The sequence below is a fragment of the uncultured Dechloromonas sp. genome (assembly GCF_945957265.1).
Lineage (GTDB): Bacteria > Pseudomonadota > Gammaproteobacteria > Burkholderiales > Rhodocyclaceae > Azonexus.
The window spans coordinates 55244-110394 of record NZ_CAMFKO010000007.1 but is presented as its reverse complement, the minus strand read 5'-3'; the positions used below and the strand labels follow the sequence as shown (position 1 = coordinate 110394).

Genomic DNA, 55151 nt, shown 5'->3' with positions numbered 1-55151 from the left:
GCGCGGACGAGGATAGGCTGCATGACGCCCTGGGCCTTGATCGAGGCCGCCAGTTCGTCCAGCGATTCCTGGTCCATCCGGGTGCGCGGCTGGTATTTGCCGGGCTTGAGGCGTTCGATGGGCAGGCTGCGCTGTTCGTCGGCGCGTTTTTCGTCGGTGCCGGCGAGCAAGGCGTCGAGGCCGCGGCCGAGTCCTTTCATCTTGATCATGCTGGAGTCCTTTCGAGGATTTCCCTGGCCAGGGCGGTATAGGCCTGGGCGCCCCTGGAGTTCTTGTCGAAGGCGATGACCGGCTTGCCGTAGGACGGCGCTTCGGCCAGGCGGACGTTGCGCGGCACGATGGTCCGGTAGACCTTGTTGCCGAAGTGCGTTTCGAGTTCGTTCGAGACTTGCTGGGTCAGCGTGCTCTGGCCGTTGTACATGGTACGCAGCAGGCCTTCGATTTCCAGGCGCGAGTTCAGGCCGTGGCGCACCTTGCGCAGGGTTTCGACGAGGTCGGATAGGCCTTCCAGCGCGTAGTACTCGCACTGCATGGGGATGAGCACCGAGTCGGCGGCGACCAGGGCGTTGACGGTCAGCATGTTGAGGGCCGGCGGGCAGTCGATGAGTACGAAGTCGTATTCGTCGTGGTTCTGCTGCAGGGCCGACTTGAGGCGGAATTCGCGCTTGTCGAGCTCGATCAGCTCGACCTCGGCGCCGGCCAGTTCGCGGTTGGCGGGCAGGATGTCGAAAGCGAAATCGGTCTTGATGCACACTTCGATCAGCGAGGCGGCGCCGATCAGCAGCTGGTAGACGGTGGGCAGCGCTTCCTTTTTGGTGATCCCGGAGCCGGTGGTGGCATTGCCCTGCGGGTCCATGTCGATGAGCAGGACGCGCTTGCCCTCGGCGCCCAGCGAGGCGGCGAGATTGACGGCGGTCGTCGTCTTGCCGACGCCGCCCTTCTGGTTGGTGATGGCGAGTACTTTCATGAGCCCGCTTTCAGGATGATGAGGTGTCTTTCGGCGTCGAGGCCGGGAACGTGCAGCGGAATGACCTGTTCGACGACGATGTCGGCCGGCAGGGCGGCGATTTCGTCGTCCGGGCGGACGCCCTTCATGGCCAGCCAGCGACCGCCGGGGGCCAGCAGCTGGCGGGTCAGGTCGGTGAACAGCTTGAGTTCGGCGAAGGCGCGCGAGCTGATCTGGGCGTACTGGCCGGGCAGCTGTTCGACGCGGGCGTGGTGTGCGGCGACGTTTTTCAGGCCGAGCTGGATGGCGGCCTGCTGCAGGAAAGTGGCCTTCTTCTGCACGGTATCGACCATGCTCACCGCCAGTTCCGGCCGGGCGATGGCCAGCGGGATGCCGGGCAGGCCGCCGCCGGAGCCGACGTCGAGCAGGGCGCCGGGGCCGACGTGCGGCAGGATGGCCAGCGAGTCGAGCAGGTGGTGGGAGATGGCCTGCTCGGGGTCGCGCAGCGCCGTCAGGTTATAGGTCCTGTTCCACTTGAGCAGCAGGTCGCGGAAGGCGAGCAGCTGGTCCTGCTGTCCGGCCGACAGGTCGATTCCGAGTTCGGCGAGGCCCGCCGCCAGCGTGATCATGCTCATGCGTCCGCTCCGGTCGCGGAATACGGGTCGCGGCCGATTGGCAGCGGCGACACTGCGAGCGCTTTTCCTTGAGCGGCCGGGGCGGCACTCGCGGGCGGTCGCACTCCAAGCCGTGCTTCGCTCGTCGCGGAACCTTGCTTCCTGCTCATGCCGCCGCCTGCGACAGGTTGTGTCGCTTGAGGTGGATGAGCAGCAGCGAAATGGCGGCCGGGGTGATGCCCTGGATGCGCGAGGCCTGGCCGATGGTCTGCGGCTTGTGCTGGGCCAGCTTCTGCTTGACCTCGTTGGACAGCCCGGCCACGGTGCCGTAGTCGAGCTCGGCCGGCAGCGCGGTGTTCTCGTAGCTGGCGGACTTGGCGACTTCCTCGGCCTGGCGGTCGATGTAGCCCTGGTACTTGGCCGAGATCTCGAGCTGCTCGACGACCAGCGGGTCGCCCTGGGCGTCGCCGGCGCCGGGCAGGGTCATCAGGCTGGCGTAGTTCACTTCCGGCCGGCGGAGCAGTTCGAACAGGTTGTATTCGTGCTCGATGGCCTTGCCGAGGACGCGGATGCAGTCTTCGGCCGGGGTGATCTTGGGATTGACCCAGGTCGATTTCAGGCGCTCCTGCTCGCTGGCGATGGCATCGCGCTTGCGGCAGAAGGCTTCCCAGCGGCTGTCGTCGACCAGGCCGAGGGCGCGGCCCTGCTCGGTCAGGCGCAGGTCGGCGTTGTCCTCGCGCAGGCTGAGGCGGTATTCGGCGCGGCTGGTGAACATCCGGTAGGGGTCGGAGACGCCGCGCGTGATCAGGTCGTCGACCAGCACGCCGAGGTAGGCCTCGTTGCGCTTCGGGCACCAGCCGTCGCGGCCCTTCACGTAATTGACGGCGTTGATGCCGGCGAGCAGGCCCTGCGCGGCAGCCTCTTCGTAGCCGGTGGTGCCGTTGATCTGGCCGGCGAAGAACAGGCCGTTGATGGCCTTGGTCTCCAGCGTGTCCTTGAGGCCGCGCGGGTCGTAGAAATCGTATTCGATGGCGTAGCCGGGGCGCAGGATGTGCACGTTTTCCATGCCGCGGATCGAGCGCACCAACGCCAGCTGGATGTCGAAGGGCAGGCTGGTCGACACGCCGTTGGGGTAGATCTCGTGCGTCGTCAGGCCTTCCGGCTCGAGGAAGACGTTGTGCTGGTTCTTGTCGGCGAAGCGGTGGATCTTGTCCTCGATCGACGGGCAGTAGCGCGGGCCGACGCCTTCGATGACGCCGGTGTACATCGGCGAGCGGTCCAGCCCGCTGCGGATGATGTCGTGCGTCTTCTCGTTGGTTTCGGTGATCCAGCACGGCAGCTGCTTCGGGTGCTGGGCGGCGCTGCCGAGGAAGGAAAAGACCGGCATCGGGTCGTCGGAATGCTGCTCCTCCATCACCGAGAAGTCGATGGTCTTGCCGTCGAGGCGCGGCGGCGTGCCGGTCTTCAGGCGGCCTTGCGGCAGGTTCAGTTCCTTGAGGCGGGCGGCCAGCGACACCGAGGGCGGATCGCCCATGCGGCCGCCGGTGTAGTTTTCCAGCCCGACGTGGATCTTGCCGTTGAGGAAGGTGCCGGCGGTCAGCACCACGGCATCGGCCATGAAGCGGATGCCGAGCTGGGTGACGGCGCCGCACACCTTGTCGCCCTCGACGATCAGGTCGTCGCAGGCCTGGGCGAAAATGGTCAGGTTCGGCTGGTTTTCCAGGCGCATGCGGATCGCCTGCTTGTACAGCACGCGGTCGGCCTGGGCGCGGGTGGCGCGCACGGCCGGGCCTTTCGAGGCATTGAGGATGCGGAACTGGATGCCGGATTCGTCGGTGGCGGCTGCCATGGCGCCGCCCAGCGCATCGACTTCGCGGACCAGGTGGCCCTTGCCGATGCCGCCGATCGACGGGTTGCAGCTCATCGCCCCGAGGGTATCCAGGTTGTGCGTCAGCAACAGCGTGTTCGCACCCGCACGGGCTGCGGCCAGCGCAGCCTCGGTGCCGGCGTGGCCGCCACCGACGACGATGACATCGAAACGGGTGGGATAGAGCATGGGAAGGGCTTTGTTGCGGTGCAGTATCGGACCGCGGATTTTACGTCAGGTCGCTGAAAAATCACAGGTTTATCGCGCCTGGAGCGAGGGAACGGGATTACTTTTGGGTAGCCCGTATCCAGTCGGCGATCTGCGTCACGACTTCCTTCTCCAGCCCGTTGAAGCCGTGGTGGGCATAGGCTTCGCAAGGGTCGCCCCGATCGGCGCCGCCCCGAAAGCTCAACAGCGCGGTGCGCGGGAGGTGGCGGAGCTTTTCCTGCAGTTCCGGCAGGTCGGCATAGGCGCAATGGCTGCATCCGTCCTGTTCGTGGTGCACCAGCAGCACCGGCAGGGTCAGCTGCTCCAGGGGCATGGCAGGCACCGCGCGCCCCTTGTTGTCCTTGAGGATGGTGGCGGTCAGCACCAGGCCGTCCGGCCCTTCCCGCCCCGGCAGGCGGGTGGCGAGGAAGGCGGCGGACTGCGTGCCGCGGCTGGTGCCGACCAGCCATACCGGCGCCTTGCCCTGGGCGCGGACCCAGGCGATCACCGTGCCGATATCGGCCGCGTGCTCTGCCGTCTGGCGGAAGCCGGCCAGGTAGGGGGTGTTCTGGCGGTCGGACGGGGCGTCGACAATGACGACGTTCAGGCCCTGTTCGACGAACAGCTGGCGGCTGCGGATCAGGAAATTTCCTTCTCCCCAGCGCAAGGAACCGTTGGGGAAAATGCCCAGTCCGCCGTGTCCCCCGGCGAGCAGGATGACCGTCGCGGCAGGGTTCGCGGCGGGAATGGCGAGCACGCGCTGGGTCACATCCGGCCGTGTCGGGATGTCGACGACAGTCTGCGCCGATGCGCCGCCGGAAAGTGTCAGGCAGAGCCATGCCAGTAAGCTGCCCAGTGCGGTTTTCATCGTCGTCATGCCTCGTGTCGGTGCCGAGTGGTGAGTATTCCAGACTATTGCGCCGGAATAAATCCCGATCCGGACCGAGCCGCGCCCGGATTGCGCCGGCAATGCCGAATGGCTTGCCCCGTCTGGCGATCTCAAGTAATTTGATGCCATGAGCACCAGCCAAGCCAAGGGGGCGAGCCCCCTCGACAACGACGAGATGCTGCTGGTCCTGCAGCAGTCGTTGTCCAAGAAGCGCGTCCTGATCGTCGACCGCCATCCGCCGGCGCGGGATGCCTTGCGCCTGATGCTGGGGGCGCTGGGCGTGACGGCCGTGCATGGCGCCGGCAATTCGGCCGAGGTGATCCGCCAGGTCAAGGGCAACCGCTTCGACATCATCCTCTCCGATTTCGTCCTCGACGATGGCCGCGACGGCCAGCAACTGCTCGAGGAGTTGCGCCATGCCCACCTGATCCCCTTGTCGACGGTCTACATGATCATCACCAGCGAGCGCAGCTACACCAACGTGGTGGCGCTGGCCGAACTGGCGCCGGACGACTACCTGATCAAGCCGTTTACCGCCGAACAACTGCAGGGCCGGCTGGTCAAGGTGATCTACAAGAAGCACGTGCTGGGACGCATTTACGCGCAGATCGAGAACGGCGCGCTGGGTGAGGCCATTCTCGCCTGCGACCGGGTGATCCAGCAGCAACCGCTGTACATGTACGACGCGCTGCGCTTCAAGGGCGAGTTGTTGCACCAGCTGGGGCGGACGCGCGAGGCCGAGGAGGTCTTCCGCCGCGTGCTCGAGGGGCGGGTCGTGCCGTGGGCCAAGATGGGGCTGGCGACGGCCTTGCGCGACCGGGGCGCGCTCGACGAGGCCGAGCAGCTGGCCGAGCAGGTGACGCAGGAGACGCCGGAGTTCCTGTCGGCCTACGATTTCCTGGCGTCGGTGCACGAGGCGCAGGGCCGCCTTGCCGATGCCCAGCAGTCGCTGCAGCGGGCCGCCGACGCCTCGCCCCACAATACCCTGCGGCAGCGCATGGTGGGCGACGTGGCGGCCCGCAACAAGGATCTGCTGAGTGCCGAAAAGGCCTACGGCAAGGTCATCGAGCGCAGCAAGGGGTCGAGCCTGCGCACCGTGGACGATTTCGCCAACCTGTCGCGCGTGATGGTCGAGCGCGGGCATATCGACGCCTCGCGCAAGATCGCGGCGGAAATGAAGCGGGAATGGCGCGGCGACAAGCAGGCCGAACTGGCGGCGCTGCTCACCGAAAGCCTGTGCCTGCATGCCGAGGGAGCCGAGGATAAGGCCAGGGGACTGGTCGATCAGGCGCTCGGCCTGCAGCGCCAGATTCGTGCCGAGGCGGCCGAAAAGGGCAAGCACGTATCGCAGCGCCTGGCCGTCGATCTGGCCCACGCCTGCTTCGCCACGGGCAAGGACAGCGAGGCCAGCCAGATCATGCGCCAGGTGGCCGCCGAAAACCATGAAGACCTCCACCTGATCAACCACATCACCAGCGTGTTCGAGAAAACCGGGCAGGCCGAGGCGGGCAAGGCCATCCTCGACCAGGTCGGCAAGGAGATCGTCGAACTGAACAACCGCGGGGTCATGGCCGCCCGCAGCGGCGATCTCGAAGGGGCCGTCCAGCTGCTGATCCAGGCCGCCGAGCAGGTGCCCAACCTGCAGTTCCTGGTCAACGCCGCCAAGGCCATCTATACGCTGCTCGACAAGAAGGGCTGGGATGCCGTGCTGGCCGAGCGGGCGCTCGATTACCTGCAGCGCGCCCAACGCAAGGATCGCAAGAACCCGAAAGTGGCATCGGCGCGGCAGCTGTACATGGCCGTCGCCAAGAAATACGGCGTCGCCATCGACAACAGCTGAATCCTGCGCCCGCTCTGGGGCGCAACATTTTGAAACCATTTTTCCACGGCCGGCAATCATCCGTTTGCCGGTTTGCCGCGTTGATTGCTTGTCGCCTGCTCGTGTGCAGGCTTTTCCCCATGCCGGGAGTCCGAGATGCCGAAATCCCTCCACCGCCTACTTCTTGCCGTTCTGCTGCTGGCCGCCGGGTCGGCGCTGGCGCAGAGCGATCCGCCGAGCCGCGTCGGGCGCCTGTCCTACCTGGATGGCGAGGTCGGCTTCAAGGTCGACCGTAACGACCAGGGCGGGCCGGCAACGCTCAACTGGCCGGTGAGCAGCGGGGCCGTTCTCGACAGCGGCCGGCAGGGCCGCGCCGAAGTGTGGATCGGTTCGACCGCATACCGGATCAGCCGCGACAGCGAGGTCGAATTCCCGGTTGTCGACGACCGCCGCGTCGATGTGCGCGTCAGTGGCGGCAGCCTGGCCGTCACCGTGCTCGACCGCGACCAGGCCGACGACGTCGAGGTCATGACGCCGGACGGCAACATCCGCTTCCTGACGCCGGGACGCTATCGCGTCAATGTCCATGCCGAGCGCAGCGAACTGGTGGTCCAGGCCGGCCGGGCGACTTTCGACAACGGGCGCCGGACCGTCCCCGTGGCGGCCGGCCAGATGGCCGTCCTGTCCAGCGACGGCGGCGAGCGCCTCGAGGCGGCCCGGGCCTACGATGGATTCGACCAGTGGGTGGCCCAGCGCGAAAACGCGACGCTGGCGGACACGGCCCGTCGCCATGTCTCGCCGCACATGACCGGCTACCAGGATCTCGATGCCTACGGCGATTGGCGCACCACCGGCGACTACGGCACCGTGTGGTATCCGCGCGGCCTGTCCAGCGACTGGGCACCCTATCGCCAGGGGCGCTGGGCGTGGGTCGCGCCCTGGGGATGGACCTGGATCGACGAGGCGCCGTGGGGCTTCGCGCCCTTCCACTACGGGCGCTGGGCCTTCATCGCCGGGCGCTGGGGCTGGGTGCCGGGGCGTCTCGTCGCCCGTCCGGTCTATGCGCCGGCGCTGGTCGGCTGGGTCGGCAACCCCGGCTGGAGCGCCAGCTTCAGCTTCGGCTCGGCCCCTGCCGTCGGCTGGTTCCCGCTCGCCCCGCGCGAAGTGTACGTGCCGGCCTATCGCTACAGCCCGACCTATGTCCGGCAGGTCAATATCACCCACGTCACCAACGTGACCCAGATCGAGCGCGTCGTGCGCGGCGCGCCGCCGGCCTACAGCCACCATGCGCTGCCGCAGGCCGTCACGGTGGTGCCAACCCGGCAGATGCAGGAAGGCCGCCCGATTTCGGCCAGCGAGGTGCGTCGTCACGAACGTCGCGACCTGGATCGGGCGCCGCTTGCCCGGCAGGCGCCGAGCACCCAGTGGGTGGCGCCGGCCCCGGCGGCGGCGCGCCCCCATGACGGCCCGCGGGCGGCGGGCCGGGAATTCGAGGCCCAGCGCATGCCCGGGGCGGAGCGGGGAACATTCCGCGAGGCCGGGCGCGGCGACCGGCCGCGCGGTTCGGAGGGCGGGCCGCCTGCGGACGGTCGTACTCGCCAGGCAGTTGAAAGCGCAAGCCCGTCGCCGCGCCAGGAGACGCCGTTCCCGGGGGCGGGCCGGGGCGCGCCGGAGGGCGGGCGCAACCCGTTCGGCGAAGCGCGCCGGGAAAGCGGGCGTTCGTCGGGAGAGGGCGCGCCCGGCATGGGAACGGCACGCCAGCAGGATTCCGCTGCGCCCGTCCAGCAGGGGCGGCCCGCGGCAACGGAGTCGGCGGGCGATGCGCGTCGCGAATTTTTCCGCCGCCAGCAGGAGGCTCGCCAGGACAACCCGGGCGGCTTGCCCGACGCCCGGCGCGACGAGCGTTCGCCGTCGGCCTCGCCTCCCCAACGGCGCGAACAGCGCGGCGAGTGGCCGCGCCAGGCTCAGCCGCCGGGCAGCCCGCCGGCCGCCGCTCAGCCACAACCGGCGCGTCCGCCGGAAGGCGCGTCAGCGCCGGTGCGCCGGGAGATGCCGGCATCCGACATGCGCCGCGAGGAACGGCAGCCGCCGGCCTTCCCGCAGCAGGATCGCGAGCAGCGCCGGGAAATGCGCGAGATGCAGCGTCAGGAACGGCCGTCTCAGCCAGCGGCGGGCAGCGCCGCCCCGCGGGAGGCGATCTCCGCTCCGCCGTCTTTCCGTCGGGAGATGCCCCCGCCCGACATGCCTCGTGACATGCCGCGCATGGAGCGCCCGATGCCGGCCCAGCCGGCTCCGCAGGCCATGCCGCCCCGCGAACAGCCCCGGCCGGCCCCGGAAGTGCGCATGCCGCCTCCGCAACCGGCGGCCCCGCCGCCGCCCAGGGCCGAGCCGCCTCGTCAGCAGCCGGCCGCGCAGGGGGGTAACGAAGCGCACCGGCGTCGCGACGAGGAGCGCGGCCAGCGCTAGTTTCCGCTGTTCGGTATCCGGCGCCGCGCCGCAATCCGGGGCGCTGCGCCCGCTTGCCACGACCCTAGAACCAGGCCTCCACCTTCTCGCTGCTCGGCACGCCGCCGGCATGAACGACTTTTCCATCGACGACGACACCCGGGGTGGACATCACGCCGTAGCGCATGATCGCCGGCAGGTCTTCGACCTTCTCCAGCACGATCTCGGCGCCGCGCTTCCGGGCGACGGCTTCGATCAGGGCCACGGTGGCCCGGCAGTTGGCACACCCGGTGCCCAGTACCTTGATGTTTTTCATCGGAAGCTCCCTTGGCTTACAAAACCAGATTGAACACGTAGCCCACCAGCAGGATGCCGGTTGCCACAACGCCGGCGAAAGTGGCGATCAGCCGGGGTTTGAGGGCCTTGCGCAGGATGATCATCTCCGGCGCCGAAAGGGCGATGACGCTCATCATGAAGGCGAGCACGGTGCCGAGGGCCGCGCCCTTGCCTATCAGGGCCTCGACGATCGGAATGATGCCGGCGGCGTTGGAATACATCGGCACGCCGAGCAGCACCGCAGCGGGGACGGCCCACCAGACGTCCCGGCCCATGAACGAGGCCATGAAGTCTTCCGGCACATAGCCATGGATCGCCGCGCCGACACCGATGCCGGCCAGGACGTACGGCCACACCTTGCCGACGATGGCCCTGACGTGCGCCCGGCCAGCCTCGAAGCGTGCCGCCCAGCCCGGCTCGTCGCCGGCATGGGTGGCGGCCTGGCCGTTCTGGATGTCCCGTACCCAGTCTTCCAGGTGGCGCTCCATGCGCAGGCGACCGATGACCAGGCCGGACACGATGGCCACCGACAGGCCCAGCCCCAGATAGAGGGCCGCGACCTGCCAGCCGAACATGCCGAAGAGCAGCGCCAGCGCCACCTCGTTGACCATGGGCGCCGAGATGAGGAACGAGAAGGTGACGCCCAGGGGCACGCCGGCCGACAGGAAACCGATGAACAGCGGCACGGCGGAACAGGAGCAGAAAGGCGTCACGATGCCCAGGGCGGCGGCCAGAACGTTGCCGACGCCGACGCGCTTGCCGGCCAGCAGCGCGCGGGTGCGCTCCGGCGCAAAGAAGGTCTGGACGATGCCCATGACAAAAACGATGCCGCCGAGGAGCAGCAAGACCTTGGGCGTGTCGTAGAGGAAAAAGTGCATGGCCTCGCCCAGTCGCGTTTCGCGTGTCTGGCCGAGGAGTGCGAGCAGCGCATCGGCAAAGTCGGTGAGATGGCTGTAGGCGAATGCCCAGGCGCCGCCGGCCAGTACGATCGCGGCCAACCAGCGGGCTAAATCGCCTTGCGCTTCGGTTCGGGTTGCCATGCTTCTGTCTCCAAGGGCGTCATCGGGTCGCCGACAGGGCAGTTCCTCACAGGCCCAGCGCCGCGCGGACGGCGGGCACCAGGCGGGCGCGGATGTCGTCGCGCACGGCAACGAAGCTCGCCAGCGGCTCGCCGTGCGGGTCGTGGAAGGGCACGTGGATGCGCTGCACCGGACGCGGGAAGACGGGACAGGTTTCCCGGGCGTTGTCGCAGACGCTGACCACCAGGTCGATGTCTTCATCCATCACGGCTTCGACGCTCTTGGGCGCCAGGCCGGCGGTGGGCAGCCCGGCCAGCTTCAGGGCCGCGATGGCGCCCTCGGCGACCAGGGGCTGCGGGCTGGTGCCGGCGGATACGCCACGTACCAGCCCGGCCAGGTCATGGTTCAGGATGGCCTCGCCCATCTGGGAGCGGCAGGAGTTTCCGGTGCACAGCACCAGCACGGTCTTGAGCGTCGGCATCAGGATTCCTTTCCGGCCCGGGCACGGCGCTTTTCCGTCGTGTCGCAGCAAGCGGTCTTGGGAAGGCAGGCGTGGCCCTGGCAGCAATTGCGGGTCAGGAAGGCAATCAGCTCATCCATCGTGCCGTAGTTGGCGGAGTAGCGGATGAAGCGGCTTGCGCGCTCACCCGCAATCAGGCCCGCGCGACTGAGATGCGCCAGGTGGAACGACAGCGTGGCCGGCGCCATGCCCAGCTGTTCGCCAATCGCGCTGGCGTTGATGCCGTCCGGGCCGGCCTCGACCAGCAGGCGGAAGATGGCCAGGCGGGATTCGTGGCCGAGGGCGGCGAGCAGTTCGGCGGCATTTGGTATTTCCATTATTCGAGTATTGTCGAATGATTGGATAAAGTCCAGCCGGTTTCCTGCGCCGCGAGCCACAAACGAAAACGGAACCCGCCGGGTTCCGTTTCGCTGGCACGGCGGCACGGTCCCTCAGTGCTTCTGGCCGAGTCCGAGGTAGGCTTCGATGACGCGCGGATCGGCGGCCAGTTCGGCGCTCGGGCCGGCGAGCGACACCTCGCCGGTTTCCAGCACGTAGCCGTAGTCGGATACCTGCAGCGCGGCGCGGGCGTTCTGCTCGACGAGCAGGATGGCGACGCCGGTTTCCTTGAGCGCCGAGATGGTGCGGAAGATTTCCTTGATGATCAGCGGCGCCAGGCCGAGGCTGGGCTCGTCGAGCATCAGGAGCTTGGGCTTGGCCATCAGGGCGCGGCCCATGGCCAGCATCTGGCGCTCGCCGCCGGACAGGGTGCCGGCCAGCTGGGCGCGGCGCTCCTCGAGGCGCGGGAAGAGCTCGAAGACCTCGTCCATGGTCTCCATCTCGTCGCGGTGGCCGGTGCGGTAGCGGTCAAAGGCGCCGAGCAGCAGGTTGTCCTCGACGCTCATTTCGGCGAACAGCTCGCGTTTTTCCGGGACCAGCGTCATGCCGTGGCGGACGAGGTGCTCGACCGAGCGGTCGTGCTGCTGCGGGTGGCCCATGTAGACGATGTCGCCGTCCGACGGCAGCAGGCCCATCAAGGCCGAGAGCAGGGTCGTCTTGCCGGCGCCGTTGGGGCCGATGACGGTGACGATCTCGCCGCGGCGGATGGTCAGGCTGACTTCGTGCAGCGCCTCGACCTTGCCGTAGGCGACGCGCAGGTTCTTGACGTCGAGGATGACCTCGTTGTCGTGCAGGTGGGTCATGCTCATTATTCGACCCCTCCCAGGTAGGCTTCGAGCACTTTCGGGTTCTTTTGTACTTCCTCGGGCAGGCCTTCGGCGATTTTCTCACCGAATTCCATGACCACGATGCGGTCGGCCAGGCCCATCACGAAATCCATGTCGTGTTCGACGAGCAGGATGCCCATGCCCTCGGCGCGCAGCTTGCGCAGCAGTTCGGCCAGCGCCTGTTTTTCCTTGAAGCGCAGGCCGGCGGCCGGCTCGTCGAGGAGCAGCAGGCAGGGATCGGAAGCCAGGGCGCGAGCGATCTCGACGATGCGCTGCTGGCCCAGCGCCAGGCTGCCGGCCGGCTCGAACATGTGCTCGGCGAGGCCGACGCGCTCGATCTGGCGGGCCGCTTCGGCGAGCAGGCGGTTTTCCTCGGCGCGGTCGAGACGCAGCGCCGCCGCCAGCACGCCCTTGCCGCCACGCAGATGGGCGCCGATGGCGACGTTCTCCAGCACGCTCATGTTGCCGAGCAGGCGCACGTGCTGGAAGGTCCGGCTCATGCCGCGCTTGGCGATGTCGCGGGCCTGCAGGTCTGCCGTCGATTCGCCGAGGAAGGCGATCTTGCCCTCGGTCGCCGGATTGACCGCCGAGAGGCAGTTGAACATCGTGCTCTTGCCGGCGCCGTTCGGGCCGATCAGCGCCATGACCTCGCCGGCCTTCACGCTCAGGCTCATGTTGTTGTTGGCGACCAGGCCGCCGAAGCGCTTGGTCACCTCGCTGGCTTCGAGCAGCACGGTGCCGCTGGTGGTCGGCTGGCGGCGCGGCAGCGGCTCGGCCTGCGGCACGCTGCGGCTGAGCGCGCGGGCCGGCAGCAGGCGCAGGATGACCGGCCACAGCCCTGCCCTCGCCTTTTGCAGGATCAGCACCATGGCGATGCCGAAGACGATGATCTCGAAGTTGCCGCTCTGGCCGAGCAGTTGCGGCAGCCAGTCCTGCAGCCACTGCTTGAGGATGGTGATCACCCCGGCCCCCAGCACGGCGCCCCAGACGTGGCCGATACCGCCGACGACGGCCATGAACAGGTACTCGATGCCCTGGTTCAGGGCGAACGGCGTCGGGTTCACGAAACGTTGCAGGTGGGCGTAGAGCCAGCCCGAGACGCAGGCGAGCAAGGCGGCGATCAGGAAGATGACGATCTTCTCGCGCGGCGTGTTGACGCCCATCGCCTCGGCCATCACGGTGCCCCCCTTGAGCGCCCGGATGGCGCGGCCGACGCGGGAGTCGAGCAGGTTGCTGATGCTGACGATGGCGAGCAGCACGACCAGCCAGATCAGGTAGAAGAACTCGCGGCTCGATTTCAGCTCCCAGCCGGCCAGCGAGACGGCCGGAATGCCGGTGATGCCGGTGTGGCCGCCGAGGAATTCGACGTTGCCGAACAGGAAATAGAGGCTGATGCCCCAGGCGATGGTGCCCAGCGGCAGGTAGTGGCCGCCCATGCGCAGGGTGATGAAGCCGAGCGACAGGGCGACGATGGCGGTCAGCGCCAGGCCGACGAACAGCGTCAGCCACGGCGACACGCCGTGCACCGTGGTCAGCCAGGCGGTGGTGTAGGCGCCGAGGCCGACGAAGGCCGCCTGCCCGAAGGAAGTCAGGCCGCCGACGCCGGTCAGCAGCACGAGGCCGACGGCGACGATGGCGTAGAGGCCGATGTAGTTGAGCAGGGTGACCGAGAATTCCGGCAACAGCTGCGGGGCGACGGCGAGCACGGCGACGAAGGCGAGCAGCGGCCCGTGGCGGCGCAGCGCACTGGCGGTGCCCGTCTTGCCGGGGGCGTTGCCGCCGACGGTCTCGTCGCTCTTTTCCTCTTCCTCCTCGATGTGATGCGAGGTCAGCGAGCGCCAGAGCAGGACCGGGATGATCATCGTGAACACGATCACTTCCTTGAAGGCGCTGGCATGGAAGGAGGAGAAGGATTCGAGCAGGCCGACCAGCACGGCGCCCAGCGCGGCGATGGGATACGAGGCCAGGCCGCCGATGATGGCGCCGACGAAGCCCTTGAGGCCGATCAGGAAACCGGAGTCGTAGTAAATGGTGGTGATCGGCGCGATCAGGATGCCGGAGAAGGCGCCGATGGCGGCGGCCAGCGTGAAGCACAGCTTGCCGGCGAGGATGGGCGGGATGCCCATCAGGCGGGCGCCGGTCCGGTTCATCGCGGTGGCGCGCAGGGCCTTGCCGTAGATGGTGCGTTCGAAGAAGAAGTAGAGGCCGATGATGAGCAGCGCCGAGGCGACGACGACGAGGATGGTCTGCCCCTGCAGCGGCGCGCCGGCCAGTTCGAAGCTGAGGTCGGTGAAGGCCGGGGTGCGCCAGCCTTCGGCGCCGAAGAAGAGCAGGCCGAGGCCGATCAGCGCCAGATGCACGGCGACCGAGACGATGAGCAGGACGAGCACCGAGGCGCTGGCCAGCGGCTGGTAGGCGATGCGGTAGATCATCGGGCCGAGCGGCACGACGAGCAGCATGGCGAGAATGACCTGGCCCCACAGCGGCAGTTGGTTCGGCGGCATGGCGAACAGCCCGGCGGCGGCGAGCAGGGGGACGCCGACGTTGGCGATGAGCAGCGTCGGCAGCTTGGCGTAGCGGCCGTCGCGCACCAGCCGGTAGCCGTCGAGCACGGCCACGGCGCTGCCGAGGCCGAGCAGCAGCCAGACCGTGCCGGGCACCTGGCCGGCCTGCAGCGAGGCCAGGGTCAGCGCGCCGAAGGCGACGAACTCGCCTTGCGGAATGAAGATGACGCGGGTGACGGCGAAGACGAGGACCAGCGCGAGGGCGAGCAGCGCGTAGATGGCGCCGTTGGTGACGCCGTCCTGGCCGAGGAGGAGAAGAATCTGGAGGTCCATCAGCGACCTAATGAAAAGAGAAAAAGCGCGTTGGACGCGCTGGGTGGTGGATCAGTTGGGGATCGGTGAAGCGCAGCGACCGCCAGGCGCCGCCCGCGCAGACCGTGCCATCGCACGGCAAGCGGGGGGCGACGCCGCGGTCGCGAGCCGATTTACTTGAGCAGTTTCCAGGTACCGTTTTCGATGGTGACCATGACGCGGGCGCGCTGGTCGAAGCCCTGGTGGTCGTTCGGCGTCAGGTTGAAGATGCCGTGGGCGCCGGCGATATTCTTGGTGCCTTCGATCGCGTCGCGCAGGGCGCGGCGGAATTCGACGGTACCCGGCTTGGCCTTCTTCAGCGCCACCGGAATGGCGTTCTGCAGCAGCACGCCGGCATCCCAGGCGTGGCCGCCGAAGGAGCTGACGCTGCCCTTGCCGTGCGCGGCTTCGTACTTGGTGACGTATTCCATGGCCGACTTCTTGACCGGGTGGTCGGCCGGCAACTGGGCGGCGACGACCATCGGGCCGACCGGCAGGAAGGCGCCCTCGACATCCTTGCCGCCGACGCGCAGGAAGTCGTTGTTGGCGACGCCGTGGGTCTGGTAGATCAGGCCCTTGTAGCCCTTCTCCTTGAGCACCTTCTGCGGCAGCGCGGCCGGGGTGCCGGCACCGCCGACGAGCACGGCATCCGGCTTGGCGGCGATGATCTTGAGGATCTGGCCGGTCACCGAGGTGTCGTTGCGCTGGTAGCGCTCGCTGGCGACGATCTTCAGCTTGCGGGCTTCGGCGATCTTGGCGAATTCCTTGTACCAGCCTTCGCCGTAGGCGTCAGCAAAGCCGACGAAAGCGACGGTATGCACGTTCTTGTCGGTCATGTGCTGGACCAGCGCCGTCGCCATGTGGGCATCGTTCTGGGCGGTCTTGAAGACCCACTTGCGCTTGTCGTCCATCGGCTCGACGACGATGGCCGAACCGGCCATCGAGATCAGCGGCGTTTCGTTCTCGACGGCGACGTCCATCATGGCCAGCGAGCTCGGGGTGGTGGTCGAGCCGACGACGACATCGACCTTGTTCTCGCTGATCAGCTTCTTGATGTTCTTCGTCGCGGCGGTCGGGTCGGTGGCATCGTCGAGGACGATGTAATTGACCTTCTCGCCGCCGATGGTCGCCGGCAGCAGGGCGAAGGTGTTCTTTTCGGGGATGCCGAGCGAGGCGGCCGGGCCGGTGGCGGCGACGGAAACGCCGACGTTGATGTCGGCCAGGGCTGCGGTGGACAAGGTGGCGAGAACGGCGACGGTCAGCTTTTTAATCATGATTTCACCCCGGAAAGGAAAAAAGGGAGTCTAGCACGCGCCGCCACCTCGTTTCCGGGGGGCGGCGCGTCTTGCATGCTTACTTGGCGAGTTTCCAGGCGCCATCCTTGATCACGACCATGACGCGGGCGCGCTGGTCGAGGCCGAGGTGGTCGTTGGCGCTCAGGTTGTAGACGCCGTGCGCGCCGGCCACATTCCGGGTCGCTTCCAGCGCGTCGCGCAGGGCGGCGCGGAATTCCCTGCTGCCCGGCTGCGCCTTCTTCAGCGCGACCGGGGCGGCATTGGCGAGCAGGATGCCGGCATCCCAGGCATAGCCGCCGAAGGCGTTGACGCTGCCCTTGCCGTGCACGGCCTCGTACCTGCCGACGTACTCGGTGGCCGTTTTCTTGACCGGATTGTCGGCCGGCAACTGGGCGGCGACCAGCACCGGGCCGGTGGGCAGCACGGTGTCCTCGCAGTCCCTGCCGCAGACGCGCAGGAAGTCGTTGTTGGCGACGCCATGCGTCTGGTAGATCAGGCCCTTGTAGCCCTTTTCCTTCAGCGATTTCTGCGGCAGCGCCGCCGGGGTGCCGGCGCCGCCGATCAGGATGGCGTCCGGCCTGGCGGCCAGCACCTTGAGCACCTGGCCGGTGACCGAGGTGTCGGTGCGGTTGAAGCGCTCGTTGGCGACGACCTTGATCTTGCGCACTTCGGCCAGCCTGGAGAACTCGTTCCACCAGCCCTCGCCGTAGGCGTCCGAGAAACCGATGTAGGCGACGGTCTTCACGGCGTTGTTGGTCATGTGCCCGACGATGGCCGTGGACATCTGGGCGTCGTTCTGCGGCGTCTTGAATACCCACTTGCGCTTGGCGTCCATCGGCTCGACGATGCGCGCCGACGCGGCCAGGGCGATCATCGGCGTCTCGCCTTCGGCGGCGACGTCGACCATGGCCAGCGAATTGGGGGTGGTCGTCGAGCCGATGATCAGGTCGACGTTGCTCTCGCTGATCAGCTTCCTGGCGTTCTTGACCGCGGTGGTGGTGTCCGAGGCATCGTCGAGCACGATGTAATTGACCTTCTGGCCGGCGATGCTCTTCGGCAGCAGGTCGATGGTGTTCTTTTCCGGAATGCCGAGCGAGGCCGCGGGGCCGGTGGCCGACAGCGTCACGCCGACATTGATGTCGGCCAGGGCGGTCGTGGCAAGCGCCCCGAGCAGCGCGGCGAGCATGGTTTTTTTCATTTTGTCTCCCTTTGAGTAAATCGATTACGCAAAGGTGAAAACCTATGGCCAAACGCATTTTCGCGCAAGGCGGGCGGTCAATCCGGCGTGATAAAGTGCTCTTTTTGTATCAACAGGGTCTGTCATGTTCTCTGGAATCATCGCGGCAGTCGGCCGCATTACCGAAATCACGCCCCGCGAAGTGGGCTGCCGCCTGCACGTCGATGCCGGCAAACTCGACCTGGGCGATGTCGCGCTCGGCGACTCCATCGCCCACAACGGCGTCTGCCTGACCGTGGTGGCCAGGGAAGGCAGCACCTTCGCCGTCGATGTCTCGCCGGAAACCCTGTCGTGCACCGTCGGCTTGTCCGAACCCGGCCCGGTCAACCTGGAGAAGGCCCTGCGCCTTTCCGACGTGATCGGCGGCCACCTCGTATCGGGCCACGTCGATGGCGTCGGCGAGGTGCTGCGCTTCGATGCGATCGGCGACAACCGCCTGCTCGAAATCCGCGCGCCGAAGGAGATCGCCCGCTACATCGCGCGCAAGGGGTCGATCGTCGTCGATGGCACCAGCCTGACCACCAATGCGGTCAACGGCACCGATTTCACCATCAACCTGATCCCGCACACGCTGGAAAACACTACGCTGAACCGTCTGCAAGCGGGCAGCAAGGTCAACCTGGAAGTCGACCTGATCGCCCGCTACTGCGAGCGGTTGCTGGCCGCCGAGCGCGAGTAAGCGCTTGCCATGAGGGTTCGCGCCGGCCTCTGGCTTGTGCTCGTCGGCCTGCTCGCCGGCTGCGCGGGTCATGACGGCGCCGGCCGGATTCCCGTCGATGCCCGGTTGGTCGATGTCGAACGGAGCATGGGCATCCCTTCCCTCCGCTGGCGCGAGGCCGACGGGGGCGAAACGCTGGTCTATCCCTTCGGGGCGATGGGCTTCCATACCTATTTCGTGCGCGGCGATGCCGGGGGGCGCTTCGTCTCGCGCGAAAACGTGCTGACCATGGCGCATTTCGCGCGCATCCGGGCCGGCATGACGCAGGAAGAGGTCGTCCGCGTCATCGGGCCGCCGGTCCCGGCGTGGACCGTCTATTTCAAGGCGCGCGACGAGCTGGTCTGGGAATGGCGCTACTGCGACGACTGGAGCGAACCGGCCCGCTTCGACGTGCTGTTCGACGGCACCACCCTGCGCGTGCGCTCGACGCTGTCGGCAACCGAACGCTTGCGCAACAGTTTTGATCGCGGCGGCATGCGGGCATGGTGCGGGCGCTGATATTTCGCGACCGCGGCTTGAAAAACCCCCACCCCGCCCCCATAATTCGAAGCATGGTTGTAATTCCGGCAATCTGGAGGCGTTCTGGACAGGGGTTCTTATCTAAGGGTGCGTTTTGTGCACTTTTAATCCGACCGAAGGGCGGATAACTCCCTAGATTTTGCTAAGTTTTTAAGGCGCTTGCCTTGTGCATCTTTATCTGCGTAAGATAACGGTGCACAAGGGAGCGCTTTATGTCTTTAAAGAATGTAAAAAGGGAAGAGGTTGTCGTCGTCGGCAAAGTAAGCTGGCGCCTCACGGATTGTGATGGGTTTCCTGTTCCCGTCTTTGACGAGTTTTGTCGCTCGATAGCAGGCGATGCCTTTGCAACAAGACGGCGTTATGCCATTGTTGTCTCCAGGTTTATAGACTACCTCTACGAGGTTGAAATTCTCGGCAAGGGGCCTGTGACGCGAAGTGCAGTCAACCAGGCCATCGACTACTACCTTCTGCTCCTTTCGCATGGAGAGAACATCTCTCTGGGGGCCACTGCTATCGAGCGGGATGTAACGGGCGTGGCAGACGAGCTTAGGCAACGAGAAGCCGCACTGAAGCGAGTCGCTAATCGATTGGAGATTCGTGCGCTCCAGCCCGGCAGTTGGGACAACACCTTGGCTGCCCTTAATCGCTTCTTGCGGTTATGTGCCATGCTGGAAAACGAAGCCCGCGAAATCGCGATGCTGCGCGGTGGTGTGACCAAAGAGCTGGTCGAGGCCAGCACACTCGATTACACCCCCTTGCTTGAAGCCATTGACGGCGCATCAATGCTGTCTCGAGCCGAGGTTCAACACATCAAGCAATCGTCAATGTTAGGCGGTGTAATTCGTTTTAGAGGAAGTGAATTGTCGCGCCCAAGAGGATTGTCGGGCGGGCGCAAGCGGAAAAAGCAGGCGGACCTCGAGCTGCTTGAGTTTCCGATGGCGCAGTTTCCTAAGCTTCTGGAGGCGACCTTCTCTTGGCGAGATAAGGCCTTGTGGACGTTGTTGGCCGCTAGCGGCATACGTCGCTCGGAGGCACTCAATCTCGAGTGGGAGCACATCGATTTTGAGAACGAAACGGTTTACGTGCTCGACCCAGATTACACGCGATATGGCCGAGATTTGCCTGAAGACGAGAGATTCTCAAGGTTCAAGGGCCGCGTAGTTTCTTGGACCTACCTTCGGCAGCCCTATCGTAGTTGGTTCTTCGAGTTTTTGCTGCAATACCGACAGCAAGAATATGTGTTGCCAGTGGATGGGAATAATTTTGTGTTCCAGTATCTTCGTGGCCAGCATGCGGGAAAGCCGTTGCGCGAGGCGGCTGATTCAACTCTGAATGAAGCTTTTACGGCGGCAGTTATTCGTGCCGGAATCAAGGGGCCTCCATTTGCCCCTGAACATGTCATGACAGTGCACTCCCTTCGACATGCCTACGGGATGCATATGCTGAACGATTTCAATGTGCCTGGTCAGCTTATGCCTGGCTTGACTGAGGCTGAAGTGCAACTTTTGATGGGCCATGAAGACATCAATTCAACAAGAAAATACGCTCGTCCAAGACCAGCTAAGCTCATGGAAAAGCTTGTTCGACATGACCAAGCAATGATGGCGCATCAAGATTCGATGACAGGGTTGCCGCCGGCAATCGCATCCCGGTTGCTTACGGATGCTCAAATCACATCGAGAGCGCGCCGGTGATAAACGAATCGAGTGAAATTCAACTAGCTATTAAGCCCGAGAAGTTTTTTCCATTGGCTACGTCTGCATTACGCGCAGCAGCCTCTGAAATGGCCCTCTCGGCATATCCATCATGGCCGCAGCCACAACCGCTGTGTTCCTTGGAAAGCCAGTTAATAGATGTACAGGGGTTGGTTTGGGGTAAGGTTAAGAAGGCCATATTTAACCCCTCTGAGGACTTGTTCGCACTGGCAGCAACTCTTGGGTTCCCGCATACAACAAATTATCGAGAATGGGCACGGATACGCGAAGCAGTTAATCTTGCGTTACTAGATTTGTCCTACAACGCAGCAATATTGCTGCCGGCACATCAAGACTATTCCAAAGAAGAGTTTCCTGAATTCCAGGCAGTTCGAGTGCGGCCCCTAGTCTTGCAAGCATACAAGGCTCTTCGCGACGACCCAGATTTACCGGAACGAGGCTCCCGGCGAATCGCCTCCTTGGTTTCTGCTACGGATTGGAGGGATGTGAGCGATGTTTCCATTGATGACTTGGCGCGAGTAACCCAATCAGTTGTCCGGCATGCCCCGGAACTCGCTGCAACGGGAAGTGCGTTGGCTGTGTTGCCATTCCTATATGCTCTTGAGTCATTGGCACCGAACCTTCTGTCCCGGGAGCTACGGCATCAGTTCATGATGTGGCAAGCTTCTTCGCAGTTTTTACTGATGCCGTTTGATGAATTCAGGTGTGACCCGAAAAACTTTGCCGGGATGCGAGTACATGGACATAAACGGGAGCGAGTTGAGACTCCGGAACTGATTGCGATACGGCGGCAAAAGAACAATCAGATGGCCCAAAATCGAAGAGCAAACCGGGGTGAGCCGCCGTTCATCTTGAATTTGCGGGAAATCGCAGCTAGCGGAGACTCTGATGCTCCGGAGCGCTACTTTGAGTCATTGGCGGGGAGTCGTACCACCGATTTTCGTAAGGAAAATTGGCTACAAACCCCAACTCCCTACCCAGGCCGTGAGCACATCCCAATTCAAGAAATGGGCCGGTTATGGTTTGCGGCCATGAATGCTTGGATTGCGCACCGAGAAGCCAATTACGAGACCGATAAAGAGGTCCGCATGAGTCTGCACATGTTGGTTGACTATGTGCTGATGTACTTGCCTTGGTGGAATGAGACTCACATAGAAAATTCCGTTGAGTTGCCATCGGCGCCTAAGCACTTTGCTCGATACCTTTTCGTATCGCGAACGGTTTTTCACAGTGAGCAAGGCGGCCATGATGTGGTGCTGCCCAAAACCCTGGTTGAGTTACTGCATTTACGTCGGCCACTGCCTGATGGGAAAAACATCATGCTTGGGCATTGGCAGCGCTTCTTTCAGTTTGTTATCACCGCATTTGAGGATAACGACCTGATTGCTGGAAAGAAGATGGTGAACCCAATTCGCCTCGACTTTGACCGTGTTAAGTCCTCAGCAAGAACCAAAACCAATAAAGTACCTTTTGCAGAGGACGTGTTCCCACTCTTAGTATTCTATTGCCAAGCCCTAGAAGCTTTTGGTGAATACCTGCAACAAAGTGCCTATAGCACCGATAGATTTAAGAATTTGCCCTTTGGTGAGGTGTATGGCTATAACACTGCTGCCTGGGGGTATGTTCCGTACGTGCGCTACCGAGGAGAGGTGCTACCTATTCGTTGGATTCCGAGCATCTATCCGGTAGCCAGACGCTCAATTCAGGCGAATCCAGAAGGGCTTGCTGGTATCTATGTGAAGGGATGCCGGCTGAATTATGGCGAAAATCGGGTCATGGTGCTGAATATGCCGCATCTCACCATCGTTCGAATGCTTCTCACCATGGTGGAGACAGGGCTCCGCGGACAGAATGTACAGTGGCTAGACAGGTTTGCCTGGGATTCAGTAAGTAGAGTGGATACGCAAATAGGTCTTCTACATACTTGGGAGCCGCCTGAGAGCTTCACCCTTCTTCTGGTCAATACCGACAAATCTCGTGATGAACCTTGGACAACGTATGTCTCGTGGCGGGTGCGGCGTAGCCTTCTCGCTGAATCTTATTTTCAGGCAGCAGTTGCCGATTTGGATGTAGATGAGGCAGTTCTGTATGAAGGTAGGAAAAACTCCAGATTCGACCCAATTGTGCCCTTGTTTCGCTCATATAAAGGCATGATGCCATTTGGCGACAACACCTACAGCGTGAGGTGGCTCCAGTTACTGACAGGGTTTGAGGATTTTTATAACAATGCTTTCCGGGGTGTAGATGGTTACCGGGAGAAGCTTGGTTTGGTTACGATTGAGCCCGCAGTTGATGCAAGCGGCTCATTTTTGGATACCACTCGCGACAAGGATGCGCTTCAATTCTGTAAGGTAAAGTTTGTCACGGTACATACGCCGCATGCGACGCGGTCCACCTATGCAACCTTGAAGGACGGTGACCTTGAGGTTTCCGAAATCGCCGAACAGTTAGGGCATACCCAAACGGTAACCACCAACCACTACCAAGTTCCTTCTAAAGCTCGGATTGTCGGTAAGTTGGAGAGAATTGAGGCAAGGCTAAAAGATGTAGCCTATGACGTCGACGGTAGTGGTGCGGGGTACATCGATAACGAAGGCGCTGATAGCTCAGTACGCGCGGCATTTTCAATTGACCGTGATAAGGCGATTCAGGAATTCGGATTTATGCCCGGGGTAGCGCTGTGGTCCTTAAATGACCTGACATCCGATGAAGAAAGCAGTATTGAATTGCTGCGGCGGAGTCCATCCAGTGTCATACGTTGGCACCCGACCCATGTCTGCCCGGTGGGCAATCAGTGTCCATCGGAAATAATAGTTAGGACTGGGGGATTGCAACGCTGTGGCTTGTGTCCCCTCGCGGTTAAGTGCATCGACCATTTGCCGGCCATCGCAGCCAAGAAAAATGAGTTAAAGGAGCGCATTCGGATGACTGCTCTGCAAATTCAAGCCTTGGTAACCCGAAAAGGTGCGACGCAAAGTCAGAAAGATGCATTGCATCGCTCCCAGAGTCTGGATGCAAAAGAACTTATAGGCTGGCAACTATCTTCCCAAATTTTGCATGACAAGATGCAAAGTATGGGGCCCCATCATGAGGGCTATCATGCAGACCAACCAGAAATGGTGAAACGCCACCTTCAACTTATAACTCGAGACTCGACTACGGCAGAGTTCTTCCTTCAGCGGATTGCGGACTCGAACGCCTACCCATCGCTGGAATCTCCCGAGGTCAGAGCTCGCGCAACCAAGTATGTGCAAATCATCATGGCCCGCGCCGGCCGCGAAGATGATGCCGCGCTTCTTGACCTCGAGCCCTACAGCGAATTGGCAGCTTTTGCGAGCCTCATCAAGCCAATGGCCGATGCCAAGGGGGTCGGAATTCCTGCTGTTGCCGAAATGCTGTCAGGCGGCAAACGAAACGAACTTGGGGTCGTATCCGGACCTAGTCTGCTCGGGAGAATCCGTTAATGGGGGCCCCGAAAGGAACTGATAATTTCTCCGGGTATCGAGAAGCCCAGCTAAGTAGCAATTTGCGACTCATTGAGGATGCTCTGAGTATTCTACGGAAGCGAAAGCTGCGATTTGAGGGGTTGCAGCCTCTGGCTGCCGAGGTGGCCGAGCGGACAGGTGTCCATCGAACTACTTTGTGTCGCAATTCCGCTTACAAGCGCCTTATGCTGAACCATCTAGCCTCTCAGCCCGGTGCAAGCGCCTTGGTTGGTGATGATGACGCGACGCCTGAGTTGCTGAAGGCAAAGCTCTTCGATGCACGACTAGAAGCAAAAACTCTCAGGGGCCGCGTTGCCGCCTTGGAAAATAGGCTATCGGCATCAACGGTAGCGTTGACTGAAGAAGAGCATGCGGTTTCTTCAGGGGGGGCAAGCCTGCATGTCGACTTCAGTAATACAGTCATGGCTCTCAAGCTGATACTGGAAAGAATCAATGCTGAATTTGAGGTTATCCAGGTCGATTTTGAAAAAGAGGAAATACGTGACCTAGCGGCTCCAGTTGGTCGCCAAGTCATCGTGAGTGGGCAACGTGCTCGGGCATTTTTGCAGGCATATCGCACCCTTCTTGAGCAGGAAGGAAAGCTTGGGAGGAAGGCATGAAAAGCGGGAAGGTGGTTGGTGCCGAGTACGTACAGACGTTTCGGACCTATCTGGAATCTGTTGATGCGCTGCCTCGCAACGAAGATGGGGCGCTCAGCATCAGTGCCATTGCAGAGGCCTCTGGAATACCACGACAGTCGTTTTACAAGAATCCTCAACTAAAAGCGCTTCTGGCTGACGTCAAGGTTGACTCGCCAGTTAAGGCATTTCAAGAAGGCGCTACATCGGATAGTCGCCGTGTGCGTAGCGAGGGTGGGCTTGACGCAAAAGCGAAGGTTCTGGAAAGACGCGTTCACCAACTAGAACAGCAAAATGCTGCCTTGGTGGCCGAAAATGCGGAGCTACGCCGTCAGCTGAAAGCGCTGAGTCTACAAGCCGCTCGTGAGGACATGATGATTGAAACGGGGCGGCGAATTCCAGCGCCTCCGGAGCGCCATGTCTGAAACAATCACCATCACGGTCGGGGCCCTCACGCACCTTGCCAGCAATGGTTCGGCAATCTTCTCGGGGCTCAATGCCGAAGGCACCCGTATACGAGTTGTAGCGGGTCCGCGCTGCCTGCCACGCCATCCTGCGATTGGCGAGGCTTGGGAGGTTACGGGTGATTTCCGCGAACACCCGAAATATGGACGGCAGCTGTGCGCTAAGCGGTGCAGCTACGCTGTCCCTAAAGGGCGCCTCGTCATCAATTACCTGGCCAGCCATCCAGATTTCGCCGGCATTGGTGAAGGCAAGGCAACTGCGCTCTACGCCGCTTTCGGCGATGGCCTGGTCTCAATCCTTGACGCCGGCGATGCGGAGGCGTTGTGGAGCATTCTGACGGCGTCAATGGCCGACCGGCTCGTCGAAGTCTGGGCAGAAAAACGTGCCGAAGGTGCCGTCGTGGCCTTCTTGGACAAGTATGGGTTTGATGTCCGGATTGCCAACAAACTACGCCGTGTCTGGGGTAGCGAGGCTATCGAGATGCTCGAGCTGAATCCCTACTACATGCTGGCTTTTGCCAGCTGGAAGGTGACAGAGTCTGCGGCGGGGAAGCTCGGTGTCGTCAAGGATGATGCGCGACGCCTCGTTGGTGCGGTGGAAGCTGCGCTGTATGAACGGCTGCAGGATGCCCACACGCTGACGCAGGCGGGAAAGCTTGTGGAGCGGGTTGCCAAAATTCTCTCCCTGGATGCCCGCCATGCGAGGTCGGCCATCGACCTGGCATGGCAAGAAGGCGCCATTGTGGGAAATGCAGTTGAGGGGTATCAGCCCCTGGGCGCTGCTGCCCTGGAATCTGGTATCGCTGAGCGTATCCGGGCCATGGTATCTGGGGAGACGCCAAGGCAATCGACGCTGTTTAACGCTGAGGTAGGAATGGACTGGTTGGCAGGCGCCATTACCGAAAATGAAGCTGCCCAAGGCTTTGAATTGAATGCCCAGCAGCGCGAGGCGGTACTGCTTGCGGCTACGGAGCCGTTCTCGGTGCTGACCGGTGGCGCAGGTGTGGGTAAAACTACCGTGTTGCGTATCGTCATCGACATCGCCAAGCGGCTCAACCTAAAGGTGCTGCAGATGGCCTTGGCCGGGCGCGCAGCTAAGCGGATGAGCGAGGCGACTGACCACGCGGCTATGACCATTGCGCGCTTCCTGCATCAAGTCAAGGATGGGGTGCTTGAAGTCACGCCGGATACACTGGTCATCGTCGATGAGGCCTCGATGCTCGATTTGCCGACGGCCTTCCGGCTCCTGCGATTCTTACCCGAAGGTGCGCGACTACTGCTGGTCGGCGACCCGGCACAACTACCCCCCATCGGCTTTGGCCTGGTATTCCACCGCTTGGTGCAAAGCCCTCTGGTTCCGCAGGTGGAATTGACGGAGGTGCATCGCCAGGCTGCTGCAACCGGCATCCCGGGAATTGCGGCGAGCATTCGCAGCCACGAGGTGCCTGACCTTGACGCTTACCGTGGCCGGGCGCCAGGGGTCAGCTTCATCGAGTGCTTGCCGGAGGAGGTTCAGGGCCATTTGCAGCGGCTAGCCGCAGATTGGTCTGGCGACGACTTCCAGATGCTTGGTGCCATCAAAGATGGTCCCTGCGGCATCGAAGCCATCAATTTCCAGTTTCACGAGGCATGCAGCACCGAATGCCTGACTGGGTTTCAGTTTGGTGTCGGCGAGCCGGTTATCCATCTAGTCAATGACTATGACCGAGGGCTGATGAATGGAACACTGGGCCGTATTACCGCAGTGACCAACGAGGGCACAGTAGGACTGCATATTGATTTCGAGGGTGTGTCGCACTTCATTCCTGTTGCAGAAGTGGCCGACCGTCTTACGCTGGCACATGCGATTTCGGTGCATAAAGCACAGGGTAGCCAGTTCCGGCGCGTAGCCGCCGTGGTGTCGAAGTCACGCATTCTGGACCATTCGTTGATTTACACGGGGCTCACTCGCGGCATTGAGCAAGTTGTTTTTCTGGGAAGCAAGCCAACTTTTGAGGAAGCCGTTCGCAAGCCGGCTTTAGTCCACCAGAGAGAGGTGGCATTTGTCCTCTAATGTGTATTCTCGGTAAAACCACCAGCGAAAACTCAATGGTTTGCTCGTTCGAAATTTTGATAAATCGGGTTTTCAATAGAGATTAACCTGGGCTTGGCTCGGCGTAGCCGAACGAGCCAGGAGGCAAGCGAGCGCAGCGGAGCGCGGCAGGTGAGGGCCATTATGCAAACAGCTTTCTCATTACGGTGGAGCCGACCAGAAAATTGCATTGTCGTGAACTAAGTATTGAGGCAGCAACCGGCCACAAGCAGCCAGTCGATATGCGATATGCGTTACCATTGATTGGCACCCGAAATCAAAGGAAATTCATGCAAGTAGGCCTGATGCACCTGTCAAAACTGATTCTCTTGACTGATAAGCTCATGCGTCACCTGGGGAAACTGGAATTCATGGTCGTCTTTATGCCGGTAATTCTTCTTGCAGCAGACTGCGCCTTAATAAAGCTAACTGGCATGACATCGCTTCCCTACGGTTTTTTTGATACCAAGGGATACCTATTAGCGGCATTGGCTGGGATTGTTGTTTTGGCTTTAGTGATGGCCGAGATAAAGCCAGTAGTTATGGGCAACGATTTCTCGGTCAAAGTTAATATCGGATACGGAAATCTCTGGCTACCAAAAAACACTACCGAACTACTCATCGACAGCTATTTCAAGAAGCGGAAATTAGGAGAAAAAACCTCCTTGACTCTCGTTTTTGTATGCCTTGAAATGTCTGCGATGTTTTTGTATGGAACGCTAGTAGCAATTGTGATTTACAAGAGCTATCTCAAAAGCTTTATGTTTGGGTAGTTCCGATAGTCCGCTGTGGGTCGGTGGCTGTCCTTTAATACGTCAGCCAGGTGGCATCAGGCAACCGTTAAATACGCTCGTGGAAGCGCATAACTTAGACGTGACGACGGGGACTGAAGTCCCCGCCGGCTATCTTTGGTAACAAGGCTCTAGCAGCCCCGGCTAGCCGTTTTTAGGCGGCAATAGCGAATTGCTCATCGTTGGCAATTATGGATTTGCGCGGATTACGTCCGTCGCCTCTCGAGCTGCCTGCTTCTCTTCTTCCACCCTGTCGAAACCAGTACACCCCCACCTAAGCCAACAGCTTGGTATGTTCCCAGCCTGTACCCCTATGGGCTTAGGTGGAGGTGAGGGGAATCGAACCCCTGTCCAGAGCGTTTCCGAGTCACCGGAATAACAGCCATAACCTGATTATGGGGTCGGTCACCCCAAAAAACAACTGCTCACCACTGTCAGGTTGTCACTAAGTGTAACAACGACTGCTTTTTACAATAGTGCACGGTGGTGCATGCTTTAGTATAGACTATTCTGCGGGGCATTGTACTAATACACACACTCAAAATTCAAACTTTTTCCTTAGATAAGGGTTCGATTCCCCTCACCTCCACCCAAGGGCATTCCGCTGAGTGCGTTTGGATGGGGGTGTACTGGCTTCGACAGGGCGGACAAAGGTGCGCAGGCAACTCGTCAGGCGATCGACGTTAATGAAGCAAATCCATAATTGCCAATGATGAGCAATTCGCTATCGCCGCCTAATAACGGCTAGCTGGGGCCGCTGAAGCCTTATTACCCAAGACAGCCGGCGGGGACTTCGGTCCCCGCCGTCACGTCCACGTTTCCGGATCGACTGTCCCGGCGGCTATCATGCGTCTTGCCCAGTCTTTCGCAAGCCCTTCCCTTCCGTGAACTCAATGCCGATAGCCATGATCCTGGTCTTCTTCCGTTGCTGGCTGGCCATCGCCTGTGTGGGCTGGGCGGGCACGGCGCTGGGTCTCGAGCGCGTTGCCGTGCAACTGCCCTGGAAGCACCAGTTCGAGTTTGCTGCTTTCTATGCAGCCGAGGCCAGGGGCTATTACCGCGATGCCGGCCTGGCGGTCTATATTCTTGAAGGCGACCCGGGCGTCGATACCGTGTCGACGGTGCTTTCCGGCCAGGCGGATTTCGGCGTCGGCACCTCGTCGCTGGTCATCGACCGCCATCACGGCAAGCCGGTGGTCGCCCTGGCGGCGCTGATGCAGCATTCGCCGATCGGCCTGCTGGCCCGCCGGGCGTCCGGCATCAACAGCGTGACCGATCTGGCCGACCGGCCGGTCGCCGTCGATGTGCATAGCCGGGACGAAATCGAGGCCTATCTGAAGGCCTCAGGCTTGCCGGCGAACCGCTTGAAGCTGGTGGCGCAGACCGACTGGACGCTGGCCTCGGTCGATCGCGGCGAACATGCCGCCAAGGCGGTCTATCTTTCGAACGAACCTTTCCTGATCCGCGGACGAGAGCACGAGTACCTGCTGTTGACGCCGCGTTCGGCGGGGATCGACCTGTTCGGCAACATGTTGTTCACCACGGAGTCGACGCTGGGCCAACGGCCCGAACGGGTCCGGGCTTTTCGCGAGGCGACGCTGAAGGGGCTGGTGTATGCGCTGGATCATGCGGATGAAATCGCGCAGTTGATCGTCGAGCGCTACAACACCCAGGGCAAATCGCTCGAACACCTGCGTTTCGAGGCGGAGCAGATTCGCGAATTGACGCGTCCGGACATCGTCGAGGCCGGCTACATGAGCCCGGGGCGCTGGCGGCACGTGGTTGCGGTCTATGCCAGCCAGAACCTGATACCCGGGGATTTCGACATCGAGCCTTTTCTCTACGCCCCGGATCGGCGCCAGGCGGTTCCTGTCTGGCTGCTGTGGTCGATGGCGATCACGCTGGCCCTGCTGGCGTGCGCGCTGCTGGTTGCGGCGCGCATGCGTCGCATCAACTTCGCGCTCCAGCGCGAGGCGAGCGAGCGGCAGCGGGCCGAGCGCAAGTACCGCGAACTGGTCGAGAACGCCAACGCCATCATTCTCCGGCTGTCGCCGGCGGGCGAGGTGACCTACTTCAACGAGGTCGCCGAGCGGGTATTCGGCTTCCGCGCCGACGAGGTGATCGGCCGGCCCATCATCGAGACCATCGTTCCGGCATCGGAGAGCGTGACGGAGCGCGATCTGGCGAGCGTCATTGCGGCCATCCTCGACCATCCCGAGGCCTATGCCGAGAACGAGAACGAAAACGTCACCCGGGATGGCCGGCGCATCTGGGTGCGCTGGTTCAATCGCGCCATCCTGGGCCGGGACGAGCGTTTCGAAGGCTTGCTGTGCATCGGGCACGACATTACCGAGCAGCATGCTCTGGAGATCGAGCTGGCGCAGTATCGCGACCATCTCGAGGAGCAGGTGAACGAACGGACGCGCGAGCTGTCGCTGGCGCGCCAGGCGGCCGAACGCCTGTCGGAAGTGAAAAGCCGCTTCCTGACCAACATGAGCCACGAGATGCGCACGCCCCTGCACCAGATCAACGGCCTGTTGCAGATCTTCAAGCGCCAGGAGATGAGCGGCAAGCAGGCGCAGTTGCTGGAGCGGCTGCAGGCGGCGACCCAGGGCCTGACGCGAACCATCGACGCCATCCTGGAAATGAGCTGGATCGACTCCGGTCGGCTCGAGTTGAAGCGCCAGGTGTTTTCCCTGCCGCTGCTCATCGACGACATGGCCGGCGTGGCCGCCGAGCAAGCCAGCGCCAAGGGGCTGGCGTTCGTGCGCGACACGCCCCTGGGCGATGCCCAGGTGGTGGGGGACCCGATGCTCATCCGGCGGGCCATCGCCAACTACATCGACAACGCCATGCGCTTTACGCCGAACGGCAGGATCACCCTGCGCGCGCATGCCGAAGCGCTACCCGGGGACGAACTGGCCTTGCGCCTGGAGGTCGAGGATACAGGCGTCGGCATCGCCGCCGAGGATATCGACCGGCTGTTCTCGATTTTCGAGCAGGGCGACAATTCGCAAAGCCGCATCTACAGCGGCCTCGGCGTCGGCCTGGCGATGTCCAGGCGGATTGCCCAGGCCATGGGCGGCGATGCCGGCTGCCGCAGCGTGCTGAGCGAGGGCAGCGTCTTCTGGCTGAGCTTCCGGCTGGCGTGCGTCAGCGGGCAATGAGCGCGTCGCCGCGCTGCGCCGGAGATGGGCGCGCGCCAATCTGCGACAATATGCCGCATCGGCAACGCAGTGCCGCTCGACTACAATCGACCGTAATGTAAGTGCCTGTTTTTTATGTGTGTTTTGATATGAATCAAGGGTTATGAGCAACGCGATGGTCTTGCCGCCACTGGATCTGCCCGAGCGTCATCCCTCGCCGGCCGAGCGGGCCGTCAACCTGCTCGCCGTCGTTCTGCTGCATGTCGTGCTGGCCTATGCCCTGCTCTTCCTTTCGGTCAAGAACGAGCTCATTTCGCTGCCGCCCAGCATCAGCGTCCGCCTGTTGCCCATGATCGAGGAACCGCCGGCTGCGGCGAAGCCCTTGCCGCCCCCGCCGCCGAAGGCGCCGCTGCGCAAGCCGCCGCTTGTGCCGCCGCAACCGGTTCTGGCTGCCGCCGCCCCGGCCGCCCCCAGCACTTTTGTCGTGGCCCCCCAGCCGCCGGCTCCCCCGGCGCCGCAGCCCATCGCCCCGCCGGCGCCGGCCCCGGTGGTGGCCATCGTGGCCGCCCGCTTCGACGCCGACTACCTGCATAACCCGAAACCGGTCTATCCGGCGCTTTCCCGCCGCTTGAACGAGGAAGGCAAGGTGTTGCTGAAGGTGCGCGTCAGTGCCCAGGGCGCCCCCCTCGAGGTGGCCGTCTCGAAGTCGAGCGGCTTTCCGCGTCTCGACGCCGCGGCCATCGACGCCGTCGGGCGCTGGCGCTTTGTCCCGGCCCGGCGCGGCGACGAGCCGCTTGATTCGTCGGTGGTCGTTCCGATCGCCTTTGCGCTTGACTGATTCGAAAAGGAAATTCCATGCATTCGCCAATGGGCCTGGCCCACTTCTGGAGCCAGGGCGACCTGGTCACCCACACCACCGCCGTGATCCTGGCGCTGCTTTCGGTCGCATCGTGGTCGGTCATTCTCGGCAAGCTGCTGTCGGCCTGGCGCGCTTCGCGTTCGCAGGACCGGGCGCTGAACTCCTTCTGGAGCGCCAACTCGCTGCCTGAGGCGCTCGAGGCCTTGCGCCGCGACGATCCCTCCGGCGTCTTCGCCGGGCTGGCGCTGACCGGCGCCCACGCCGCGCAGGCGCACCAGCAGAATGCGGCGCGCGGTATCGGCGCCGGGGTCAATGCCAGCGAATTCGTGACCCGCGCCATGCGCTCGCACATCGTCAACACCCAGGCGCGCATCGAGCGCGGGCTGACCTTTCTCGCGTCGGTGGGCTCGACGGCGCCGTTCATCGGCCTGTTCGGCACGGTCTGGGGCATTTATCACGCGCTGGTCGGGCTTTCCGGCGCCACCCAGGTGGTTCTCGACAAGGTGGCCGGCCCGGTCGGCGAAGCCCTGATCATGACGGCGGCCGGGCTTTTCGTCGCCATTCCCGCCGTGCTCGCCTACAACGCCTTCACCCGCTCGAACCGGCTGCTTGCCGTGCAGCTCGACGGCTTCGCCCACGACCTGCATGCCTACCTGACGACCGGCGTCCGGGTCGGCGGCAATACGCAGCTGGTCGATATCGGCGCCGCGCGCGCCAAGCAGGTTGTCTGATCATGGCTTTCGGAAGCTTCGACGAAGGCGGCACCGGCCAGCCGATGGCCGAAATCAACACCACCCCGCTGGTGGACGTGATGCTCGTGCTGCTGGTCATCTTCATCATCACCGCGCCGCTGTTCCACCAGGCGGTGCCGATCGACCTGCCCCAGGTGTCGGCCACCAAGCTGGACGACAAGCCGGAGGTGATCCAGCTGGCGATCGACATCGACGGACGGATATTCTGGAATGGCGAAGCGCTTGCCCGCGATGCGCTGGATGCCCGCTTCGCTGCCGCCAGCAGCCGGCAGCCGGAATTGCACCTGCGCGCCGACCGCAAGGTGGCCTACGAGAAAGTGGCCGACGTGATGGCCGCCGCCCAGCGGGCCAGCATCGTCAAGATCGCCTTTCTGACCGAGCCGGCGCGTTAGCGCGGGCTGGCCAGCGCGAAACTGCGCGTGGCGTGAACGCCGTCGAGGCGTATGGGGCGAATGACCCGGTCGCGTTCGAGTTGCTTGACGATGCGGGAAATGGTTTCGAAGCGCAGGTCGGTGATGTCGGCGATCTCCTGGCGCATGGGCAGCACGACGCGGCCGCTGCGGTCGGTGAGCAGGCGGATCAGCCCGAGGACGCGCGCGCTGGCCTGGCCGCCGCGCAGCGCCAGCAGGTCGGCGGCCCGCTGTTGCGCCCTGTGCAACGACGCGAGCAGGGTCGAGTTGTCGGCGACGCCTCCCTCCGGCCAGGGATCGAGACGGCAGTGGGTCAGCGCGCTGGCCCGGAAGGTGTAGCAGCCGAAGAGCAGGGTTTCGCAGCCGATGATGTCGCCGGCGATGGCCAGGCTGGCGAAGCTGGCGTGCCCATCGGCCGCGACGCTGTCGAAACGGACCACCCCTTCGGCAAGCCGCCATGCCTTGCCTGCGCTGCCGGCGGCATGGATCTCGGTTCCGGGATCGGTGGTGCGGGGCTGGCGCGACATGCAAAATCTCCGATCTGGATGGAAAAAACCCCGGCACCGGGCCGGGGTTGTCCGGTGCAGGCTAAGGCCTAGAACTTCAGGTTGAGGCCGGCGTAGAACGAGCGGCCCATGCCCGGCACGGCGATGCCCCAGGGCATCGTGCCATCGGCCGGGTTGAGGCTCATCGTCCGGCCCTGGCCGGTATAGGCGCCGCCAGTCGGCAGGGCGTAGTAGCGGTCGAACAGGTTCTCGACGCCGAAATCGACACGAACGTTCTTCCACGAGTAGCTGCCGCGCAAGTGGGTCAGGCCATAGCCGGCCGTGGTGATTTCGTTGCGGGCGCCCGATACGTCCTGCTTGCCCTGGACGCCGACGAACTCGATGGCGTTGGCCCAGCCGCCCGACTGGTGGGTCAGGCTGAATTTGCCGTTGAGCGGCATGATGTTGTACAGGTTGTCGCCGGTATCGCGATTTTCGCCCCGGGTGTAATTGACCAGGCCCTTGATGCCGAACTCGCCCAGGCCGGTCCTGGCCAGCGGGGCGCGACCCGAGAGGTCGAGGCCGTACAGGCGGGCGGACTGGTTGGCGTACTGCAGCACCACGAACTGGTTGCGGGTGCTGGCGTTGGCTGCCGTGCAGGCCGAGCCGGCGGAACAGCGGACGGCGTCGATGTAGTCGTCGACGTGGGTGTAGTACGGCGTGGCCTTGAGTTCCCAACGCCGGTCGGCGGCATGCCAGTCGAAGGTGAAGGAGGCGGTATAGGCTTTCTCCGGCTTCAGGTCGATGTTGCCGATGTAGCCGTTGCCGTCGCCGACAAAGTTGTTCATGACCGCGGCCATGCTCCAGGTGGACCACGTGTAGCGCTCGTAGAGGTTGGGCGAGCGGACCTTGCGGGCCAGGCCGAACTCGATGTCGGCGCTCTGGCTGGGGGTGTAGCGGGCGAGTGCGGTCAGGTCGATGTTGTTGTCGGTACGGCTGTGGCTGCGGTTGTTGAAGGCGGCGGTATCGACCAGCTGGTTGCCCATGGCCGTGCCGTAGCCGTGAATGTTGCCGGCATCGGTTTCGACCCGCTCGTAGCGGGCACCGAGCAGGGTGGTCCATTGCGGCCCGAAGCGCTTCTCCCATTCGGAGAAGATGCCCATGCGATTGCGCTTGCCGTTGTTGATGTTGTCGAAGGTGCCCGGCCACATGCCGGAGCCGGAAGGCGGCCACCAGTCGTTCAGCGTGTAGTGCTGGTAGATGGCGCCGAGGCGCAGCAGGTCGCCCTGGCCAAGTTCGATATCGCCCTTGAGGTTGATGCCGGTCGTCCGCCCGGCGGAGTACATCGGCATGCCATAGGCGCAGGTGCTGCTGATCGGCGAACACGGTGAGCCGTTCGCCCCGCTGCCTGACGACGCGCCGTACCAGATCCGCTTGTCGGCGCCGAAATCCATGAAATGGTCGACGCGCTCATGGTAGGCCCGCGCCTCGAACATGCCCCAGTCGAATTGGCCGAGGTAACGCAGGTTGACGCGTTTCTGCTCGTTGTCGAGCATGTCCATGCGCTGGTTGGGATAGAGCTGGTAGGGAACGTCCTGGTAGCCGAACTTGGCTTCGACCAGGTGGTTGCCGCCGCGCATGGCGAAACCGAGGGTATGGGTGCGGCTTTCGTAGGCGGTGGAGCCGACTTCGTCGAGCGCCACGCTGTGGCCGATGCGGCCGCTCGTCGTGTTCTGCCGGAAATTCCCCCCTGCCTTGTAGTTGTCGGCCTTGGCCAGCGCACCGGTGTAGCTGATGCTGAGGCTTTCGGTGGCCAGCGTCGCCGCCAGGTTGCCGCCGATGGCGTTGTTGTTGCTGCGGGCGAAGGCGCCGATCTCGCCCTTGGCCAGCGTGCCCTGCCCCGGCGCGGCAAACTGCGGCGGGGCGGTTTCGGCGACGATGGCGCCGCCGATGCTGTCGCCGCCCACGCTGACCGGCGCGATGCCGGCGAAGACCTTGATCCTGGCGACGTTGCTCGGGTCCAGGTAGGACAGCGGCGGGTTCATGTGGTTGGGGCAGGAGGCGATGAAGTCCATGCCGTCGACGGTGATGCGCAGGCGATCATCGGCCAGGCCGTGGATGACCGGCAGGCTGGAAACGCCGCCGGCGCCGTAGAGGCTGACGCCCGGCACGTCGCGCAGCAGCGCCGCGGTATCGCGGGTGATGGCGTGCTGGGCGGCGATTTCCGCCGCGCCGATCTGCTGTGGCGTGGCCGCGTCGCGAATCTTGCCGGCGTTGACGACGACTTCGTTGAGCGTCGTCTGGGCATGGGCCTGTGACCAGGTCATGACGGAACAGGCAAGCGCAACGGCGCTCGCCAATGGACGGAGTTGATACCCCATGTGGTTCTCCCTGATTTTATTGGTATTTAAGCGGAGCCTGATTTTCCGCTTTGATCGGGGAATGGGGAATGTGGCAAATCGCCGCGCGACAAAAGGTCGCACGGCGATCTATGTTGTTCTTACGGCGGCGGCGCGCTCAGGCGTTGAGCTTTTCCAGCGCCTCGCGCAGCTTGCCCGGTTCGTCCAGGCGCAGGATCTTGCGGACGTTGGGGGCGAGGTCGTTGACCTCCGATTTCAGCACGTGCTGCTTGACCTTCAGGATCTGCGACGGGTGCATCGAGAAGATGCGCAGGCCCATGCCGAGCAGCAGGCGGGTCAGTTCCGGGTCGCCGGCCATTTCGCCGCATACCGAGACCGGGATATTGACCTTCTCGGCGCTGGCCAGGGTATGGGCGATCAGCATCAGCACCGCCGGGTGCAGCGGGTCGTAGAGGGCGGCCACCTGCTCGTCGGTGCGGTCGATGGCCAGCGTGTACTGGATCAGGTCGTTGGTGCCGATGGAGAGGAAGTCGAGGCGGCGCAGGAACAGGCCGACGGCCAGCGCGGCGGCGGGAATCTCGATCATGCCGCCGACTTCGATGTTTTCGTCGAAAGCCGCCTTCTCGCCGCGCAGGCTGGACTTGGCCTGCTCCAGCGCGGCCAGCGTCTGGTCGATTTCGTGGGCATGCGCCAGCATCGGGATGAGCAGCTTGATCGGGCCGTGCTTCGAGGCGCGCAGGATGGCCCGCAGCTGGGTCTGGAACATGCGCGGCTCGGCCAGCGACAGGCGGATGGCACGGCGGCCGAGGGCCGGGTTGGTCTTGACCCGGTCGCCAGCGGAGGCGTTGGGGTTCATGTCCTTGTCCGCCCCGAGGTCGAAGGTGCGGATGGTGACCGGGCGTCCGCCCATGCCCTTGACCACCTTCTTGTAGGCTTCGTATTGTTCCTGCTCGTCGGGCATGTCGCCGCGGTCGAGGAAGAGGAATTCGGTACGGAACAGGCCGATGCCTTCGGCGCCGCAGTCGAGGGAAACCGGCACGTCGCCCGGCAGCTCGATATTGGCGAACAATTGCACCTCGACGCCGTCGATTGTCTCCGATTTGGCTGTCTTCAGGCGCCTGAGCTTGGATTTCTCCAGCTCGATCTGTTCCTTGCGCAGCTGGTACTCGTCGAGGATGCGCTGGTCGGGATTGACGATGACGACGCCGCGCAGGCCGTCGACGATGAGCAGTTCGCCATCGCGGATCAGGCCGCGGGCGTTCTCCAGGCCGAGCACGGCGGGGATCGCCATCGAGCGGGCGAGGATGGCGGTGTGCGAGGTGGCGCCGCCGACATCGGTGATGAACGAGGCGAAGCGGTGTTCCTTGAAGGCGATGGTGTCGGCCGGCGACAGGTCGTGGGCGACGACGATCAGGCTTTCTTCCTTGGATTTCCGCGCATTCTTCAGCGCCGCCCGGCCGGGGTGGCCAAGCAGTTCCTTGACCACGCGCTCGACGACCTGCACCACGTCGAACTTGCGTTCGCGCAGGTAGGTGTCCTCGAACTGGTCGAACTGGTCGACCAGGTGCTCCATCTGCTGGACCAGCGCCCATTCGGCGTTGCAGCGCCGCTCGCGGATGATGTCGCGCGGCTTTTCGGCCAGTTCCGGGTCTTCCAGGAACATGGTGTGGATGTCGATGAAGGCATTGAGCTCGGCCGGCGCGTGCTCGGTGTTTTCCTTCATCAGGATCAGTTCGTCCTTGACCGCCTTGATGGCGGTGTCGAAGCGCTCGATTTCCTTGTCGATCAGGCGCGGCGCCAGCGTCAGGTGGGCAACCTCCAGGGTTGCGTGCGACATCAGCATGGCCCGCCCGATGGCGATGCCGCCGGAAACGCCCAGGCCGTGTAGCGTGAAGCTCATAGGGCTTATTCTCCTTCGCCGAAATAGTCGGCGATCAGCGCGAGCAGGGCCTCCATCGCCTCGGCTTCGTCGGCGCCGTCGGTTTCCAGGGTCACTTTCGAGCCCTTGCCGGCCGCCAGCATCATCACGCCCATGATGCTCTTGGCGTTGATGCGGCGTGCGCCCTTGCTCATCCACACCTCGCACTTGTACTTGCCGGCGAGCTGGGTCAGCTTGGCGGAGGCGCGGGCATGCAGGCCAAGCTTGTTGATGATTTCGGTTTCCTGGGTCAGCATGAATCGTTTCCGGTTAGTGGTTTTGCATGTTGAGGATGCCGTCGCGGCCGCCATCGCGGGCGCGGATGAGCAGCGTCTCCATGTCCTTGTCGCGATAGTTCAGGGCGCGCAGCAGCATGGGCAGGTTGGCGCCGGCCAGGCCTTCGATGCGGCCCGGTTCGAGCAGCTTGAGGGCGAGGTTGGCCGGCGAGGCGCCGAAGATGTCGGTGAGGACCAGCACGCCCCGGCCGTTATCGACCAGGTGCAGCATCTGGCGGGCCAGCGGCAGCAGGTCGAGCGGGTCGTCCTGCGCGGAGAGGCCGAGCTGGTTCAGTTGCAGCGGGCGCTTGTTCAGCACGTGGCAGGCGTTCTGGACGAGCGCCTCGCCATAGCTTCCATGCGTGATGAGAAGAATGCCGATCATGCTCCGGATTCTAACCGAAGCTATTACTTGCGGCTGACGATCAGGATGCCGATGACAACAAAGACGGCGCCGGCGCTCTGCGCGGCGGAAATGCGCTCGCCGAGCAGCCACCAGGCGACGCCGATGGTGAGGATGGGGCCGATCATGCCGAACAGCGCGGAGCGCCCGGCGCCGATGCGGCGGATCGCCGCCGACTGGGCGAATACCGGCACGACGGTCGAAAACAGGGCCATGGCCAGTCCCCAGCCATAGACCGGCAGGGGCTGGATGAAGGCGGAGAACGGCTGGGCGATCGTGAAATGGAGCAGCGTGACGGCCGACGACACCAGCATGGCCAGCGCCGAGAAGCGCATGGCGCCGAGGCGGGCGATCATCGCGCCGCTGCCCGACAGGTACAGCGCATAGGAAACGCTGGAGCCGAAGACCAGGCCGCCCCCGATCAGCACGCTGCGCGTGTCGCCGAAATTGAGGTCGTGCACGAAGGCGAGGCCGATGCCGGTGTAGCACAGCGCCACCGCAACGCCCTCGCGCCGGGTGAAGGGCTTGCCCTGAAAGAGGACGCCGATCAGGATGGTCAGCGTCGGGTAGGTGAACAGGATCAGGCGTTCGAGCCCGGCCGAGATGTATTCCAGCCCCCAGAAATCGAGGATGCTGGCGCCGTAATAGCCGAGGCAGCCGAGCAGCACGAGCTTGATCCAGTCGTCGCGGGTCAGGCTGCCGCCGGCCTTCTGGCCGGCCAGCCCGACCCACAGGAAAACCGGCAGCGCGAAGCCCATGCGCAGGGCGAGCAGGGTGATCGCGTCGACGCCGTAGGGGTAGGCCAGCTTGATGAAAATGGCCTTCAGCGAAAAGCCGAGCGCCGCGATCAGCGCCAGGCCAGCACCGTAAGCGTTCGATTTTTCCAAAGTCGTTCCCGGGGTGAAATGGTGTATTCCCATTAAAACCTCCGGCTGGCGGGCGGACAATTGGTATTATTCAAAACCAGCATTCGATGGGGACGAAACCATGCGCTACGACCTGCCCGACCTCCGGCTGGTGGCGGCCATTGCCGATTCGGGCAGCCTGACCCGGGCCGCCGAACTGGTCCATCTGGCGCCCTCCTCGGCCAGCCATCGCCTGACGCAGCTCGAGGCGGCCCTCGGCGTGCCGCTCTTTGTCCGCCATGCGCGCGGCCTGACGCCGACGGCCGCCGGCGAATCGCTGCTCCGCCACGCCCGCCAGGTATTCGCCCAGCTCGAACAGATGCACGCCGACCTGGCGCCCTACGCCGGCGGCCTGCACCGCCAGGTGACGGTGTTCGCCAACACCAACGCCATCAACTGCTTCCTGCCGGAAGACCTCGGCGATTTCCTGCGCGAGCACCCGCAGGTGCGCATCAGCCTCGAGGAGCAGCCGAGCCCGGCGATCATCCAGGCGGTGGCCGCCGGCCAGGTGGAACTCGGGGTGGTCGCCGCCGAAGGCAACCTGGCCGGCCTCGAAACCCAGCCCTATCGACGCGACCGCCTGGTCCTCATCGTTCCCGCCGCGCATCCGCTGTCCGCACGGCCGGCGCTCGCCTTCGCCGAGGTGCTGGGCGAACCCTTCGTCTGTCTGCATGCCGGCAGCGCCATCCATACCTTCATGATGAACCACGCCGCCCGCCTCGGCGGCCGGCTCGACGTGCGCATCCAGGTGCGCAGCTTCAACGCCGTCTGCCGCATGGTGGCGGCCGGGGTCGGCCTCGGCATGGTGCCGCGCTCGGCGGTGCCACGGGCTTCTCCGGGGTTGGCGACGGTCGAGATCGCCGACGAGTGGGCGCCGCGCGACCTCCAGCTTTGCGTCCGTTCCCGGCAGGGGCTGAGTTCGGCCGCCAGCGCCTTGTTCGAGCATCTCGCCGGAAAAGCGGCGCCCTGACAGCGTCGGGCGTCGCTCGCCGGTCGTTGCCGCTAGCGCGGCAGGCGCGTCAGCACGGCGGCCTGATCGGCCTGCGCGCTGTTCAGCCAGATGCGGCCAGCCAGGGTCTTGCCGTCGGCCGCCAGGTGCAGGCGGAGATTGCCGCTGTCGACCGGGGGCGCGTCCGGGCCGGGCAGCACCTCCAGGGCGATGTCCAGTATCGCCGCGGCGCCCGGCGCCTCGATGCGCCTGCCCGCGCCGCGATACCGGATGGCGGTCAGCTCGCCCTTGCCCTGCTCGCTCCAGAAGCGGCGGTACTCGGCCCAGTCCGGGCGGTCGGCGATGGCGACGGGGGCGCTGGCCAGGGTCACCGCCTGGCCTTGCTCCGCGAGTTCGACGCTGACCACTTCACCCTGCCAGAGCTGGGCTTGCCAGCGTCCGGCGAGATTCACCGGGCCGTCGTCGCGCGGTAGCCACCAGGCGTACGCCGCCACCAGCACGCCGCTCACGCCGGCGACCAGGAGCATGACCCGGCGCCGGGTCCGGGCGTAGTGCGCCATCGTCGGGGCGGCGTCGTCGGCGCGCCGGTTCCGCTTGCTCGGCGGAATGCCGAAAGCCTTCAGATCGTCGCTCAGGCGCTCGATGTCGTTGTCCCAGTCGTAGGCCCGCAGCTTGCGCCAGGTCAGGTCGCCGATGCGGTCGAACGGGGCCGGCAGGCGGCCGGCGTCGGGTACGTCGTCCAGCCCGTCGCACAGCAGCGGGATGATGCTTGCCCCGGCTTGCAGCGCAGCCTGCAGTTCCTTGCGGACGGGGTCGTCGTCATCGTCGATCCGGGCCTGTCCCCGGTCGTCGACAGCGTTGAGGAGCTGCGGCGTGACGAGCAGGAGCAGGATGGGCCTGGCGTCGAGCGCATGATCGATTTCCTGGCGCCACGCCGTTCCCCCGCGCAGGTCGTCCTTGTCCAGGAAGACCGCGTCGTCGCCGAATATTTCTCCGAGGTCGCGCGCCAAGGCGGTAGCCTTGTCGACGCCGTCCGCGGTGCGATAGCTGATGAAGATGCGTGTGCTCATGGGGCGCCTCCGGTCATCTGCAGCGACGGCCCCGGGGGCGTGTTGTCCCCGGGGCGGATTGTCGCCGCATTATGACATTGGCGCGCCGATGCGGTTCGGGTTCCGGCGGCGGAAAATTACAGCGGGCGCTTGACCGTCAGCGCGCCGCGAATCTGTCCCTTGGTGTAGCCGGTGGCCTGGTCGTGCGGATAGGCCGCCGTGAGCACGCTTTTCAGCCCGGCATCGAGCGTCTCGGCCGGGCCGTGGCACTTGAGGCAGACATCGCCGACCGGCAGCGCCTTCATGTAACGCAGGACCGGCTTGCCATCGATGCTCACGATCTCGCTTTTTTCGAGGCTGTCGATCTTCTCGCCCTGGGCGGCGCGGATGTTGAAATCAGCCAGCTGGCGGGCTTCCCAGAGGTCGGGGGTGGCGCGTTCTGCGTTGCGCGTCCTGAGGCTGACGCGGCGGATGTCCCAGCCGGTTTCCTGGCGCTTTTCCTTGATCAGTGCGGGAGCCTGCTCCTTGCAGACGGGAATGGCGCCGGCCACGCCCTTGTCCGCGACGGCATCCTGCATGGCATTGACCACCTTGGGAACGACCGGCAGAACGGTCTTTTTCGTCTCGGCGGTCAGTGCGGCCAGGTCCTGCGCGAAGCTCGGCAAAGCGGCCATCAGCAGGGTGGCGGGAAGGAGGAATTTCATGGTGCGCTCCGGTAAATCAGAAAACGCTAATGTTAAACCTTTTCCGCCGTGCCGGGGCATTCTTCCCGCGAGGCGCCCGGCATCCGCGGCCGCCATGATCGGGCGAGGGGTGGCTTGACGCACTGCACAATATGCCGCCAAAATAAGGCCATGATTCGACCGCACGCCACCTTTACGCTGAACCTGCTGCCCTGCCGCATCCTGCGCGCATGGCGCATTGCCGTTTGTCCGGGGCCTGCGGTGGATTAGTCGTCTTCATTCCGATTTCATCCAAAGGCCGCGGCGTAGAAACCGCGGCCTTTTTGTTTTCTGTCGTTCCATCCCGTGCCTAAAGGAGTGGCCATGATCGCCGCCTCGCATCCCCCGTCACCTCCCGCGACCTGAACCGGAGAATCGCATGTCCGTCCCCCTTGCCTACCTCGGCATCATCCTGATCTGGTCCACCACCCCGCTCGCCATCCAGTGGAGCACGCAAGGCGTCGGCTTCGCGCTGGCCGTGTTCGCGCGCATGCTGATCGGCGTCGTCGTCGCCGGGTTGCTCATGGCCTTGTGGCGCATTCGTTTTCCGCTGCACCGGCGGGCCTGCCGTGCCTACTTGGTCGGCGGTCTGGCGCTTTTCGGCGGCATGATCTTCACCTACTGGGGTGCCCGCTATGTGCATTCCGGGCTGATTTCCGTGCTCTTCGGCTTGTCGCCGCTGGCCGCCGCCATCCTGGGCGCGCTGTTCGTCGGCGAGCGCTCGCTGACACCGCTCAAGCTGTGCGGCATGTTGCTCGGCGCCGTCGGCCTGGCGACGATCTTCATCCACGGCGACAGCCTGGGGCACGCAGACGCGCTGGCCGGGTTGCTCGCCGTGCTGTGCGCGGTGACGCTGTACTCGGGCGGCATGGTGTGGCTCAAGCAAATCGGCGACGACAGCCCGCCGCTGGCGACCACGGTCGGCTCGCTGAGCGTTTCGCTGCCGCTGTTCGGGCTGGTCTGGTGGTTGAGCGACGGCCAGCTGCCGGCCGTCGTGCCGCCGCGCGCCGGGGCGGCCATCGCCTATCTCGGCATTTTCGGGTCGGTGATCGGCTTCGCGCTGTACTACTACGTGATCAAGCATCTCGAAACCTCGAAGGTGGCGCTCATCACGCTGATCACCCCGGTCATCGCGCTGCTGCTCGGCAACTGGTTCAACGGCGAAACCATCGGCCTCCGCCTGTGGATCGGCACGGCGCTGATCCTGCTCGGCCTGAGCGTGCACCAATGGGAGATGCTCGCCGGCTTTCGCCGGCGGGCCTGATGATGGTTGCCGGGGCCGGCGCGTCCGGCCCCGGATTTCTCATGCCGCGGTCAGCCAGCCGGCATGGGTCGCATCTTCACCCGTTACGCAGGCGAAATAACGCGCCTGCAACAGCCGGGTGACCGGCCCGGGGGCGCCCGATCCAATTCGTCGGCGATCCACTTCGATCACCGGCGTGATTTCGGCGGCCGTGCCGGTCAGGAAGACCTCGTCGGCGCAATACACCTCGTCGCGGGTGATGCGTTTGGCGCGCACGGTCAGCCCGGCTTCGTGGGCCAGCGTTTCCACCGTGCGACGGGTGATGCCGTCGAGCGCCGAGGTGGTTTCCGGTTGCAGCAACTCGCCGTCGCGAACGATGAACACGTTCTCGCTCGACCCTTCCGCCACGTAGCCCTCGGTATCGAGCAGCAGCGCCTCGTCGTAGCCGTCGCGCCGGGCCTCGCGCACGGCGAGGATGGAGTTGGCGTAGGTCGAAATCGCCTTGGCCCGGCACATCTGCACATTCGGATGATGGCGGGCGTAGGACGAAACGCGGACGCGGACGCCCTCGGCGAGCGCCTTGCCGCCCAGGTAGGCGCCCCATGGCCAGGCGGCGACCATGACGTGGGTGTCGGCACCGGCCGGATCGACGCCGAGCTTTTCGGCGCCGAGAAAGACCAGCGGCCGGATGTACGCGCTGCGCAGCGCGTTGCGGCTCACCGCCTCGCGGCAGGCCGTGGCCAGCGCGGCGCGGCCCACCGGCAGGTCGATGGCGAGGATGTGCGCCGAATCCTCGAGCCGGCGCAGGTGTTCGTCGAGCCGGAAGATGGCCGGGCCGTCGGCCGTTTCGTAGGCGCGGATGCCTTCGAAGCAGCCGTAGCCGTAATGCAGGGTATGGGTCAGCGCGTGCACTTTCGCCTCGCGCCAGGGCAGCCACTGGCCATCGAGCCAGATGTAACCGTCGCGGTCTTGCATGGTCGTTCTCCTTGGATCCGTGAAAAGGCCGCCTGAGCGGCCGTGGCGGCACACCGGGGGTGGGGTGTGCCGGTCCCGGGGCGGCCGTCGCCGGGTAGGCGGGGCGCGGACGGAAGAAGGCGGTACGGCAAGCGTGCCGGTCGGCGGGCTTGCGCTCAAACGAATTGAAGCGGGTTTGGATGAATTGGATTCACCTGTCGCCGCCCGGGAGGCGGCGGGCCCGGCAGGCGTCTGCCTAGCCGGCGATATCGTGCGCCCCGCGCACCAGCCAGCGGATGAAGGCCATCGCCGCCGGGCGTTCCTGGATGGCGGGTGGGGCGACGACATAGAAGCTGCGGTCGGCGCAATCCTCGGCGAAGGGACGGACGAGACGGCCGTCGGCCACGTAGGGGGCGGCCAGGCTGCCTGCCATCAGGGCGATGCCATGACCGACCACGGCGCCCTCCAGCATCAGCAGGGCATCCTCGTACCAAGCTCCGGCGACCGGTTCGGGACGGCTCAGCCCGGCGGCGGCGAACCAGCGCTGCCAGGACAGCAGGGGGTGGCGCAGCAGGTGTTTCCCGTCCAGGTCGTCGGGGTGCTTCAGGTCGGCGGCCAGGGCCGGGCTGCACACCGGGAATACCCGCTCCTCGAACAGTTTCCAGGCCAGCAGCCCTGGCCATTCCTCCTCGCCGTAACGCAGGCCGATATCGGCTTCGCCGTTGAGCAGCGGTCCCAGGCCGGTGGCGGTGGCCAGGCTGAATTCGACGGTCGGATGGCCGGCCTGGTACGCGGCGACGCGCGACACCAGCCAGGTGCTGCCCAGTGCCGGCGCCGCCGAAATGCGCAGGCGCTCCCGCTTCGGCGCGCGCAGCACGGCGCTGGCCTCGTCGAGGCGCAGCAAGGCGTCGCGCACCACGGCCAGATAGCGCCGCCCGGCCGGCGTCAGCGCGATGGCCCGGTGCCGCCGCTCGAACAAGTCCTGCCCGAGGTGCGTTTCAAGCTGGCGTATGCGGTGGCTGATCGCCGACGGCGTCAGGTGCAGCGCCGCTGCCGCCGCCTGAAAGCTGCCCAGGCGGGCGGCGGCTTCGAAGGCGGGCAGCGCGTGGAGCGGTGGAAGGTCGTGCATGGGAGCGCGGTGCCGGCAATCGGGCTACTGCTTTTGCGCGGCGCGCTCCTTCTCGTATTCGCCATAGCTCTTCTTGTTGAGCTCGTCCAGGCACTTCTGGCTCTCGCCGGGCGGCTGCTTGCGGCAGTGATGCTCGGACGACTGGTTGGCGGCGTTGTACCACTGCTCGGTCGTGCAGCCTTGCGCTGCCAGCAGTGCGACGGCCAGGGTAAGACAGGCGACGGGCGGACATTTTCCACGCATTGTTGCGGGCTCCTTTGGTGCGACGGCAAATCCCGGCTCGGGATCAGCCTTCGGGGAAAAACACGAATAGTACGCAGCCTTCCTGCGACTGCGGTATATGCGACGTGCCGGCGGGATGGTGAATGAAGGTGCCGGCCGGGTAGCTGTTTTGCCCGTCGCAAAAAGTGCCGGATACCACGAACACCTCTTCCGGGCCGGGAGAGTGCACATCGAGTTCGGGGTAGACGGCGCCGGGCGCAATCTCGAACATCAGCGCCTTGCGCCCGTCCGCCTGCGACCACAGCAGGCGCGTGCTGAAGCCCGGATGGGCCAGGGTTTTGGGGGGGGCGTCGCGCCAGTGCGCGGCGACTACGCCGTCAAGATTCATGGTGCGCGGGGGATTGGCGGACATGGGGTCAGGCGCTGGTGCTGCCGGGTGCGCCCGGGGAGGATAGCAGGCGAAGGCCTTGCGGCGTGGCGATATGGGCGACGAGCCGTGCGGCGGGGCCTCTCCGTACCAATACTGGAGCTTCGATTTCCAGCGCCAGCAGCAGGCGTTCGATGCGCTCGGGTTGCGGTGAGAACAGCTCCAGCTTCGTAAGGCGCAGATGGTGATCGGTGAGTCTGGCGGCCGGGTGCCCGGCGGCCGACCATTCGATCAGCGTCGGGGCAAGGCCGGCCAACGGCAGCGAACCGTCCTCGGGGATGGTGATCAGCCAGTCGAGTGCGCCGCGACTCATCGGCTCGACCTTGCCCAGGTCCTCCGGCGAAGCCGTCAGCGTGCTTCGAATATCCGTCGTGCGGACCACCCAGGTCGACAGTGTCGGCACCGATTGCGGTGTCAGCGTGTCGAGTGCGAACCAGCGGGGGCGACCGGGGGCGACGGCCGAGGGGTTGATCGCGATCACTTCGAGAAACATCGACTCGCCGAGGCGCAAAAGGCGATTGTGCGTTCCCATGCGCGGGTGCTCGCCTCCGTCTTGCGGCGCGACACCCAGCACGTCGCGAACGAAATCGCTTCCCGCCTCGAGAGACGGGGCGGTCAGCGTGATGTGATCGAGGAAGGTGGGCGGCACTGGCGTATTCCCCGTTTCAAGCCGCTGGCGCGCAACCGGCCGGTTCGCTGCCGCTGGGTCTGGGTTGGTGCATGGCAATCATCCCGGAACGGGGCGTTACTGCGGAATTTCCGGCTCGACCAGCGCCGCCAGTTGCGTCAGCGATTCCTGCCAGCCGAGGTAGCACATCTCGACCGGGATCGCATCGGGGATGCCTTCCTGCACGATGTGGAGTTCGGTGCCGCACAGTACCGGCGTCAGCGTCACGGTGACTTGCAGGACGCCGGGCAGGTTGGGATCGTCGAAGCGGTCGGTGTAGCGCAGCAGACGGTCGGGAACGAGTTCGAGGTATTCCCCGCCGAAACTGTGGCCTTGTTGCGTCGAAAAGCTGCTGAACGACATCCGGAATGTCCCGCCGACCCGCGCCTCCAGATGGTGTACGGTGCATGTGAAACCGTGCGGCGGCAGCCATTTGGCCATCGCCTCGGCGGTTGTGAAGGCGCGATACAGGCGCTCGGCGGGCGCTTTCAGTACGCGGTGAAGGCGAACGGTTCCCGGCATGGCATCTCTCTCCTGTTGGGCTATACGGGCTTCGACGCCTGATCCGGCAATGGGTTCTCGGCATTGGCCGGGAAGCGGGCGAACGGACGTCGTTGCGCATTCTCCATTCGCCGGTCGGCGAAATCAACCTGTCATTTTCAGGCAGCCAGCGCCTGGTTGTCAGCAGTCACCGACAAGCGACCCTGGTTGTCGAAATGCAGCGCGATCGCGGCGGGGGGAAGATTGCCGTCAAGCAGGCTCCGATACTTGGTGATCACCGCCGCAAGTTCGGCCGGCGTTTTTGCCGCGCGGTATTCCGCATCGAAGGACATCGCTTTTTCCATGCCGTTCATCTGCGACGACAGGGCATTGATCGTGCTCATTTGGCGGGCCAGAACAGGGTTTTCCGCCATCGCGCCACGAAACTGCGCGGCGTAAGGATAGTCCGCGGGCAGCTGCATCTGGCCATTGGTGTCGTAGGCGATGCTCGCCGGCGCTTGCGGAATGCCGTAGCGGGCGAGCAGTTCGGGCATGGCTGCCGATACGTGCCGGCTCAGGGCGTCGATGTTGTTCCGGGTCGGGGCCAGCAGTGGCAGGGAGAGCAGGGGGCGGGACGGGTCGGGCGTGAAGTAGGCGTCGATATCGAGCGCCTGGCTGCCTTGCATGGTGTCGTAGGTGGCCTTGGCACCGCTCGCCTCGGCCGCCAGCCGGTCGCGGGCTGCCTGGGAGATGGTGGTGACGGCAGAATCTTCCACCCGACCGGCCGAACTTGCCGCCGGTCGACTGGATGAGGTCAGGCTACGGGCAATCGACCCGACCAGGGAAACGGCTGCCGATGCAGCCAGACTGGCAATCGCCATGGTTCAACCCCCGCACAGTGATGGAAACGGTCACTACCAGTGCAAGGGGTATGCCAGGTGGGTCTTTGGGTGGGGGAAAGAGGGGGCGATCAGGCCGGCGTGTCGTCGCCGGGTCCGGCGGCCGGGGAGCAGAACCAGAGCTTGTTGCCTTCGCTGTCGAGAAAGCTGCCGACATGAAAATCGCCATAAACCTGTACCTCGTTGGCAATCGCGATGCCGCGCGCCCGCAGTGCCGCCTGGGTCGCCGGTGCGTGGTCGGTGGCCAGCGTGACGCGCGGATTCGGAAATTCGGTCGGCGTTGCCCAGTCCGGCTTGAGCATCAGGATGACCTGGCCCAGCCACCAGCCGACCTGTTCCTTGCCCTCGAAAGCCGGCTCCAGGCCGAGTTGCTCCCGATAGAAGCGATTGGCGCGCGCGATGTCGGTAACCGCCAGCGCGACGACCTTGACCCGCTGAATGCCCAGCGGCGGCAGTGATTGGCTCATGCTTGCGCCCCTTTCCCGGATTTTTCGCTCCACGTGCGGTGGACAGCGCCATTCCGGCTAGATTCCCGGATTTTCGGATGGGCGCCGCCGATCCATCAAGCCGGGAAAGGCCCGAAAACGAACATGGCGCAGGAAAGCCCTGCGCCATGGCCTTGGATCGTTCGCCGGTCGGCGTTCAGCGTCGGCCGCCGAGGATGCTGCCCAGCACCCCGCGCAGGATCTGCTTGCCGACCTCGCGTCCAACCGTGCCGGCGACGCCGCGCGCGGCGCTCTTGGCGGCGCTTTCGAGCACCCCCTCGCGTTTGCCGCCGCGCGGGCCGGTGCTGCCCATCAGGATTTCACCGAGGCCGCCGAACAGGCCGCCGCCGGATTCGGCTTGCGCCTCGGGGGCGGGCTGGCGTTGCTGGGCTTGCTCGTAGCGGGGCTGGGGTTGCGGCTGGCCGGCATGGTTGCCCCAGTCGTTGGTGTTCAGCCCGCCGCCCTGCGGTGCGGGAATGGCGCCGGGGGCTGCCGGGGCGCCGGCAGCCGGCTTGCCCTTGAGGACTTCATAGGCCGATTCGCGGTCGACGGTCTGGCCGTAGGCGGCGAGCATCGGGCTGGCCTGGATCATCGCCCGGCGCTCGTCGGCGGTCAGCGGTCCGAGGCGCGAGGCGGGCGGGAAGACGATGCTGCGCTCGACGACATTCGGGCGGCCCTTGTCGTCGAGGAAGGAGATCAGCGCCTCGCCGACGCCGAGTTCGGTGATGGCGGCAGCGGCGTCGAACTTGGGATTGGCGCGCATGGTTTCGGCGGCGGCCTGCACGGCCTTCTGGTCGCGCGGGGTGAAGGCGCGCAGGGCGTGCTGGACGCGGTTGCCGAGCTGGCCGAGGATCTTCTCCGGCACGTCGAGCGGGTTCTGGGTGACGAAATAGACGCCGACGCCCTTGGAGCGGATCAGGCGGACGACCTGTTCGACCTTGTCGGTAAGCGCCTGGGGGGCATCGCTGAACAGCAGGTGGGCTTCGTCGAAGAAGAAGACGAGCTTGGGCTTGTCGAGGTCGCCGGCTTCCGGCAGCTGCTCGAACAGTTCCGACAGCAGCCAGAGCAGGAAGGTGGAGTACAGCGCCGGGGCCTGCACCAGTTTTTCGGCGGCCAGCACGTTGATGACGCCGCGGCCGTTGCTGTCGATCTGCATCAGATCGGCGATGTTGAGCATCGGTTCGCCGAAGAACTTGTCGCCGCCTTGCTGCTCCAGCGTGAGCAGGCCGCGCTGGATGGCGCCGATGGAGGCCGAGGCGATGTTGCCGTATTCGGTGGTGTAGTTCTTGGCGTTATCGCCGACGTTCTGGACCATGGCGCGCAGGTCCTTGAGGTCGAGCAGCAGCAGGCCCTGGTCGTCGGCGATCTTGAACACCAGCTGCAGCACGCCGGCCTGGGTGTCGTTGAGGTTGAGCAGGCGGGCGAGCAGCAGCGGCCCCATGTCGGAAATGGTGGCGCGCACCGGCACGCCGTTTTCGCCGAAGACGTCCCAGAAGGCGACCGAGTTGGCGTAGGGCTGGAAGCCTTCGAGGCCCAGTTCGGCGATGCGCTTAAGCAGTTTTTCCGAGGGATTGCCCGGCGCGCCCATGCCCGACAGGTCGCCCTTCACGTCGGCCATGAAGACCGGCACACCGGCGTAGGACAGGCGCTCGGCCATCGACTGCAGGGTGACCGTCTTGCCGGTGCCCGTGGCGCCCGTGATCAGGCCGTGACGGTTGGCCATTTGCGGCAGCAGCGCGGGATAACCGTCTTCGGACTTGGCGAGATACAGGGGATCGGACATGGCGGCGGGTTCCTCGGGAAAGTATCCGAATATTCTAGCAACGCCGGGGCGGGGCTTTGTGAAATACCGTAAGCCGCCGACCTGACGAGAAGGCTTCCGGCGGGTAAAATCTCGCCTTCTTTGTTATTTGCAGTGGGACATCATCATGGCTGGTCATTCCAAATGGGCCAATATTCAGCACCGTAAAGGTCGCCAGGACGAGAAGCGCGGCGCCGCCTTCTCCAAGATCGCCAAGGAAATCACCGTGGCCGCCAAGATGGGCGGCGGCGACATCGGCTTCAACCCGCGCCTGCGCGTGGCCGTGGACAAGGGCAAGGCCGTCAACATGCCCAAGGACAAGATCGACACCGCCATCAAGAAGGGCACCGGCGAGCTGGAAGGCGTCGATTATGTCGAGATCCGCTACGAAGGCTACGGCATCGGCGGCGCGGCGATCATGGTCGACTGCCTGACCGACAACAAGACCCGCACCGTCGCCGAAGTGCGCCATGCCTTCTCCAAGCACGGCGGCAACATGGGCACCGACGGCTGCGTGGCCTTCCAGTTCAAGCACTGCGGCCAGATGATCTTCGCCCCGGGTACCGACGAAGGCGCGCTGATGGATGCCGCCATCGAGGCCGGCGCCGACGACGTCAATACCAACGACGACGGTTCGATCGAGGTGATCACCGCGCCGACCGAGTTCATCGCCGTCAAGGATGCGCTGGAAGCCGCCGGTTTCACGCCGGAATTCAGCGAAGTGACGATGAAGCCGGAAGGCGAGAACGTCTTCACCGGCGACGATGGCGTCAAGATGCAGAAGCTGCTCGACGCGCTGGAAGGCCTCGACGATGTGCAGGAAATCTACACGACGGCGGTCATCGAGGAATAAGCCGGTTGCCGGCAATTCGCCGCCGTTTGGCGACGATGCCGGCGTTTTGCTTGCATGTCGCGCCACAAAGGATCGTTCGTGAAATTCCGCCAGACTCTCCCCGCCCTGTTCCTGAGTTTCATGACGCTGTCCGCCGGCGCGGCGCAGTTCGCCTGTCCGGACCTCGCTGCAGCCCGGCAGGTCAACGCCTGCCCGGGCGAGGAGGAGCTGAGGCATACCTACAGCGGCTTCTGCAGCGACGACAAGAAGGCCTATGCCGGCGAAACCGACAACTGCATGCGCTACGACGACTACCGGGCGATGAAGAACACCGCCCTGTGGGAATCGGCGGATGGTTCGTTCGACGGCTACGTTTCCTGCGACCTGCCGCAGGCCAGGCTCAAGGCGCTGAAGGCGACCGGTATGAAGGTGGCGAAGCAGGGTTCGATCACCAAGGTGGTGTGCAATTACCCGAACGGCGTCAATTTCACCCATCGCACCAAGGTCGCCTGCAAGGTCGAGGACGACCGGGCCTGCGCGGCCGATTCGGCCGCCTGCCGGGCGCGTTGCGACTGACCCGCGCGGCGGCTGCATGATCCAGCCGGCCATCATCGACATCGAGGCCTCGGGGTTCGGAAAAGGCAGTTATCCGATCGAGGTCGGCTTCTACCTGCCGGACGGCCAGGCCTATTGCACCCTGATCACGCCGGAAGCGGCGTGGAGCCATTGGGACGACTCGGCCGAGCAGGTCCATGGCATCCGACGCGAGCTGCTGTTCGAAAAAGGCAGCCGGGCGCTCGATGTCTGCGATGACCTCAATGCAAAACTGCGCGGCCAGTATGTCTATTGCGATGCCTGGGCGTACGACTACGTCTGGCTCGGCAAGCTGTTCGACGCGGCGGAGCGGGTGCCCCTCTTCCAGCTGAAGGACATCCGCGACTTGCTCGGCGACTGCGAGCAGAAGCTGTGGCACGCCACGCGCGCCGCGGTGGAGCTGCGTTTGCAGCTGCGCCGCCATCGCGCCAGCAGCGACGCCCGCATGCTGTTCGAAACCCTGCTCGAGGCCCGCAAGCGCTGCGCGCCGGACTGGATCTGATGCAACGACTCTACCCCCTGCTCTTCGTCTTCCTGTGGAGTACCGGCTTCATCGGCGCCAAGTACGGCCTGCCCTATGCCGAACCGCTGTCTTTTCTGCTCACCCGCTACGGCCTGGTCATCGCCCTGATGCTGGTCATCGCCCTGGCCACCCGGGCGCCGTGGCCGGAACGGCGAAGCGACTGGCTGCACATCGGCGTGTCCGGCATCCTGGTCCATGCGGTCTATCTCGGCGGCGTGTTCGTGGCGATCAAGCACGGCCTGTCGGCCGGCATCACCGCGCTGGTCGTCGGCATGCAGCCTCTGCTGACCGGGCTCGGCTCCGGCTGGCTGCTCGGCGAGAAAGTCACGGCGCGCCAATGGGGCGGGCTGGCGCTGGGCTTCGTCGGCGTCGGCATGGTCGTTTCGGGCAAGCTCGGCGACGGGGCGCTGGGGCCGATGCTGGTGCCGGCCGTGGTCGCCCTGCTCGGCATCACGGCGGGCACCCTGTACCAGAAACGCTACTGCCCCAAGTTCGACCTGCGCAGCGGATCGGTGATCCAGTTCGTGCCGACGGCCATCGCCACCGCCGTCGCGGTCGCGCTGTTCGAGGATTACCGCATCGACTGGAACGGCCATTTCCTGTTCGCGCTGGGCTGGCTGGTGCTGGTGCTGTCGCTCGGGGCGATCAGCCTGCTCAACCTGCTGATCCGCAGCGGCAGCGCAGTCAATGTCGCCAGCCTGTTCTACCTGACGCCGCCGACCACGGCGCTGATCGCCCTTGTCGTCTTTGGCGAGACCCTGACGCCGACCGCCGTCGTCGGCATGGTGGTGGCGGTGGGTGGCGTGTATCTGGTGGCGCGGGCGAAATGAGCATTCCACGCATTCTCGGCATCGACCCCGGGCTGCGCGTGACCGGCTTTGGCGTCATCGAGAAGCACGGCAACCAGCTGCTGTATGTGGCCAGCGGCTGCATCAAGTCGAACGACAAGCAGGGCCTGCCGGAACGCATCGCCACCCTGTTTGCCGGGATCAGCGAGGTGATCGCCACCTACCGGCCCGATCAGGCGGCGGTGGAAAAGGTCTTCGTCAACGTCAATCCGCAATCGACGCTGCTGCTCGGCCAGGCGCGCGGCGCGGCGATCAGCGCGCTGGTGCATGGCGGGCTGCCGGTGGCCGAATACACGGCCTTGCAGGTCAAGCAGGCCGTCGTCGGCCACGGCAAGGCGGCCAAGGAGCAGGTGCAGGACATGGTGGTCAGGCTGCTTTCACTGCCCGGGGCGCCCGCCGCCGATGCCGCCGACGCGCTGGCCTGCGCCATTGCCCACGCCCATGGCGGGCAAGGTCTGGGGGCATTGGCGACAGCTGGCTATCGCGTTCGCGGCGGCCGCCTGATAGGATGATGACTGTTTGAACATACAGTATCGCGACAGCCCATGATCGGACGCCTGACCGGCACCCTCGCCGAAAAGAATCCCCCGCACATCGTGCTCGACGTCAATGGCGTTGGCTACGAGCTCGACGTGCCGATGAGCACCTTCTACAACCTGCCGGCGGCGGGTGAAAAGACGAAGCTGCTGACGCATTTCGCGGTGCGCGAGGACGGCCATTTCCTCTACGGTTTCCTGACCGAGGCCGAGCGCTTCGCTTTCCGCCAGTTGCTCAAGGTCTCCGGCATCGGGGCGCGCACGGCGCTGTCGGTGCTCTCCGGCCTGTCGGTGGGCGACCTGTCGGCGGCCGTGGCGCAGCAGGAGCTGGGGCGGCTGGTCAAGATTCCCGGCATCGGCAAGAAGACGGCCGAGCGCCTGCTGCTCGAACTGAAAGGCAAGCTGGCCGACGCCACCGGCGTGTCGCTGCACGCGCCGGTCGACGATGTCCGGCAGGACATCGCCAACGCCCTGCTCGCCCTCGGTTACAACGAGAAGGAAGCGGCGGCGGCGATGAAGCAGCTGCCGGCCGACGTCGGCACCTCCGACGGCATCCGCCAGGCGCTCAAGTTGCTGTCCAAGGCCTGATGATCGAGGAACAAGACCCCAAGCGCATGGCGCAGATCGCGCTGGTGGTGCTGCTCATCGTCGGCTGCATCGCGGTGTTGCTGCCCTTCATCGGGGCGGTGCTGTTCGCCTTCGTGGTCTGGGTGTGCACCTGGCGCCTCTACGCCGATCGCCTGCTGCCCGTGCTCGGCGGCCGCGATACCCTCGGCGCCTCGCTGATGACGCTGGCGCTGGTGCTGGTCATGCTGCTGCCCACGCTGTTCCTGGCCGGTTCGCTGGCCAATGGCGCGGACAAGCTGATCGACTTCATCAAGCCCTACATCGACCAGGGGCTGCCGGCCAATCCGCCGGCCTGGCTGAGCGGCCTGCCTTTCGTCGGCAGCGAGATCGACAGCACCTGGCACCGCCTGGCCAGCGACCGCGAGGAACTCAACGGCGCCATCCGGCAGCTGCTCGCGCCGGCCCGCCAGTTCGCGCTGGCGCTCGGCGGCATCGTCGCGAACGGCCTGCTGCAGATGGCGCTGGTGCTCTTCGTCGTGTTTTTCCTGTACCGCGACGGGGCGGCGGTCAGCCATGCCCTGCTGGTCGGTTCGCGCAAGCTGGGCGGCGATCTCGGCGAGCACATGCTGGAAAAGGCCCGCGGTACGGTGGTCGGCGTCATGCTCGGCATTGTCGGCACGGCGGCGGCGCAGGGGGCGGTGGCGATGCTCGGATTCCTGATCGTCGGCGTGCCGGCGGCAGTCCTGCTCGGCTTCGCCACCTTCTTCCTGTCGATGATTCCGGTCGGGCCGCCGCTGATCTGGGGCGGCGTGGCGGCCTGGCTATACAGCGAAGGGCAGACCGGCTGGGCCATCTTCATGGTGGTCTACGGTTTGTTCGTGATCAGCAGCATCGACAACTTCGTCAAGCCGATCCTGATGGCGCGCGGCGCCGGGCTGTCCATCCTGCTCATCGCGCTCGGCGTGCTCGGCGGCGTGCTGGTTTTCGGCTTCATCGGCATCTTCCTCGGACCGGTGCTGCTGGCGCTGGGCGAGATGCTGCTCCGCCGCTGGATTC

General features: G+C 64.5%; 53 protein-coding genes, 2 other RNA genes and 1 pseudogene (2 of these 56 running past the window's edge). 24 read left to right on the top strand and 32 right to left on the bottom strand.

Annotated features, from left to right (window positions below; translation table 11 throughout):
- The 5 genes from Q0P59_RS06090 to Q0P59_RS06070 form a co-directional block, all read right to left on the bottom strand.
- Positions 1–209 carry the start of a ParB/RepB/Spo0J family partition protein gene (locus Q0P59_RS06090; protein WP_295004640.1) on the bottom strand. 646 nt of this gene lie to the left of the window's left edge, so the window shows 209 of its 855 coding nt (coding positions 1–209); its start codon is at positions 207–209; its stop codon lies beyond the left edge, outside the window.
- Positions 206–967 carry an AAA family ATPase gene (locus tag Q0P59_RS06085; RefSeq protein WP_295004638.1) on the bottom strand — a complete coding sequence of 254 codons (762 nt, stop codon included), beginning with the start codon at positions 965–967 and terminating at the stop codon, positions 206–208. Before Q0P59_RS06085 ends, Q0P59_RS06090 begins: the two co-directional genes overlap by 4 nt.
- The gene (gene rsmG / locus Q0P59_RS06080) at positions 964–1581 is read right to left on the bottom strand and encodes a 16S rRNA (guanine(527)-N(7))-methyltransferase RsmG (RefSeq protein ID WP_295004636.1); all 618 of its coding nucleotides are present in this window, start codon (positions 1579–1581) and stop codon (positions 964–966) included. The genes Q0P59_RS06085 and rsmG overlap by 4 nt, the downstream gene beginning before the upstream one ends.
- 145 nt (positions 1582–1726) lie before the next feature.
- Positions 1727–3616 carry a tRNA uridine-5-carboxymethylaminomethyl(34) synthesis enzyme MnmG gene (gene mnmG / locus Q0P59_RS06075; protein WP_295004634.1) on the bottom strand — a complete coding sequence of 630 codons (1890 nt, stop codon included), beginning with the start codon at positions 3614–3616 and terminating at the stop codon, positions 1727–1729.
- A gap of 97 nt (positions 3617–3713) precedes the next feature.
- A complete protein-coding gene (locus Q0P59_RS06070) occupies positions 3714–4502 on the bottom strand; it encodes an alpha/beta hydrolase (protein ID WP_295004632.1) in 789 nt (262 codons plus the stop codon).
- A 148-nt stretch (positions 4503–4650) separates the two neighbouring features.
- Between Q0P59_RS06070 and Q0P59_RS06065 the strand changes: the two genes are divergently transcribed.
- Entirely contained in the window at positions 4651–6363 is a 1713-nt protein-coding gene (locus Q0P59_RS06065; protein ID WP_295004630.1) for a response regulator, read from the top strand.
- A gap of 135 nt (positions 6364–6498) precedes the next feature.
- Positions 6499–8808, top strand: coding sequence for a DUF6600 domain-containing protein (locus Q0P59_RS06060; RefSeq protein ID WP_295004628.1), 2310 nt, complete (start codon positions 6499–6501; stop codon positions 8806–8808).
- Between the two features lie 64 nt (positions 8809–8872).
- On the opposite strand, the gene Q0P59_RS06055 is transcribed toward Q0P59_RS06060, so the two are convergent.
- The 9 genes and pseudogenes from Q0P59_RS06055 to Q0P59_RS06015 all read right to left on the bottom strand — a co-directional run bounded on the left by Q0P59_RS06055 (position 8873) and on the right by Q0P59_RS06015 (position 17215).
- A complete protein-coding gene (locus tag Q0P59_RS06055) occupies positions 8873–9103 on the bottom strand; it encodes a thioredoxin family protein (protein WP_295004607.1) in 231 nt (76 codons plus the stop codon).
- Positions 9104–9119: 16 nt separating this feature from the next.
- Positions 9120–10163 (bottom strand): permease, encoded by a 1044-nt coding sequence (locus Q0P59_RS06050; protein WP_295004605.1) that lies wholly within the window; start codon positions 10161–10163, stop codon positions 9120–9122.
- 46 nt (positions 10164–10209) lie between these two features.
- The gene (locus Q0P59_RS06045) at positions 10210–10623 is read right to left on the bottom strand and encodes an arsenate reductase ArsC (RefSeq protein ID WP_295004603.1); all 414 of its coding nucleotides are present in this window, start codon (positions 10621–10623) and stop codon (positions 10210–10212) included.
- A complete protein-coding gene (locus tag Q0P59_RS06040; RefSeq protein ID WP_295004601.1) occupies positions 10623–10979 on the bottom strand; it encodes a metalloregulator ArsR/SmtB family transcription factor in 357 nt (118 codons plus the stop codon). The genes Q0P59_RS06045 and Q0P59_RS06040 overlap by 1 nt, the downstream gene beginning before the upstream one ends.
- Before the next feature lie 114 nt (positions 10980–11093).
- Entirely contained in the window at positions 11094–11849 is a 756-nt protein-coding gene (locus Q0P59_RS06035) for an ABC transporter ATP-binding protein (RefSeq protein WP_295004599.1), read from the bottom strand.
- The gene (locus Q0P59_RS06030; protein ID WP_295004659.1) at positions 11849–13609 is read right to left on the bottom strand and encodes a branched-chain amino acid ABC transporter ATP-binding protein/permease; all 1761 of its coding nucleotides are present in this window, start codon (positions 13607–13609) and stop codon (positions 11849–11851) included. The genes Q0P59_RS06035 and Q0P59_RS06030 overlap by 1 nt, the downstream gene beginning before the upstream one ends.
- 60 nt (positions 13610–13669) lie before the next feature.
- Positions 13670–14704, bottom strand: a pseudogene (locus tag Q0P59_RS06025) (branched-chain amino acid ABC transporter permease); the annotation flags it as partial.
- A 152-nt stretch (positions 14705–14856) separates the two neighbouring features.
- On the bottom strand, positions 14857–15996 hold the full coding sequence (locus tag Q0P59_RS06020) for an ABC transporter substrate-binding protein (protein WP_295004597.1): 1140 nt from the start codon (positions 15994–15996) through the stop codon (positions 14857–14859).
- Between the two features lie 79 nt (positions 15997–16075).
- Positions 16076–17215: an ABC transporter substrate-binding protein gene (locus tag Q0P59_RS06015; RefSeq protein ID WP_295004595.1), complete on the bottom strand. Its 1140-nt coding sequence runs from the start codon at positions 17213–17215 to the stop codon at positions 16076–16078.
- Between the two features lie 124 nt (positions 17216–17339).
- Between Q0P59_RS06015 and Q0P59_RS06010 the strand changes: the two genes are divergently transcribed.
- The 8 genes from Q0P59_RS06010 (at position 17340) to Q0P59_RS05975 (ending at position 27637) form a co-directional block, all read left to right on the top strand.
- Entirely contained in the window at positions 17340–17933 is a 594-nt protein-coding gene (locus Q0P59_RS06010) for a riboflavin synthase (RefSeq protein ID WP_295004593.1), read from the top strand.
- A gap of 9 nt (positions 17934–17942) precedes the next feature.
- Entirely contained in the window at positions 17943–18470 is a 528-nt protein-coding gene (locus Q0P59_RS06005; protein ID WP_295004591.1) for a hypothetical protein, read from the top strand.
- 233 nt (positions 18471–18703) lie between these two features.
- Complete coding sequence (locus Q0P59_RS06000; protein ID WP_295004589.1) at positions 18704–20185, top strand: site-specific integrase; 1482 nt, start codon at positions 18704–18706, stop codon at positions 20183–20185.
- Positions 20182–23670, top strand: coding sequence for a hypothetical protein (locus Q0P59_RS05995; RefSeq protein WP_295004588.1), 3489 nt, complete (start codon positions 20182–20184; stop codon positions 23668–23670). The genes Q0P59_RS06000 and Q0P59_RS05995 overlap by 4 nt, the downstream gene beginning before the upstream one ends.
- 206 nt (positions 23671–23876) lie before the next feature.
- Positions 23877–24311, top strand: coding sequence for a hypothetical protein (locus Q0P59_RS05990; protein ID WP_295004586.1), 435 nt, complete (start codon positions 23877–23879; stop codon positions 24309–24311).
- Complete coding sequence (locus tag Q0P59_RS05985) at positions 24308–24754, top strand: DUF6262 family protein (RefSeq protein ID WP_295004584.1); 447 nt, start codon at positions 24308–24310, stop codon at positions 24752–24754. The genes Q0P59_RS05990 and Q0P59_RS05985 overlap by 4 nt, the downstream gene beginning before the upstream one ends.
- Entirely contained in the window at positions 24747–26846 is a 2100-nt protein-coding gene (locus Q0P59_RS05980) for an AAA family ATPase (protein WP_295004583.1), read from the top strand. Before Q0P59_RS05985 ends, Q0P59_RS05980 begins: the two co-directional genes overlap by 8 nt.
- 308 nt (positions 26847–27154) lie before the next feature.
- Positions 27155–27637: a hypothetical protein gene (locus Q0P59_RS05975; protein WP_295004582.1), complete on the top strand. Its 483-nt coding sequence runs from the start codon at positions 27155–27157 to the stop codon at positions 27635–27637.
- Positions 27638–27738: 101 nt separating this feature from the next.
- Here Q0P59_RS05975 and ssrA (Q0P59_RS05970) read toward each other — a convergent pair.
- Positions 27739–28127: a transfer-messenger RNA gene (gene ssrA, locus Q0P59_RS05970) on the bottom strand.
- An 18-nt stretch (positions 28128–28145) separates the two neighbouring features.
- On the opposite strand from ssrA (Q0P59_RS05970), the gene ssrA (Q0P59_RS05965) reads away from it, so the two are divergent.
- The 5 genes from ssrA (Q0P59_RS05965) to Q0P59_RS05945 all read left to right on the top strand — a co-directional run bounded on the left by ssrA (Q0P59_RS05965) (position 28146) and on the right by Q0P59_RS05945 (position 32804).
- Positions 28146–28464: a transfer-messenger RNA gene (gene ssrA / locus Q0P59_RS05965) on the top strand.
- Positions 28465–28548: 84 nt separating this feature from the next.
- Positions 28549–30822, top strand: coding sequence for an ABC transporter substrate-binding protein (locus Q0P59_RS05960; protein WP_295004580.1), 2274 nt, complete (start codon positions 28549–28551; stop codon positions 30820–30822).
- A gap of 142 nt (positions 30823–30964) precedes the next feature.
- On the top strand, positions 30965–31639 hold the full coding sequence (locus Q0P59_RS05955) for an energy transducer TonB (RefSeq protein WP_295004578.1): 675 nt from the start codon (positions 30965–30967) through the stop codon (positions 31637–31639).
- Positions 31640–31656: 17 nt separating this feature from the next.
- Entirely contained in the window at positions 31657–32391 is a 735-nt protein-coding gene (locus Q0P59_RS05950; protein ID WP_295004576.1) for a MotA/TolQ/ExbB proton channel family protein, read from the top strand.
- 2 nt (positions 32392–32393) lie between these two features.
- Entirely contained in the window at positions 32394–32804 is a 411-nt protein-coding gene (locus Q0P59_RS05945; RefSeq protein ID WP_295004574.1) for a biopolymer transporter ExbD, read from the top strand.
- Here Q0P59_RS05945 and Q0P59_RS05940 read toward each other — a convergent pair.
- From Q0P59_RS05940 to Q0P59_RS05915, 6 genes are all read right to left on the bottom strand, one after another.
- Complete coding sequence (locus Q0P59_RS05940) at positions 32801–33349, bottom strand: Crp/Fnr family transcriptional regulator (protein WP_295004572.1); 549 nt, start codon at positions 33347–33349, stop codon at positions 32801–32803. The two genes, Q0P59_RS05945 and Q0P59_RS05940, sit on opposite strands and share 4 nt — an antisense overlap.
- Positions 33350–33417: 68 nt before the next feature.
- A complete protein-coding gene (locus tag Q0P59_RS05935) occupies positions 33418–35688 on the bottom strand; it encodes a TonB-dependent receptor (RefSeq protein ID WP_295004570.1) in 2271 nt (756 codons plus the stop codon).
- Between the two features lie 136 nt (positions 35689–35824).
- A complete protein-coding gene (gene ptsP, locus Q0P59_RS05930; RefSeq protein WP_295004568.1) occupies positions 35825–37567 on the bottom strand; it encodes a phosphoenolpyruvate--protein phosphotransferase in 1743 nt (580 codons plus the stop codon).
- 5 nt (positions 37568–37572) lie between these two features.
- Positions 37573–37842, bottom strand: a complete 270-nt coding sequence (locus Q0P59_RS05925) for an HPr family phosphocarrier protein (RefSeq protein ID WP_295004566.1) — start codon at positions 37840–37842, stop codon at positions 37573–37575.
- A 13-nt stretch (positions 37843–37855) separates the two neighbouring features.
- Positions 37856–38245, bottom strand: coding sequence for a PTS fructose transporter subunit IIA (locus Q0P59_RS05920; RefSeq protein WP_295004564.1), 390 nt, complete (start codon positions 38243–38245; stop codon positions 37856–37858).
- A 23-nt stretch (positions 38246–38268) separates the two neighbouring features.
- Positions 38269–39183 (bottom strand): DMT family transporter, encoded by a 915-nt coding sequence (locus tag Q0P59_RS05915; RefSeq protein ID WP_295004562.1) that lies wholly within the window; start codon positions 39181–39183, stop codon positions 38269–38271.
- Positions 39184–39250: 67 nt separating this feature from the next.
- Here Q0P59_RS05915 and Q0P59_RS05910 point away from each other — a divergent pair, with 67 nt between their 5' ends.
- The gene (locus tag Q0P59_RS05910) at positions 39251–40138 is read left to right on the top strand and encodes a LysR family transcriptional regulator (RefSeq protein ID WP_295004560.1); all 888 of its coding nucleotides are present in this window, start codon (positions 39251–39253) and stop codon (positions 40136–40138) included.
- A 32-nt stretch (positions 40139–40170) separates the two neighbouring features.
- Here the strand turns inward: Q0P59_RS05910 and Q0P59_RS05905 are convergent, their stop codons facing one another.
- Together Q0P59_RS05905 and Q0P59_RS05900 are read right to left on the bottom strand one after the other, a co-directional pair.
- A complete protein-coding gene (locus Q0P59_RS05905; RefSeq protein ID WP_295004558.1) occupies positions 40171–41187 on the bottom strand; it encodes a TIR domain-containing protein in 1017 nt (338 codons plus the stop codon).
- A gap of 116 nt (positions 41188–41303) precedes the next feature.
- Entirely contained in the window at positions 41304–41870 is a 567-nt protein-coding gene (locus tag Q0P59_RS05900; protein WP_295004556.1) for a DUF3365 domain-containing protein, read from the bottom strand.
- Between the two features lie 397 nt (positions 41871–42267).
- Here Q0P59_RS05900 and Q0P59_RS05895 point away from each other — a divergent pair, with 397 nt between their 5' ends.
- Positions 42268–43152 carry a DMT family transporter gene (locus Q0P59_RS05895; RefSeq protein WP_295004554.1) on the top strand — a complete coding sequence of 295 codons (885 nt, stop codon included), beginning with the start codon at positions 42268–42270 and terminating at the stop codon, positions 43150–43152.
- 39 nt (positions 43153–43191) lie between these two features.
- Here the strand turns inward: Q0P59_RS05895 and Q0P59_RS05890 are convergent, their stop codons facing one another.
- From Q0P59_RS05890 to Q0P59_RS05850, 9 genes are all read right to left on the bottom strand, one after another.
- Positions 43192–44106: a branched-chain amino acid transaminase gene (locus Q0P59_RS05890; RefSeq protein WP_295004552.1), complete on the bottom strand. Its 915-nt coding sequence runs from the start codon at positions 44104–44106 to the stop codon at positions 43192–43194.
- A 235-nt stretch (positions 44107–44341) separates the two neighbouring features.
- Complete coding sequence (locus tag Q0P59_RS05885; protein WP_295004551.1) at positions 44342–45214, bottom strand: LysR substrate-binding domain-containing protein; 873 nt, start codon at positions 45212–45214, stop codon at positions 44342–44344.
- 24 nt (positions 45215–45238) lie between these two features.
- A complete protein-coding gene (locus tag Q0P59_RS05880) occupies positions 45239–45457 on the bottom strand; it encodes a hypothetical protein (RefSeq protein ID WP_295004549.1) in 219 nt (72 codons plus the stop codon).
- Between the two features lie 43 nt (positions 45458–45500).
- Positions 45501–45848 carry a cupin domain-containing protein gene (locus Q0P59_RS05875; protein WP_295004547.1) on the bottom strand — a complete coding sequence of 116 codons (348 nt, stop codon included), beginning with the start codon at positions 45846–45848 and terminating at the stop codon, positions 45501–45503.
- Positions 45849–45852: 4 nt separating this feature from the next.
- Positions 45853–46512 (bottom strand): VOC family protein, encoded by a 660-nt coding sequence (locus Q0P59_RS05870; protein WP_295004545.1) that lies wholly within the window; start codon positions 46510–46512, stop codon positions 45853–45855.
- A 96-nt stretch (positions 46513–46608) separates the two neighbouring features.
- Positions 46609–47052: an SRPBCC family protein gene (locus Q0P59_RS05865; protein WP_295004543.1), complete on the bottom strand. Its 444-nt coding sequence runs from the start codon at positions 47050–47052 to the stop codon at positions 46609–46611.
- 137 nt (positions 47053–47189) lie between these two features.
- The gene (locus tag Q0P59_RS05860; protein ID WP_295004541.1) at positions 47190–47891 is read right to left on the bottom strand and encodes a hypothetical protein; all 702 of its coding nucleotides are present in this window, start codon (positions 47889–47891) and stop codon (positions 47190–47192) included.
- An 89-nt stretch (positions 47892–47980) separates the two neighbouring features.
- Positions 47981–48376, bottom strand: a complete 396-nt coding sequence (locus Q0P59_RS05855; RefSeq protein WP_295004539.1) for a VOC family protein — start codon at positions 48374–48376, stop codon at positions 47981–47983.
- Positions 48377–48551: 175 nt separating this feature from the next.
- Positions 48552–50177, bottom strand: a complete 1626-nt coding sequence (locus tag Q0P59_RS05850) for a helicase HerA-like domain-containing protein (protein ID WP_295004537.1) — start codon at positions 50175–50177, stop codon at positions 48552–48554.
- A 145-nt stretch (positions 50178–50322) separates the two neighbouring features.
- Between Q0P59_RS05850 and Q0P59_RS05845 the strand changes: the two genes are divergently transcribed.
- The 7 genes from Q0P59_RS05845 to Q0P59_RS05815 all read left to right on the top strand — a co-directional run.
- A complete protein-coding gene (locus Q0P59_RS05845) occupies positions 50323–51048 on the top strand; it encodes a YebC/PmpR family DNA-binding transcriptional regulator (protein ID WP_295004535.1) in 726 nt (241 codons plus the stop codon).
- A 78-nt stretch (positions 51049–51126) separates the two neighbouring features.
- Positions 51127–51603 (top strand): hypothetical protein, encoded by a 477-nt coding sequence (locus Q0P59_RS05840; protein WP_295004533.1) that lies wholly within the window; start codon positions 51127–51129, stop codon positions 51601–51603.
- A gap of 16 nt (positions 51604–51619) precedes the next feature.
- On the top strand, positions 51620–52123 hold the full coding sequence (locus Q0P59_RS05835; protein WP_295004531.1) for a hypothetical protein: 504 nt from the start codon (positions 51620–51622) through the stop codon (positions 52121–52123).
- Positions 52123–52974: a DMT family transporter gene (locus Q0P59_RS05830; protein WP_295004529.1), complete on the top strand. Its 852-nt coding sequence runs from the start codon at positions 52123–52125 to the stop codon at positions 52972–52974. The genes Q0P59_RS05835 and Q0P59_RS05830 overlap by 1 nt, the downstream gene beginning before the upstream one ends.
- Positions 52971–53504 (top strand): crossover junction endodeoxyribonuclease RuvC, encoded by a 534-nt coding sequence (gene ruvC / locus Q0P59_RS05825; protein ID WP_295004527.1) that lies wholly within the window; start codon positions 52971–52973, stop codon positions 53502–53504. The genes Q0P59_RS05830 and ruvC overlap by 4 nt, the downstream gene beginning before the upstream one ends.
- A 33-nt stretch (positions 53505–53537) precedes the next feature.
- Positions 53538–54116, top strand: a complete 579-nt coding sequence (ruvA, locus tag Q0P59_RS05820; RefSeq protein ID WP_295004525.1) for a Holliday junction branch migration protein RuvA — start codon at positions 53538–53540, stop codon at positions 54114–54116.
- A protein-coding gene (locus Q0P59_RS05815) for an AI-2E family transporter (RefSeq protein ID WP_295004523.1) crosses the window boundary here: on the top strand, positions 54116–55151 show its 5' portion. The gene runs 20 nt beyond the window's last position; the window shows 1036 of its 1056 coding nt (coding positions 1–1036); its start codon is at positions 54116–54118; the stop codon falls past the right edge of the window. Before ruvA ends, Q0P59_RS05815 begins: the two co-directional genes overlap by 1 nt.

Excerpts from the sequence above, each read along its gene's own strand:
- Q0P59_RS06085 (WP_295004638.1), bottom strand. The coding sequence starts at position 967 with ATGAAAGTACTCGCCATCACCAACCAGAAGGGCGGCGTCGGCAAGACG.
- rsmG (WP_295004636.1), bottom strand. The coding sequence starts at position 1,581 with ATGAGCATGATCACGCTGGCGGCGGGCCTCGCCGAACTCGGAATCGAC.
- mnmG (WP_295004634.1), bottom strand. The coding sequence starts at position 3,616 with ATGCTCTATCCCACCCGTTTCGATGTCATCGTCGTCGGTGGCGGCCAC.
- Q0P59_RS06070 (WP_295004632.1), bottom strand. The coding sequence starts at position 4,502 with ATGAAAACCGCACTGGGCAGCTTACTGGCATGGCTCTGCCTGACACTT.
- Q0P59_RS06065 (WP_295004630.1), top strand. The coding sequence starts at position 4,651 with ATGAGCACCAGCCAAGCCAAGGGGGCGAGCCCCCTCGACAACGACGAG.
- Q0P59_RS06060 (WP_295004628.1), top strand. The coding sequence starts at position 6,499 with ATGCCGAAATCCCTCCACCGCCTACTTCTTGCCGTTCTGCTGCTGGCC.
- Q0P59_RS06055 (WP_295004607.1), bottom strand. The coding sequence starts at position 9,103 with ATGAAAAACATCAAGGTACTGGGCACCGGGTGTGCCAACTGCCGGGCC.
- Q0P59_RS06050 (WP_295004605.1), bottom strand. The coding sequence starts at position 10,163 with ATGGCAACCCGAACCGAAGCGCAAGGCGATTTAGCCCGCTGGTTGGCC.
- Q0P59_RS06045 (WP_295004603.1), bottom strand. The coding sequence starts at position 10,623 with ATGCCGACGCTCAAGACCGTGCTGGTGCTGTGCACCGGAAACTCCTGC.
- Q0P59_RS06040 (WP_295004601.1), bottom strand. The coding sequence starts at position 10,979 with ATGGAAATACCAAATGCCGCCGAACTGCTCGCCGCCCTCGGCCACGAA.
- Q0P59_RS06035 (WP_295004599.1), bottom strand. The coding sequence starts at position 11,849 with ATGAGCATGACCCACCTGCACGACAACGAGGTCATCCTCGACGTCAAG.
- Q0P59_RS06020 (WP_295004597.1), bottom strand. The coding sequence starts at position 15,996 with ATGATTAAAAAGCTGACCGTCGCCGTTCTCGCCACCTTGTCCACCGCA.
- Q0P59_RS06015 (WP_295004595.1), bottom strand. The coding sequence starts at position 17,215 with ATGAAAAAAACCATGCTCGCCGCGCTGCTCGGGGCGCTTGCCACGACC.
- Q0P59_RS06010 (WP_295004593.1), top strand. The coding sequence starts at position 17,340 with ATGTTCTCTGGAATCATCGCGGCAGTCGGCCGCATTACCGAAATCACG.
- Q0P59_RS06005 (WP_295004591.1), top strand. The coding sequence starts at position 17,943 with ATGAGGGTTCGCGCCGGCCTCTGGCTTGTGCTCGTCGGCCTGCTCGCC.
- Q0P59_RS06000 (WP_295004589.1), top strand. The coding sequence starts at position 18,704 with ATGTCTTTAAAGAATGTAAAAAGGGAAGAGGTTGTCGTCGTCGGCAAA.
- Q0P59_RS05990 (WP_295004586.1), top strand. The coding sequence starts at position 23,877 with ATGCTGAACCATCTAGCCTCTCAGCCCGGTGCAAGCGCCTTGGTTGGT.
- Q0P59_RS05985 (WP_295004584.1), top strand. The coding sequence starts at position 24,308 with ATGAAAAGCGGGAAGGTGGTTGGTGCCGAGTACGTACAGACGTTTCGG.
- Q0P59_RS05980 (WP_295004583.1), top strand. The coding sequence starts at position 24,747 with ATGTCTGAAACAATCACCATCACGGTCGGGGCCCTCACGCACCTTGCC.
- Q0P59_RS05975 (WP_295004582.1), top strand. The coding sequence starts at position 27,155 with ATGCAAGTAGGCCTGATGCACCTGTCAAAACTGATTCTCTTGACTGAT.
- Q0P59_RS05960 (WP_295004580.1), top strand. The coding sequence starts at position 28,549 with ATGCCGATAGCCATGATCCTGGTCTTCTTCCGTTGCTGGCTGGCCATC.
- Q0P59_RS05955 (WP_295004578.1), top strand. The coding sequence starts at position 30,965 with ATGAGCAACGCGATGGTCTTGCCGCCACTGGATCTGCCCGAGCGTCAT.
- Q0P59_RS05950 (WP_295004576.1), top strand. The coding sequence starts at position 31,657 with ATGCATTCGCCAATGGGCCTGGCCCACTTCTGGAGCCAGGGCGACCTG.
- Q0P59_RS05945 (WP_295004574.1), top strand. The coding sequence starts at position 32,394 with ATGGCTTTCGGAAGCTTCGACGAAGGCGGCACCGGCCAGCCGATGGCC.
- Q0P59_RS05940 (WP_295004572.1), bottom strand. The coding sequence starts at position 33,349 with ATGTCGCGCCAGCCCCGCACCACCGATCCCGGAACCGAGATCCATGCC.
- Q0P59_RS05935 (WP_295004570.1), bottom strand. The coding sequence starts at position 35,688 with ATGGGGTATCAACTCCGTCCATTGGCGAGCGCCGTTGCGCTTGCCTGT.
- ptsP (WP_295004568.1), bottom strand. The coding sequence starts at position 37,567 with ATGAGCTTCACGCTACACGGCCTGGGCGTTTCCGGCGGCATCGCCATC.
- Q0P59_RS05925 (WP_295004566.1), bottom strand. The coding sequence starts at position 37,842 with ATGCTGACCCAGGAAACCGAAATCATCAACAAGCTTGGCCTGCATGCC.
- Q0P59_RS05920 (WP_295004564.1), bottom strand. The coding sequence starts at position 38,245 with ATGATCGGCATTCTTCTCATCACGCATGGAAGCTATGGCGAGGCGCTC.
- Q0P59_RS05915 (WP_295004562.1), bottom strand. The coding sequence starts at position 39,183 with ATGGGAATACACCATTTCACCCCGGGAACGACTTTGGAAAAATCGAAC.
- Q0P59_RS05910 (WP_295004560.1), top strand. The coding sequence starts at position 39,251 with ATGCGCTACGACCTGCCCGACCTCCGGCTGGTGGCGGCCATTGCCGAT.
- Q0P59_RS05905 (WP_295004558.1), bottom strand. The coding sequence starts at position 41,187 with ATGAGCACACGCATCTTCATCAGCTATCGCACCGCGGACGGCGTCGAC.
- Q0P59_RS05900 (WP_295004556.1), bottom strand. The coding sequence starts at position 41,870 with ATGAAATTCCTCCTTCCCGCCACCCTGCTGATGGCCGCTTTGCCGAGC.
- Q0P59_RS05895 (WP_295004554.1), top strand. The coding sequence starts at position 42,268 with ATGTCCGTCCCCCTTGCCTACCTCGGCATCATCCTGATCTGGTCCACC.
- Q0P59_RS05890 (WP_295004552.1), bottom strand. The coding sequence starts at position 44,106 with ATGCAAGACCGCGACGGTTACATCTGGCTCGATGGCCAGTGGCTGCCC.
- Q0P59_RS05885 (WP_295004551.1), bottom strand. The coding sequence starts at position 45,214 with ATGCACGACCTTCCACCGCTCCACGCGCTGCCCGCCTTCGAAGCCGCC.
- Q0P59_RS05880 (WP_295004549.1), bottom strand. The coding sequence starts at position 45,457 with ATGCGTGGAAAATGTCCGCCCGTCGCCTGTCTTACCCTGGCCGTCGCA.
- Q0P59_RS05875 (WP_295004547.1), bottom strand. The coding sequence starts at position 45,848 with ATGTCCGCCAATCCCCCGCGCACCATGAATCTTGACGGCGTAGTCGCC.
- Q0P59_RS05865 (WP_295004543.1), bottom strand. The coding sequence starts at position 47,052 with ATGCCGGGAACCGTTCGCCTTCACCGCGTACTGAAAGCGCCCGCCGAG.
- Q0P59_RS05860 (WP_295004541.1), bottom strand. The coding sequence starts at position 47,891 with ATGGCGATTGCCAGTCTGGCTGCATCGGCAGCCGTTTCCCTGGTCGGG.
- Q0P59_RS05855 (WP_295004539.1), bottom strand. The coding sequence starts at position 48,376 with ATGAGCCAATCACTGCCGCCGCTGGGCATTCAGCGGGTCAAGGTCGTC.
- Q0P59_RS05850 (WP_295004537.1), bottom strand. The coding sequence starts at position 50,177 with ATGTCCGATCCCCTGTATCTCGCCAAGTCCGAAGACGGTTATCCCGCG.
- Q0P59_RS05845 (WP_295004535.1), top strand. The coding sequence starts at position 50,323 with ATGGCTGGTCATTCCAAATGGGCCAATATTCAGCACCGTAAAGGTCGC.
- Q0P59_RS05835 (WP_295004531.1), top strand. The coding sequence starts at position 51,620 with ATGATCCAGCCGGCCATCATCGACATCGAGGCCTCGGGGTTCGGAAAA.
- Q0P59_RS05830 (WP_295004529.1), top strand. The coding sequence starts at position 52,123 with ATGCAACGACTCTACCCCCTGCTCTTCGTCTTCCTGTGGAGTACCGGC.
- ruvC (WP_295004527.1), top strand. The coding sequence starts at position 52,971 with ATGAGCATTCCACGCATTCTCGGCATCGACCCCGGGCTGCGCGTGACC.
- ruvA (WP_295004525.1), top strand. The coding sequence starts at position 53,538 with ATGATCGGACGCCTGACCGGCACCCTCGCCGAAAAGAATCCCCCGCAC.